The organism is Streptomyces sp. NPDC001393 (assembly GCF_053597455.1).
In genome coordinates this window covers 1-51628 of sequence record NZ_JBSFIH010000060.1, presented here as the reverse complement: position 1 = coordinate 51628, position 51628 = coordinate 1, and the positions used below count along the sequence as shown (strand labels likewise).

Below are 51628 nucleotides of genomic sequence, written 5' to 3'. Positions count from 1 at the left end.
AGCACTACCGCGAGAACCAACGAGGACCGCAGGAACGGGATACGGGCAGGTGGCAGCAGCAACTCTCGTGAGGGAACAAGTGCCAGCCCCAGATGAATGGGACAAGACCTTCGGAGACGCCCGCCTCTGCGCGGCCATCGCCGACCGGATCACCTTCCGATGCACCCTCATCCAGACCGGCACCGAGTCCTACCGCTTCCAGACCACCCAGGAATCCCTCTTCCCAGCAACGAAGTGACGTCCCGACAGCCCTGAAGCACGCCTCCCGCCGAAGCGAGCCGGGGGTGGGCCATGGTCGGCGGCTCATGACGCCGGCAGCGGACACGCTCACGGTGAACACCTCTGCCCGGCGCGGTCGCCGGATGCCACGGTGAGCCGATGATCGAAGAGACGATTGACGAGGTGTTCGCGGCCGGCGACTGCTGGGGAAGCCTGAGCGCGCTGGAGGTCGACGGACCGGGGCGACTGTCGGTGGCGGGTGGAGAGCTCGCGGTGGCGGCCTCCACATTCAAGATCACCGTCGGCCTGGAGTTCTTCTGCCAGGCGGCGGAGGGAGAACTGGACCCCACCGAGCGAGTGGTGGTCTCGCAGGCCGAAGCGTCGGTGGGCGGCCAGGGGCTCTGCATCACCGAGGACCCGGTGGAGATCTCGCTGCGGGATGTCGCCCGGCTGATGCTGACCATCAGCGACAACACCGCGACCGACGTGCTGATCCGCCGGGTCGGCATCGAACGGGTCAACGCGCGCCTCGCCGGGCTCGGCTTCACCGGCTTCCACCTGCCGGGCACGATCCAGCATGAGTTCGACACCGCGGCCCGCGACGCCGGGTTCGCCGACTGGGACGCAATGGTCCACGCGGTCCGGGACGCCACATCGCCGGAGGAGGGCGAGGCCATGTGGCAGCGGGTGCTGACGTCGCCGGGGATGCGACCGGGACGAATCAGCAGCGCGACCGCCGACGACATGGCCGCCCTGGTCCGCGCGATCTGGCGCAACGAGGCCGGTCCCGCCGAGGCCTGCTCGAACCTGCGCCGGATGATGGGACAGCAGCGGCTCACCCGGAAGATCGCCACCGGCTTCGGGCCAGAAGTGCTGGTCACGTCCAAGTCGGGCACCGTGCCGGGCGGCGTCAGCAACGACGTCGGCGTGGTCACCTTCCCCGACGGGCGGCGGTACGCGATCGCCGTCCTCACCCGGTCGCTGACACCCGGGGCACCCACCCGCGAGGACGTCCTCGGCACTGCGGCCCGGGTGGCCCTGAACCACCTGCGCGCGGACGGGACGTCCCGCTCCCGGTGAAGTGAAGAGCGCGGGGCGGCGCTCGGGGCGCCCGGAGACGGGGGCGTTCGGTGGGGAAGTCACCGCGACTCGGCGTCGCGGCCCCCACCTCACCGGGGCCAGGTGCTGCAACGGGGAACGGAGTGCCGCCTCACCGGTGAAACGGCGTCTAACCAGGTGCGAGCCCCTGGCCGCATCTTGTCAGGGAGACAGCCCCAGGGCCCGCACCCACAAGCTATCGACACTCCCGCAGTGGCATCCCCCGGGACTCTCCGCCCCGACCTGCAGATCACCCGATCAGTGGCTCCCGAACTCGCCGAAACGGCGCCTGTTCCCACCGAAAACCACGGAGCACCGTCAAGTCCATCCACGCCACGAACAGCCCAACCCCGGCGCCCATCGCCACCGAAGACCTGGTCCCCATATGACCCGGTTAAATCAACCAGACCCTGCCGCGGTGAACGTGGGCATCTGCCAGCAACAGCAGGCCCAGGTCGTGGCGATCGCGCACGAAGTTCAAGGAAGGAAGCCCGTACTCGGTGACAGCGGCAGTGACCTCCCTGGCGAGGGGACTTCCACTCGCCGGCCAGGGATAGCCAGCGCGCGCAGGGACGTTGGTTGGGTTCGCTTCGCCGGAAGGCGTGGGGTGGTCGATCCGGATCCTCATTCCGCCGAATCGCTCCATCCGGTCACGGAGGGCGATGGCGTAGGTGTGGACCGTCCAGCCGAAGACCGTCCGGTCGTGGCGGTCCTTCCAGATCGAGAGCGTGGAGTGCAGGTCTCCCCGTACGAACGTGAGGTTGCCGCCTTCTATGCCGGCAGGAATCATCCCCAGCAACTCGGCGAACTCGTCCGCCATCTTGCGCATCGTCCGGGGCCGCGTCACGGAGGCATGCCAAGCGTTGGCCCACAGCGGGGTGACCTGCGAGCCCCGGTTCACCGCCCCCGACGCTTGCCGGACGACACCCGAAGATCGATTTATGGGACAGCACTCAGCCTCGTTGATCATGGGAGCACGAGCGCAGCACGTGGTGGCCGAGAGCGGTGCCCCTTGCGCCTGCCCGAGGGATGCGTTCGCGCGCGGGGCAGCGACTGGGAGCCCGTCGAGCACCTCGCCGTCGGCCCCGGCCTGATCGACCTGCTCGTCGCGTCGCCAGCCACCCCTACGCTCACCGACACGCCGCACGGCAGAGTCCGTATCGACCTGCAGGCCCGGACCGTCTCGCTCTGGGCCGTGGTCTGAAGGGCACCGTCCCCGTGGTGAACCCCGCTGTGCTGGTGCCGCTCGAACCGGCCGATCCCACCCCGCCGCCGCGGTGGTCCACACCAGCGGCCGGCCGATCGCGTCAGCCAGCTGCTGCCGGGTGAAGCCCTTGGGCAGTCTGATGACAACGATCGCAGTGCGGTAGGTGTGCGGGCCGCGAACGAGCGGCTGGGCTGCCGGGGGCGCGGTTTCCTGGCCGGTTTGCTTGCGACTGCTCGGTTCAGACGAGCGCTGGTGCGGGAGTGGGCAGATAGGGAGTGATGTTGCGCCAGGCACGCTCGATGTGTTCCTCCTTCTCGCCGACCGGGGCGACATAGTGCAGCGCACCTTCGGCGGCGTCGTTGCCCTCAAGGCGGGCGATGATCCAGGCGGCAAGATAGTGCGAGGCGAGGCAGCCGCCGGCGGTGGCGACGTTGTCCTTGGCGTAGAAGGGCTGGTTGAGCACCTCGACGCCCGCGGCGATGACCCAGGGCTTGGTGGTCAGGTCGGTGCAGGCGGGGATGTCGTCAAGCAGGCCGAGCTTGGCCAGCACGAGCGCGCCGGAGCACTGCGCCGCGATGAGCTGGCGCGAGGGGTCCAGGCCGCGCAGGATGTTCATGATCGCCGGGTCTTCGACCACCTCGCGGGTGGCGATGCCACTGCCGACGATGACGGCGTCAGCGGCGCACGCCTCCTCAAGAGTGGACATCTGCTCGATGACCACCCCGTTCATCGACGTCACCTTGGGGCTGGGGGTGGCGATGGTGACGCGCCAGTCGTCGGTCTTGACGCGGTTGAGCACACCGAGCGCGATCAGGGAGTCGAGCTCGTTGTAACCCTCGAAGGTGAGGATGGCGATGTGCACGGTGGCTGTCCTTCCGGATGGGCGGGCCTTGACGGTAAGGACCCGCGAACAGGACAGTCAAAGAATTGTCATGGATACAATCCGGTGCATGGCAGCCCCGCGATACAAAGTGCTGGTCGACGCGCTCGCATCCGACATCCGGACCGGGCGGCTCGCCGCAGGTGCGCGGCTGCCGACACACCGCGGGCTCGCCGCCCGCGAGGGCATCGCCGTGGTGACCGCGACTCGGGTCTACGCCGAATTGGAAGCAATGGGCCTGGTCAGCCGGGAACAGGGGCGCGGCACGTTCGTGCGTGACATCGCGGTTCCCGCCGGTCACGGCATCGATCAGCAATTCGTCGCCACGGATGCGGTCGACCTCAACTTCAACTATCCGTCGCTGCCCGGCCAAGCCGATCTCCTACGACAGGCTTTGCGAGAGGTGGCCACCTCTGGTGAACTCGACTCGCTGCTGCGCTACCAACCACATCGAGGGCGTCCCCAGGACAGAGTGTCGATCGCACGGCACCTGAGGCGTCGAGGGATGACTCCCGACGCGGATCAGATCCTCATCGTCAACGGTGCGCAGCACGGCCTGGCCATCACCGTCATGGCCACGCTCAACGCCGGCGACGTCGTCGCGGTCGACGCACTCACCTACCCGGGCTTCAAGGTGCTCGCGCATGCCTTGCGACTCGACCTGGAGCCGATCCCCACAACCACCCACGGGCCGGATCTCGATGCCTTCGAGAAGCTGTGCGCGACCCGCCCTGTGCGCGCGATCTACAGCATGCCAACCTTGCACAACCCTCTGGGGTGGGTCATGCCGACCACTGACCGCGCCCGTCTGATCGAGATCGCTCGGCAGCACGGCTCGCTCATCATCGAAGACGCCGCATACGCCTACCTGGTCGAGGACCCTCCACCGCCTCTGGCGGCAAGTGCACCGGACATCACCGTCTACGTCTCGGGACTGTCCAAGAGCGTCGCCACCGGCCTCCGGGTCGGCTTCGTCGTCGCCCCGCCGTCTATGGTGCCGTCGCTCGAACGCGCGATTCGGGCGACCACCTGGAACACCCCGGCCCTCACCACCGCGATCGCCTGCCGCTGGCTCGAGGACGGCACGGTGGACCACCTGGAAGCGCAGAAGCGAGACGACGCCAAGGCCCGCCAAGCACTCGCCAGACAAGAACTGGCAGGCCTACCGCTCATCAGCCACCCCTCGTCCTACTTCACATGGCTGCCGCTGCCCGACGACGCACGCGCCGATCGCCTGACCGCCACCCTCGCGCGTCAGCACATCTCGGTAAGCACAGCGGAGCCGTTCACCACCTCGACGCACACACCACAGGCGATCCGTCTCGCTCTCGGCTCAACCGATCTGGACAGTCTCCAGTCGACGCTGCGCACAGTGCGACGAGTCGCTGTCGAGGACGCTTACGCCTGAACTTTCCTCGACCAGCCGATTTCTGCCCGCACCGACGTCTGCGTACGAAAGTCCGTCGGCGCTGAAGACCTGGGGGCTCAGTCGGCCTGCGACTGAGGCCATCGCCCAGATCATCGAGGCGCAGCGCGAGGCCGCGATCGCTCCTCACTTCCGTCGTAGGGAGGCCGTACCTGCGGTTCCCGGGGTTCCCTTGATCCAGGGTCTCGGTGCCCGCGGCGGGTTGCCGACGCGGATTTCCGCTGCCGAGAGTCCTGGTCCGTCACGCTGTGTCGAAGTCCGACCGGGGCCGGACCTCCACGACGAAGTCCGCATCCTCCATCTCGCCCGCCTTGTCGTGCCAGAGGAAGACGCGCACGTGCATGGCGTGGTGGAGGCCGGTCCTCTCCCACTCGGTCATGAGGTCGGCGACGATACGGCCGATGGCGTGCTTGGCGCCCTCGTCCGTGTCGGCCGCGGTGATCACGCCGTGCCACTGTTCGGGGTCGCTGCCGTAGGGGCGCCAGCCCTCGGACCCGTGCGGCTCGAACACCCGGTAGGCCCAGTCCGTATTGGTGTTCATAACACCGATCGTGTCACCGTAAGGAGCCTCATGCGTGGTATCGGATCGACGCCCGCTGAGCGCGGGTCCGTCGGAGCGAACAACTGCCCGGACGTCCTGGAGCGAGACGACGGCGACTTCTTTGAGTGGGTCGCCGGGGCAGGGTGATAGGGGGCAACCGCTGCGCTCGTCGGGTAGCGGGCGCGGCCCAGCGGCAACAAAATTCGAACATGTGTTTACGGAGTGTGTACCGCGCCAAGGGTGACCACCTCACCGACCGCTAGGAGGAGATCGCCAGGTTCGTCCGCGCGTACGTCGCGGACGAGGGGGAGGACTCGACGATGGCTGAGATCGGCGAAGGGCGTTCTGGCCTGGGCCCAGCACCAGGTCGCCGATGCCGAAGCGGTGCTCCCCGGCAGGGAGCTCCAGTCGACGAGCCCGGGACCGGCGTCCTGAGGCGCAGGGGGATCAGCCTGCCGACCCTGACCACGCTGACGTTTTTCGAGGACAGCCCGGCATGCGCCTGCGCCGCGCCACCGGCCAGCGAGCGGGGCTTCACGCCTCCCGCGCTGCCTGTGCTGGCTGAGTGGGAGGTCGTCGCCCGGCGCCTCCACGCCGGCACAGCGCACGCCCAGCTCGCCACCGCATGCTTCACCGTAGCCTCGACCACCCAGCCGGCGGCCATCCACCGGCACCTCGGCCACCGTCGGCAGCTGATATCCGTACACCCGCCCGGACGACGCTCCGCACACCGGACAGACCGCTTCCTCCGCCGGCGTTCGAGCTCGCACGACGCGCCGGCAGGAAACGACGCCACGCCGCAGCGCGGGCCGGGATCACCCGGCCCGCGCTCCGTCGGTCGGTTGTCAGCCGCCGGTCGTCAGCCGAGCAGCTTGCTCGCCAGCGTCGCGGCGTTGTACGAGCCCCAGCCGGTGGTGAAGTCCCAGCCGGTGGCCGCGGAGTAGGCGCCGTTGCTGCCGCTGGTGATGTCGTGGAAGCCGGTGCCGCTCGCCGAGTACAGGGCGGGGTTGGCGAAGCCGAGGTTGGCCTTGCCGGCCGCGGCGGCCTGCTGGTTGTAGAGGGCCGCGAAGGCCGCCCACTCGGGGGCCGCGGCGCTGGTGCCGCCTACCGAGGACCACGAGCCCTGCGAGTAGATCGAGACACCCGGGCTGGGGTTCGCGTGGGCCGAGACATCCGGGACCTGGCGGTAGCCGCCGCCGGCGCTCTTCTGCACAGCCGTCTGCCAGCTCGGGATCTTGAAGACGGAGGACCTGCCGCCACCGCCTCCGGACCAGGCCACCTCCTTGCTCCAGGCGTTGGACGAGGTGACGGTCAGCTTGGTGCCGCCGACGCCGGTGACGTACGGGTCGCTGGCCGGGTAGTCCACGGAGGTGCCGCCGTCGCCCGCGTCGTCGGAGCCGCTGTCACCGGAGGCCGCGTAGAAGCCGAGGCCCTGTGCGGCACCGGCCTTGAAGACGGCGTCGACCGCGTTGATGCCCGAGGTGGTGCGGGCGCTCTCGGCGGCACCCCAGCTGATGGACGTGGTCGGGATGCCGCTGTCGACGATGGCCTGGTAGGTGTCGACCTCGCCCGCGTCGGAGTTGGGGCCCTCGAACACGGTGACGTTCGCCTTGGGGGCGATCGCGTGCAGGACCTCGATGTCCAGCTCGACCTCTACCTGGCCGTCGCCGAGCGCGCCGGAACCGCCGTCCACCTTCTGCACGGTCGGGGTGGGCGAACCCAGGCCGTAGTAGTTGTCGTACGTCGTGATGTTGGACTGCTGGAAGCCGTCGAACTCCAGCAGCGCGATCTTCTGGCCGCTGCCGGTGTACGCACCCGAGACGTTGTAGCCGCCCTTGAGCTGGGCCGGGGTGTAGCCGCCGCCGGGACCGTTGTGGGGGCTCACGGTGTGCGGGGTGGCCTGGTGGTGCAGCTGGAGGCGGTTGTTGAGTCCTGCCACGTCGCTGACGATCGAGGCGATGGAGGTCGGCAGCGTCGGCGCGCTGTCGTTGGCGTAGAACGAACGCCCCGTCTTCGCGTCCTTCCAGGTCGACAGCTTGGTGCCGAAGGCCCTCTCCAACTGGGCGGCGGTGCCGGTGGCGTCGACCAGCAGGTTGCCGGAGTGGACGGTGCCGACGGTCAGGCCCTGGGCGCGCAGGTAGTCCTTGAGCTGCCTGATCTCGGCGTCGGTCCGGCCGAAGCGGGCGGTGAACTGGTGCTTCGTCAGGTAGTGACCGTAGGAACTCGACCGCGGATCGCTGACGTTGGCGACGAAGGTGTCAAGTGCCGTGCCACCTCTGGGGGTCAGGCTGATCGCCACCGATATCCGCTTTCCGGCCGCGACGTCTCCGGTGCGGGCCGCGCTCTGCTTCAGGCCCGGCAGGACGTCTCCGGCGACGGCGGCACGCGTCGCGTGCGGCTGTGGGGCGTTCGCGGCGTAGGCGGCGGGGACGACTGCGGTGACCAGGGCCGGCGCGGCGACCAGACCGAGCAGTTTCAGACGTGACTTCACTGAAGTCCTCCGGGGAGTGGGGGAGTTGTTCCGGAAGCGGAACGGCTTCACCGTAGGAACGTCGACCCCGCCCCCATAAGCGGGGGAACCCTTGCGTTACGTGTTAACGGCCGATGTCACGTCAACGGCGTGTGTCGAGAGCACGGCGGGACTGGGTGCGGCTGGGGCGGTTCACCAGCACGGTCCGCTCCGGGAGATCCACGCGGCCGTCGTCGCCGGAGTCGCCGGCCGCCCCGGAGGTGAGGACGGCGACCGCCATCGCGTGGGCCAGCGCGGTACGCGAACGGACCCCGACCTTGCGGTACACCCGCGACAGGGTTCCCTCCACCGTCTTGACGCTGATGAACAGCTTCGCGGCGACCTCCCGGTTGGTGGCCCCGCCCCCGACCAGCTCGGCGACCCGGGCCTCGGTGGGGGTGAGTTCGGGGCCGCTCGTGCCCGCCTCAACGCTCCGGTCCCCGGCGTCCAGCCGCGCCAGCTCGTCCCTGGCCCGTGCCGCCAGCGGAGCGGCGCCGATCCGGGTGGCGGTCTCCAGCGCCTCGCCGAGAACCGTGCGCGCCGCACTCCTGCGGCGCGAGCGGCGCTCGACCGCGCCGAGCGCGATCAGGGTGCGCACCAACTCGACGGGCAGGGCAAGCTGTCGTAGACGGTCGACGGCGGTACGCAGCCGGGCCGCACCCTCCTTCGCCCGGCCGGTGCCCGCCTCCCGCAGCCCTTGTGCCCGCTCCAGAGCCGCCAGCACGCTGCCGGGAGAGTCGTCGCCCACCCGGGCGCAGGCCTCGCGTAGAACGGCCCCGGCCTCGTCCGTCTCGCCCAGGAGCACCAGGGCTTCGGCCAGGTCGCCGTACCAGTGCAGCAACGGCGGGTCGGCGGCACACATCGCAGTTCCGAGTGCTCTGACACGCTGCAGCGCCTCGACCGCGGACGCGGCACCTCGTGGGTCGCCGGCGAGCAGCTCGGCCTGCCCGAGCACAGCCAGCGCACGCAACAGGAACAGCCGATCGCCGTCGGCCTCGGAGGCGCGTACCGCCTGTTCGGCCAGCTGCCGGGCCTCAGCAGCGGTGCCGCCCGCGGTGGCTGCCAGCGCGGCCGCGTACAGCGCGGGGGCCGTCCGGGCCATGGCGCGCGAGCAGCGCGCCGCGGTGTGCAGTGCCTCGCGGCAGTGTCCGGCCCGCACCTGGATCCGGGTCAGTGACACCAGGGTCGCCAGGACCTCCTCGACACCGGCGAACTCCCCGATCGCCGACAGGAGTTCGACGACCTGCTCCAGGGCCTCGGTCACTCTGTCGGAGTCCAGCGCGAGGATCGCCCGCATCCGGATCAGCCGCCAGCTCTGCGGACCGCCGTCGGCGCCTCCGGCCAGGGCGAGTGCCTCGTCCAGCGCGGCGTCCGCCGCACCCGGATCGCCGGCCAGGGAACGCACCCGGGCGAGAGTGGCGAGCGCCCCGATCCGGGTCTCCGTGTCGCTCGCCAGGGCCGCCTGCCCGGCAGCGCGCCGGGCATGCCCGGTTGCCTCCTCCAACTCCCCACACAGCAGGCCGCGTACGGCCGCCCAGTGGTGCAGCGGGGCCTCGGCCCCCGGATCGCCCACGGCGTCCCGCAGGCCTTCCTGGATCAGCGCGTGGGCACCCTCCAGCGCCTGCCCGGCGTTGCGCAGCAGGACCAGCCGGGCCCGCACCCGGCGGCGTGCCGAGCCCGACACGGCGAGGACCGTCTCGGCGGCCTCGGCCGCCTCCCGAAGCTGCCCGGCGTCGCACGCGTACTCCGCCTCGGCCAACAGCCGGTCGTCCCGGTCCGCGGGCCGGTCCGCGGGGGTACGGCGGGCGGCGAGCCCGGCCAGTTCGCGGGCGGCGTCGAGCGCGCCGTCGCGACGCGCGGACTCCGCCGCGGACATCAGTGTGCGGGCGGTGTCCTCGTCCTCGTGCGGGTGGGCGTGAGCGAGATGGCGGGCCCGTTCCACAGGATCGGTGACCGCGCGGGCCAGCAGCGCGTGTGCCTGCCGGCGGTGGTTCTCCGGTGCGTCGGCATAGACGGCGGCACGGAGCAGCGGATGCCGGAAGCGTACGGTTCCGCCGGTGCCGGTCGTCGCGACACCGAGCCGTTCGGCCTGCGCCAGGTCCGCGGCGGGATCGGGGAGCCCGGCGGTACGCAGCAGGGTGAGGTCGGGGCGGGTGGTGGCGCTCGCGAGCAGGAGGGTGCGCCGTGCCGTCTCCGGCAGCGTGCGCACCTCGTCCAGCAGCAGGGCGCGCAGTCTTCGGGGCACGGGCAGCGCCGGGCCGAAGGCCCTGCGCTCAGGGCCGCGCAGGGCCACCGCTCGCCCCAACTCCAGCGCGTACAACGGGTTTCCGGCTGCGGTGTCCTGGATCGCCCGCAGCACTGCCGGTGGCAGGTCGGCACCGATACCGGCGGCCACGAGATCGGCCACCTCGTCGTCCGTCAGCGGCGGCACCGGAAGTTCTGTGGTCCCCGGCGGGCAGCAGTGCAGTCGCCCGGGCAGTTCGCCGTCCGCCACCCGTTCGGCGGCCACCACCTGTATGTCCAGGCCGCCGAGGCGGCGCACGGCGAAGGCCAGCACCTCGGCGGTGGACTCATCGAGCCACTGCAGGCCGTCGAGGACCAGCACGACGGGGCCGGCGGCTGCCAACGTGCGCAGCACGTCGAGTACGGCGACGCGCACCGCGAGACGGCTGCGACCGTCTGCCGGTTCCGGGCCGCGCAGCAGGGCTGCCCGCAGCGCCGCGCGGGGTTCGGGCGCGAGGGTCTCCAGGCAGCTGTCCGGCACCCGCGCGAACAGGTCGACGAGCCCGACGAACGGGAGCCGGGCGTCCTCCTCGGCGGGCGAGCAGTGCAGCACGGTGCCGGCCGACGGGGCGTGGGCCGTCAGGGCTGCCACGAGCAGGGACTTGCCGATCCCCAGGGGACCGTGGAAGAGCACTCCGGGACGGGCCTGCAGTTCGGCACGGGCGGCGTCGAGCAGCTCGCGGCGCCCGGTCAGTGACCGCGCTCCCACCGCGGCCGCCCGTTCTCCGCCCAGGGGGTGGCACCCGTGGTCCTCGCGTCGGTTCCGCCCAGAGCCGGGTGACACCCGGCACCGAGGGCGGAGCCGTCGGTACGGCGAATGTGCCATTCCCCGGGACGTAGGATCATGTGTTCATGACAACCCGCGCGGATTCGCCTTGTCAATGACGGAAAGGGGACGCTCTTCCGCGCCTTCGGCGATCGCTCCGGGCTGATCCGGGCGCTGTACGAGGCGCGGCTCAATCCGGCCCGGAAGAGTGTCGAGGAGAGCCCGCAACTGCTGGGGCCCCGCGGCCCCCGCCGCTGCAACGCGCACTGTCCCTGCTCGACGCCACCCGCGCCGACCTGGTCGCGCGGTCGGCCGAAGCAACCCTCACTGGGCGTGCGGAGGTCTTACCGGGTGCCGAGCCCAGAGAATCAACCTCTGTCGATTCGCATGGGCAAACCGACTGGAAAGGGGCGCACTTCATGGTGCTGCTTCCCGACTTCTGCCTGGACGTTCCGGAGGGGTTTGACGACTCGGACGCGGAGACCGGAGTGCATGCCATGGCCAGGAAGCTGTTCCTTGCCACAACTGCCGCGGAGGCCTTCAGGAAGGCTCATGAGTGGGTGCGGGACCAACAGATCCGGCTGTCGGACGTGTCATGGGATTTCCTCCACGACGAGGCCGAGCCGTACTGCCTGAGCATCTATTTCACGTTCGAGCCGGATCCCGAAGACACCTGAGCAGGACTGTGCAGTTGTGACTCCAGTGCCGCCCGCTCGCCGTCGGTCAGGCGCCCCGCTGAGCACAGCAACATGCCGAGTCATCTGATCAAAGAGCCAGAGGCGGCGGTCATGGATCCCATGAACAGGACTGCGCGACCGACTGGCGTATGGAGCCGCTGTCCGCGGCGTTGGTGCCGATGCCGTCGAGGAACAGCATCTGCTCGCCTGCGAACGCAGTGCCAGCGGGCAGCGGTACTGCGCGGACGATGCCGTCGACCGCGTTCTGCCAGGACGAGCGGCACGAAGATGGCCGGGGCCGCGTGGAACTGTTCCGCGTCGGCACCCGTGCGGAAGGCAGGGTGCCTGCCCACCACGGCACGCCATCTCAAGCGGCGTTGACCGAGCTCGACCGGCATGTGGGCCTGCCCGCGGCGCCGCACCCAGGGGCGCGCCGCCGCGAGCGTGGCACGAGCGGTCGGCCGGCGGTGCGGACCGCACTCCGGCATCGCCGACGTCGCGGCGCGCAGGTCGCTCCGGCAACTGTTCGGGGGTGCCGCACGGTCGACGGACTCGGGCAGGTGCCGTCATGCTCGGGCTGAGGCGATCGCATACCGCGGCTTCGCTCCGGGAGGGGCGGTCAGCAGGCTGGCGACAGCCTCCAGCGGTACGGGCTCGGCCACGAGTTCCTGCCAGGGGAAACGGTCATGTGTCTCCTCCAGGAAGCTCAGCGCCGCGGTCAGGTGTCGGGGCTCGTAGTTGTGTACGCCGACGACGGACAGATGGCGGCGCACCACGGATTCCGGGGCGAGTTCGACGGGGACGTCAGGAAGAACGGCTCCGGCGAGGACGGCGACACCCTGGACGTCGAGCGCGCGCAGGCCCTGCTGCAGCGCCGCGGACGAGCCGGAGAACTCGAGCAGGACGTCGAAAGGCCCGGTGTCGGGCATCGCCGGCTGGACCTTGGTGGCGCCGAACCGCCGTGCCAGCTCACGCCTTTCGGCATCGGGATCGACGGCGGTCACCGCCGACGCCCCGGCCGCGGCTGCGGCCGCGACCGCGGTGAGTCCGAGCATGCCGGCGCCCACGACCACGACCCGCTTGCCCGTCAGGTCCGGCGCCCGTTCGACCACGGCCATGACCGTCGCCGTGGCGCAGGCGGCGGGGGCGGCCAGGGCGTCCGTGAGCGTGTCGCTGACGAGGGCGATCGGCATCCCGCGGGGGAGCAGGACGTGCTGGGCGTAGCCCCCGGACAGTCCCCAGTCCGAGTCCCATGCCTCATGTCCGGCCTTGCGTACGGTGCGACACTTGGCGGTGACGCCGGCCAGACAGCGGTCGCATGAGCCGCAGGGCAGTGTCACCGACCAGATGACCCGCTGGCCGAGTCGGAGCTCTCGTCCGTCCACCGCGCGTGCCCCGCCCGCACCGAACCCGACGATCTCGCCCACGGTCTCGTGGCCGAGGACCGAGGGGCAGGGCTGCACCCGTCGTCCGCTCACCGTGTGGCGATCGCTGCCGCATATGGTGGCGAGGCGGACGCGTACGAGGACGTCCCCCGGTCCGAGCGGTGGCACGGGCACCGACTCGAGGGCGATGTGGTCACCGCCGCGCCAGATGGCCGCAAGGGTGTGATCGAGCGGGTCCGCGGTCCGGCCGGACTGTGCCGTGTAGTCCGTCATGCGGCGCTCTTCTCCGCGCCGCGCAGACCGAGGAGCGCGGGAAGCGCGGCCACGGACTGCAGGAGATGGGTGTGCCGCTGCTCGCCGAGCTCCGTCGCGTCGCTGGCACCTGACAGGACGCCGACGACGTACGCGGCGCCGGAGTTGGCACCGGCCTCGAGATCGCGCGGGGTGTCACCCGCGACCAGCACGCGCCGCACGTCGGTGACGCCCAGCCGCGCCATGGCAGTGAAGATCATGAAGGGCGCGGGACGTCCCGTGGGCACGTCGCTGCCGCAGACGACGGTGTCCACCACGCAATCGCCCTCCCAGCCGAGCGCGGACAGCAGCAAGTCCACGATGTCCCGGTCGAAACCGGTGTTGAGGGCGATCTTGATACCGGCCGCTCGCAGGCCGGCAAGGGCCTCCGGTACGCCGGGCAACGGCTGCGGAGGACGCTCGGTGTACGCGGCCGTGAGACGGGCCCGGAAATCGGCGACGATCGGCTCCAGGGCTTCGTCGCCGAGTGGAGTGCCGGCACTGGGCGTGAGCAGCGCGCGCAGCGCCTCGTGCTTGGCGGAGCCGTGCCACCGGGCGATGTCGGCCGGCGAGGGTGTTCCCCCGTGGGCGATCACCGTCTCTTCGAGGACGCGGTAGACCTGCAGGCCCTCGTCGATGGTCGTGCCGGCCATGTCGAGTACGACGAGTTCGGGCGGGGATGTGAGCATGCGGGAAACTCCGGTTTCAGGGTTTCGCGTTGCGCATCAGGGCGGTGCGCACGTCAAGGGTGTTTTCGAGGGAGAAACTGACCATCCCGGGCAGGTACCGGTCGTCGTGATACTCGACGACCTCACCGTCCGCGGTGCGCGCCGTCCGCTGCTGCCTGAGCAGCGGAGAGCCTTCGGCCACTTCGAGATGCTCGGAGTCGAGTGGGTCGGCGGCGACCGCGTCGATGATGTGCGAGGCGGTGGAGAAGCTCACTCCTCGCGACTGCAGGTACGCCCAGATCGATCCGGAATCGCAGTCGAAGTCGAACAGAAGACGTCCGACATGCTCGACGAACGTTGCGCGTTCCAGCATCGCGCGCTCGCCATCGAGGTAGCGCAGCCGCAGGACCTGGACGACCCGCGTTCCCTCATCGACTCCCAGCTTGGACGCGACGAATCGGTCAGCCGGGCGTATCGCCAGCTCCAGGGTCCGCTGCCCGGCCGTACGCCCGATCGCATGCGCCCAGGCCGAGTACGACAGCAGGGTGTCGAAGGGCTGGGGAATCGAGGTTGTACATACAACAGGTGGCTTGCCGGAGCTACCTGTGATGACTCCTTCGGCGCGCAGCGTAGCAAGTGCTTGTCGCACTGGTCCGCGCGAGGACTTCCACTGCTCGCAGAGCTGGGACTCCGACGGCAGGGCGGAGCCGATGGTGAGCTCACCGACGCGGATCTGCTCTCGGATGCTCTCGGCGATGGCTTCATGCAATGCCATGGTCATGAGCCTGACTATACAGGTAGCAGCGGGTCGGTTGTCACCTGCGGAAACCGGGCCCCATAGTGGCTCCGCAGGGACGACTAAGGGGTGAGATGCGGCAATTCCCGAGGCTTGGTGAACGGACGGCGAACTCTGGACGAAGCCGCGCTCAGGCTGTTGACCGGTCTGTCGGCCGTCGTGACCATACCTATCATGACAGGTTCGTGGTCGGTGCTGTGTCGGACGTGACGTGTTCGGCGCGGACGCTGCCGCTGGTGTACGCGCATCCGTGCGGTGCCCGGCGTGGGCGGGATCGCCATCGGCCGCAGGACAGGCACACCGGCTGCGCGGTGGGCCCTCGTATCGGACTCGCATCTGCCGTTACGGACAGGGCGCGCCGGCTCACCCGTCGACCTCTTCATCCTCCACCCAGTTCCAGGGAGACGCCCCTCGTGACCACCATCACTGCCAACAACCGCACCTACCGCATTCCGACGATGCCTGTCGTGGCGATCACCGTCGACGGAACAACATGTCGATCGTGCCGCGTATCCGCGCAACCTTCCAGGAAGCCGGCGTGCCCACGCTGATGGTGACCACCAAGGACAGGCTCCGCCGGCTGCTCGGGAACGGCGGAGTGTCGAGCGTCAGCGTGGAGAAGGCGCCTGGCGCGGGTCTGCCCGAGTACGGCGTAGAAGACCTTGAGGCTCTCGTCGGAGAACCGGCGCCCGGCATTTACGATCCACGCGCCAGTCGACGCCGTACTTGGCGAGTTGGTCGACGAGGGCTTCATCATCGGTATCACCGCCGACCACGGCATGAACAGCAAGCACTTCGCGGACGGGGCGCCGAAAGTGCACTACCTCGGCGACATCCTGCGCGATGCTCGTGTGCCCATCGATGCCATCGTCCCTCCCATCACCGATCCCTACACGAGGCACCACGGTGCGCTCGGGTCATTCGCCTGGCTCTACCTTCCCGAGGAACACCGGCAGGCGGCCCGCGCCACCCTGCGTCAGCTCGATCTGTCACCGGACCGCTCGCCGATCGCTATCACGCCAACACTCTTCGAAACCGTGACCTCCACGATCTCCTCCTCAACAACGTCACCGAATAGCCGCCCCCTTCCGGCCGTGGCCGCAGGACGTTCGTACGGCCCGGCACGTGGTGCGTGCCGGTCGCCGGAATGCCCGATCGACACGCCATGGCTTTCGCTTCCCGGCATCCATCTCAACGACTCTTCCCCCGCCGACGCGGTCTTGCTCGTCGGCACAACCAGTTCGGAGGCCGACGGGTGACCGTCAATCACTCGCAGGAAACCGTCGCGAAATCCCTCGACGACGCGAAACTCAGCGTCTTCCATCTCAAGGCGGCCGTGACCGCAGGTGCCGGATTCTTCACCGACTCCTATGACCTCAACGTCATCGGCACGGTGACCCTCCTGATCACACCGCAGTTCCACCTCGGCAGCGGCCAAGTGGCCATGCTGACGAGTTCGACGCTCCTGGCCGTCGCCGTGGGAGCCATGTCGTTCGGACGCCTCGGCGACCTCCTCGGCCGCCGGCGCGTCTACGGACTCGAAGCCATATTGATGATCATCGGTGCCCTCGTTTCGGCACTGGCACCGAACTTCGCCGTGCTTCTCGTGGGCCGGCTCATCCTGGGTATTGGTATCGGCGGTGACTACCCGGCCAGCGGCGTCATCATGACCGAATACGCGAACACGCGAAACCGCGGAAAGCTCGTCGGATTCACGTTCATCTTCTATGTCTTCGGGCAGGTTTCGGCCTATCTAGTCAGCCTGCTCGTGCTGGCGGTCGGGGTCCCCGACGATCTCGCCTGGCGCGTGATCCTCGGTTTCGGTGTCCTCCCCTCCCTCCTGGTGCTCCACCAGCGTCGCCACATGCCGGAATCCCCGCGCTGGACGGCCCACGGCGGCGATGCCGCCCAAGCCGCCCAGGACTTCGAGGCGTTCGCGCAGCGGTCGGTCACGGTCGTCGCGACACCGATTCCGGGGAGGAGGACCCGCGGGGCGACCGCGGCCCTGGCGAAGCGGAGGGTCCTGATCACCCTGGCCGGCACCGCGGGCAGCTGGTTCTTCTACAACGTCGCCGTCTACGGCATCAACGTCAGCCAGCCGCTGCTCATCAAGAACATCGTGCCCAACGCCACCCCGGTGTCCAACATCGCCCTGAACGCCGTGCTCGTCGTCTGCTTCAGCCTCGTCGGCGGCATCCTCGGTGTGGTCGCCCTCGACAGGCTGCGACGGCGGACCCAGCAGGCGGTCGGTTTCGGGCTCTGCGCTCTGGCGATGGTGCTGATCACGGTGGTTCCCGGCCTCAGCGCGACTGTCGTCCCGTTCGCCGTCACTTTCGGAATGTCCCTGTTCGGGAGCATGTTCGGGCCGAACTACACGACCATGCTCCTCGGAGCAGAGTCCTACCCGACCCCGGTCCGCAGCACCTTCCACGGCCTGTCCTCCGGGATCGCGAAGGTCGGCGCGTTCGCCGGAGCGCTCATCGTGCCGCTCGTCCTGGCCGACGGAGGCCTCCGCGTCGTGACACTGATCGCCTCCTGCTGCTTCCTGGCCGGCATCGCGACGACCTTCCTGGTACGTGAGCCCAACGGGCTCGCCCTCGACGACGTCAGCGAGAACCTCACCGTCCAGCCGGTGGCAACACCCGCCGCGGCGATCTCGTCGGTCGAGGAAGTCCAGGCGTGACCTTGGGGCGAGATCGCTCGGCGCAGGCCGGTCGACATCGGTCGTCCGTCCGTGCTCGACCGGCTTGCCGCAGCGATCTCGCAGACATGATGCGTGCGGTGGTCCAGGACGGTTTCGGCCGTCCGGAGGTGCTGCGGATCCAGCAGGTTGCCGCGCCCGGTGCCGCTGCCCGCCGAGATGCTGGTGCGGCTGCACGGGGCTGGGGTCAACCCGGTGGACTGGAAGTCCCGCGGCGGGACCGGCATGGCCGGGGTGCTGGGTCAGCCGCCGTTCACCCTGGGCTGGGACGACCCACATACCCGGAGGAGGCACCAAGGGCGGCGGCGCCCCCGTGGACACCCACGACGCCTACCGCCCGCAAGGGCACTGCCCCGGACGCGTTCCTCCGTAGCGTCGACCTGGAACACACCACGGGACGTGGATCGTTGTCGCCGCCCCACCGTCCCGGGGCCGTGCGGGTGATCGCCCGAGCTCATTCGGTGGATTCCCGGCCGTCGGAGTAGATCACAAGTGTCTGTTCTGGCTGTTCGGCCAGGTGGAACGCGGTGTAGGCGAAATCGACCACCCCGCGTCCCGGGCTCCGTAGCCGTTTCCGTCCGCCGTGCCGGGCTTGCACGTCGTACTGCGGCCACCAGGCACGCACGTGCGGGCTGCCCGCGTTCAGTTCGTCGATCAGCCGCGTGTACCGGACATCGCCCGGGTGGTGTCCGGCCAGTGTCCGCAGCCGGGCGAGCAGACCGCGCGCCTCGGGCTCCCACTCGACCAGAACGTCCCGGGCCGCGGGTTCGAGGAAGACCCAGCGGGCGAAGTTCGCCGGTCGGTCCGCGGCCGCGGTGAGGTGCGGGAACAGCTCGTCGGCCGCCTGGTTGTAGCTGAGCACGTCGTAGTTGCCGCTGATGATGTACGCGGGGTGCGGCTGGAGCAGGAGCGGGACGGCCGCCACCTCGGCCGGGAGCGGCTCGGGTTCTTCGGGTTCGGCGGCAGGCGCGTGTCCGGCCAGCCGGAAGAGGTGACCGCGCTCGTGCCGGTCGAGTTGCAGCACCGCGGCGAGGGCGTCGAGCACCTGGTCCGAGGCGCGGATGTCCCGGCCCTGCTCAAGGTACGTGTACCAGGTCGCGCTGATCCCGGCGAGCAGCGCGAGTTCCTCCCGGCGCAGGCCCGGGGTCCGGCGTCGGCCGGTGTGTGGCAGTCCGACCTTGTCAGGGGTGATCCGCTCTCTGCGGCTGCGGAGGAAGGCGCCCAGCTCACGGCGTTGGTCCGGCTGTTGCGACATGGTGGATGGCACCTCTGGTTCCAGAATGAACGCGCTCTGGATACCAGGCTAAAGCCATCGCAGACTGAGGCCCGATCGGGAGCTGAGGCTCTCACCGGTGGTCTGCGGCCGCTCTTTCCGGTGCCGGGCGCCCTCGGCGTGCGGACGTGTTCGGGGCGATCACCGGGAACCAGTACCGAACGGGAAGAGGAAGACATCATGTCGGGTATCGACGGCAAGGTCGTGGCGATCACGGGAGCCAGCAGCGGCATCGGCGAGGCCACCGCACTGCTGCTCGCCGAGCGAGGCGCGCGGCTCGTGTTGGGTGCGCGCCGGCACGAGCGCCTCGCGGAACTGGTGGCGCGGATCGAGAAGTCGGGCGGAGCGGCCGTACAGACCCGTACGGACGTGACCCGACGGGACGACCTGCACGCTTTGGTCGCCCTGGCCGGCGAGCGATTCGGCCGGCTCGACGTGCTGGTCAGCAACGCCGGGGCCGGTACGATCTCGCCTCTCGACGATCTGCGGGTCGACGAGTGGGAGCGGATGGTCGACGTCAACGTAAAGGGTGTGTTGCACGGGATCGGCGCCGCGCTGCCGGTCTTCCGGGCCCAAGGCACGGGCCAGTTCATCACCCTCGCCTCCACGGTCGCATTTCGCATCGTGCCGACCATGGCGGTCTACGCCGGTACGAAGTTCGCGGTCCGCGCCATCTGCGAGGGCCTGCGCCAGGAAGCCGGTGACTCCTTGCGGGTGACCACCGTCTCGCCCGGCGTCATTGGGACCGACTTCGCCGAAGCATCGACGAATCCGCAGGTCCGAGCGGAGATCACGGAGATGCGGGACCGGATCGCGATCTCGCCGGAGGCGATCGCCCAAGCCATTGCGTTCGCCATCGAGCAGCCGGCGACCGTCGACGTGAACGAGATCGTCGTCCGGCCCACGGCCCAGAACTGAACCCGCCCAAGTCCGAGGCGCATTGCAGGCTCGGCCCCCCGGTCCCTCCTTGAGGCCTTTGCCTCCAACCGCCCTGCTGCACCCAATTCCACCAAACACGGGCCCGGACCCTGCCCGTTCGTACGCATGCGTGAACGATTGCGCACCCGGGAGGATGCAGCCGACACTCCGGGGTCACCCGTCGAAGGAGAAGACGTCGTGGACTCACGGTGCTGCCCACGAGCGCCACGGTGTACCCGTCGGCGGTGAGCCGGTGCGTGACAGCGGCCCCATGCCGGAGAGCCCGCAACGATCTGTCCGGCGCGGCATCGGCTGGTCCGACATGGGGCAAGGGGAGGACGCAGACCGCTGCCTCCGGCACCTTGCCGCCGGGCTTGCGACTCCCTCACGGCCCGCTACGCGCGCAGTGTCCCCTGCGGAGTCGACCGCTGCTCCGCACCCAGCTCTCTCTTCGGCAACTGAGCCGCCGGAGCCACTGCTTTCAGGGCCGGGACCGTCATCACCGTGGTGGCCAGGGTCATGAGGATCATCAGGGAGTAGAAGGTCTGGTCGATGAGGTGCAGCTCCAGACCGGTGGACACGATGACGATCTCCGTGAGGCCGCGGGTGTTCATGAGGACTGCGGCGATCAGGGACTGACGGGGCTCGGCGCCGCACAGGTGTGCGCCTGCGTAGGCGCCCAGCGTCTTGGTGGCGGTGGCCACGGTGATGAGGAGGCCGAGGGTGAGGACCGTCTGGCCGCTGAACCCGGCGATGTCGACCTTGCTGCCCGCCATGAAGAAGTACAGCGGCAACAGCAGGCCGCCGGCCTGCCGCATCCGGGTGGCGATGCCCGTGCGGAGCAGGGACGGCATGGAGCGCGGTACCGCCGCCCCGAACGCGAACGCCCCGAAGATGAAGTGGATGCCGAGCCATTCGGTTGCGGCGGCCGATCCCAGGAGGCCGACGGCCAGGACCAGGAACGCCGTGTCCGCGCCGCCCGCCCCGCGACGGGCGGCGCGGCGCAAGAGCGCGGCGAGGAGGGGGCGGACCGCGCCGACCATGACCAGTGCGTACAGCGGAAGCAGGGCGAGCCGCACCGGCACGGCGGCGTGTGCGTACGCAATGACGGCGGCCAGGCACACCCACGCCGCCACGTCCGTGACGGCGGCCGCGACAAGGACGACGGCTCCCGTGGGCTCGCGGCCCAGGTGGTGGTCGGCCAGGATACGGGCCAGCACGGGCAGCGCCGTCACGCACATGGCCACCCCGACGAAGAGGACGAAGGCTGGATGGCTGCCCGGAGCATGGGCGGATGCCAGCGGCAGGGCGAGCGCCATCCCGCCGAGGAGCGGCAGCAGGAGCCCACCTGCCGCGATACCGCATGAAAGGCCTCTGCCGCCGTGCGGGAGGGCGTCCTTGGTTTCGAGGCCCACCAGGAACATGAACGTTGCCAGGCCCACGTCGGCCAGGCCGGTGAGGGCCGGGCGCGCGTCGGCCGGCAGTACGCGGCCGCTCACCGCCGGGGACAGGACCATGGGGCTGGCCAGGATCCCGGCGACGATCTCGCCCACCACCGGCGGTTGACCCAGGCGGCCCAGCACGGCGCCGAGGAGCTTGGCGGCGGCGATGACGAGCGCGAGGACGAGGAAGAGGTCCGCCTGGGCGTTCCCGGTCACGTGTCCGCCGTTCGGAAGAGCCGGGCCGCGTCGAGCACGCGCCGGTGGGCTTCGTCGCCGCCCACCGTGATGCGCACACCCGCTCCCGGATAGGCCCGGACCCGTACACCGGCCGCGAGTGCGACCTGGGCGAAGCGTTCCGTCGCGGCTCCGAGCGGGAGCCACAGGAAGTTCCCGAACGACGGCAGCGGATCGAGTCCCTCGGCGCGCAGGCCGGCCGACAACAGCGAGCGCCCACGCCGTACGGTGTCGAGCCGGGCCGCGAGCTGTCCGTGCTGCTCCAGGGAGACCTGCGCGGCGTGTTCGGCGGTGCGGGTGACCGAGAACGGGAGCAGTGTCTTGTGGGCCAGGCCGGCCAGGTCGGGGGCGGCCAGGGCGTATCCGGCACGCAGCCCGGCGAGGCCGTACGCCTTGGAGAACGTGCGCAGGAGTACGAGCCGGGGAGCTGTGCGCAGCAGGTCCAGGTTGTGCGTCTCCTCGTGTTCGTCGAACTCCACGTACGCCTGGTCGAGGACGGTGACGACGTGGGGCGGCAGCGATCCGAGGAAGGCGGCCAGCTCGGTGCGCGGGATGCGGCGGCCGGTGGGGTTGTGCGGGGAGCACAGGACGACGATGCGGGTACGGGTGTCGACCTTCGCCGCGAAGGCGGACAGGTCGTGCTCGCCCGAGGGTGTCAGCGGGACCGGTGTGCCCTGGGCGCCCGCCGTCGTGATGAGGAAGGGGTACGCGTCGAAGCCGGGCCAGGGGTAGAGGACTTCGTCGCCGGGGCCGCACAGCGCGAGCAGCAGCTGGTGGAGGACGGCGCCGCTGCCGGGGCCGACCACGATTTCTTCGGGATCGGTGGCGAAGTGCCGGGCGACGGCTTGCCGCAGCGTGCGCGCCGTGGGGTCGGGGTACAGGTGGACGCTGCGCGCGCTGAGGCGCAGCGATTCGACGACCGCGGGGAGCGGAGGCAGAGTCAGTTCGTTGTTGGCCAGGTCGAGCAGGCCGTCGGCGTGCTTCGCCGGCGGATCCGCCGCGCGGTAGGCGGGAAGCCGGGAGATCTCCGTGGTACGGAGCGGGGCAGGGGGTACCTGGTTCGTGGGCATGGACGTCCTCGGCGGCTCAGTGGGACGGGGTGTTGTCGGACGGGGGGCACTGGTGCGGCCATGTCGTGAAGCGCCGCAGCCCGTACAGGAGCGGGATGCCGGCACTGCGGACGATGGTGCGGACTTCGCCGAGCACCAGGGTGTGGTCGTGAACGTCGAGCAGTCCGGTCACACGGCAGTCGGCCACGGCGAACGCGTCGTCCGCGAGGTGCGGCAGACCGGAGGGTGAGCGGCGCCAGCACAGCCGCGCGAACCGGTCGGGCTCGGGCCCCGCGAACAGTTCGGCGGTGCGCCGCCCGCCGCTGTGCAGGAGGTTGACGGCGAAACCGCCGTGCGCGGTCACCGCCTCCAGCGTGGCGCTGCCTCTGCGCAGGCTCACCAGCAGCGTGGGTGGGGCCACGGTGACGCTGGTGAGCGAGGAGCAGGTCATGCCCCGCGGCGTGCCCTCGGCGTCCAGGCTGGTCACCACCGCGACGCCGGTGGGAAAGGAGCTCATCAGATCGCGGTAGCGCCGTTGGTGTGCAGCGCCGGCGACCTTCCGGTGCGGTGCGGTCGCGCCGCTCATGAGGCGCCGTGCAGGTGGCGCAGCAGCTGGTGGGTGGAGGGCAGGGAGCGCACCCACTCGTGCTGTTTCCGTTTGATGTCCGCGAACAGCTGCTCGGCTCGGGCGACGGATTCCGGTTTGTGGGCGAGCGAGGGCAGCGGATGGCGGGGGAGCATGCCGAGTCCGGCGAAGATGCAGTAGTAGCTGCCGTTGGTCCAGAAGTTGCGGAACTCGGCCTCGAAGTTCCCGTAGTAGGTGCCTTCGTCGCTGATGGGCAGGTTCACCGGCAGTCCGGCCCGGTAGGTCTCCGCCTTGTCCTTGATGCCGTCGGCGAGTTCCAGCTCCTTGTTGGCCCGCCAGAACGGTGTGTCCGTGCGGGGTGAGAAGTAGTAGTGGGCCTGGAGGAAGTCCCGGGTGTCGTCGAACATGTCCTGGATCTCGCGGTTGAACCGGTCGACCAGCACCGGGTCGAAGGTGCGGTCGGGGAAGTGTTTGGCGAGCATGTGGATGGCGGCGTAGACGAAGTAGATGCCGCTGGACTCCAGAGGTTCGACGAAGCAGGACGCCAGGCCGATGCCGACGCAGTTGCGCACCCACGCCCGCCGGTTGCGGCCGACGCGGAAGCGGATGTGGTTGAACGGTGTCTGTTCGGGGTCGAGTCCCCACAGCCGGGCGAATTCGGCGGTGGCCTGGTCGCGGTCGGCGAAGTGGCTGGAGAAGACGTAGCCGCTGCCGAACCGGCCGAGCATGGGTATCTTCCAGGTCCAGCCGGCGGGCATGGCGATGGAGGAGGTGTAGGGCTCGACGCCGTGTGTCTCGTCGTCGTGGGGCACGGCGGTGGCCACGGCGCTGTCGCACAGCAGGTGGTCGCTCATGTCCAGGAACGGCTCGCCCATGGCCTGGTTGATGAGCAGGCCGCGGAAGCCCGAACAGTCGATGAAGAGGTCGCCGTCCAGCAGCCGCCCGGACTTGGTGCGCAGTGCCGTGAGGTAGCCGCGCTCGTCGGTGAGGGCTTCGGTCATCTCGTCCTCGACGTGCTCGACGGCCTGCTTGGTCACCGCGAAGGTGCGCAGGAAGTCGGCGACGAGCTGTGCGTCGAAGTGCCAGGCGTAGTTGGTGGCGCGGCGTGAGTCGAGCCAGCGGGGCGCCTTGCGGGCGTCCATGATCGCCGTATCGACGAAACAGGCGTGGTCGTAGGGCTCGGTGGTCTCGCCGCGCAGTGTCTTGGCGGCCCAATAGTGGGACAGCGGGATGTGATCGGCGGACGGCAGCAGGCCGAAGGGGTGGTGGAAGGTGTCCGGGTGCCCGTCGACCGTACGGGGGCTCGGACTGCCCTCGCCCGGGGTGCGCCAGTTGATGAACTTGACGGCCATCTTGTAACTGGCGTTGCACTCGCGCATCCACTCCTCTTCGGCGATGCCGAGGTAGTCGAAGAAGGCGCGCTGGAGGTTGGGGATGGTGGCTTCGCCGACGCCGATGCGCGGAATGCTGGGCGCTTCGAGAACCGTGATCTGCACGGTGTTCTGCAACGCCTTGCCGAGGTAGGCCGCGGTCATCCAGCCGGCGGTGCCGCCGCCGAGAATGACGACCTTCTGGATCCGGGTGTCGTTGCGAGTGTCGTTGTGGGTGTCCAGGTGGCTGTCGGTGCGGGTGCTCATGGGCGTTGTCCTGATTCGTCGGTGATGAGGCGGAGGCGGAGGTCAGTCGGTGAGCAGGCCGCGGGCGTGCAGGTCGGCGACGACCGGGCCGGGGAGCCGGGCGGCACGGGCCTGGGCCCGGGTGAGCGCGGTGGGAATGCTCTGCTCGAACGTGAAGAGGCCGTGCGGGTCGTAGCGGCGCTTGACCTCCATGAGGCGCGGCAGGCCGTCGCCGTAGTAGGCGTGCAGCCAGTTCTCCAGATCGAGGTCCGGGCTGTTGACGTAGGCCCCGCCGGTCATGAACGGGAGCATCTCCGCGCGGGTGCCGGACAGCCAGTCCAGGTGTTCGGCGTCGCTGCCGGGATCGCTCCAGTGGCCGAGGTACTCCACGCACAGGAAGGCCGCCCGGTGCGCGAACGCGGAGTGATCGGGCGGCACGTCGGCCAGGACCGCTCCGCCCAGGCCGTACAGACCCGTCTTGACGCCGGGCGGCGCCTTCTCGTGCCGGCGGCCCAGGGTGCGCAGCGCCTCGGCGCCGAGTGGGCCTTCGGCCAGTGCGGGGGTGAACTTGGCGCGTACCGACGGCACTTGCTCGGTCCAGGTGCCGATGCTGTCCCCGTACGGCAGGGCGCGTACGGAGCTCGTACGAGGCCGACAGGCAGTGGTCAACGGCCGGAGCAGGGCGATGAGTTCACGCTCGCCTCCTTCGAACAGGCCGGTGGCCAGGGCCCTGTCGGCGGAGGCGGGGAACAGGTTGAAGCGGGAGTTCACCCGCGCGTCCGCCTGGCGGAGCCAGTGCTGCCAGGCGTCGAGTGCGGCGATGCCGTCGCGCGCGTCCCATTCCAGCGTGAACAGGGTCACGTCGCCGATCGGGCGCATCGCGAAGGTGTAGGAGGTGACGATCCCGAAGTTCCCGCCACCGCCTCCGCGTGAGGCCCAGAGCAGGTCCGCATGGTGGTCCGCGTCGACCGTCAGTTCCTCGCCGCGGGCGTCGATCAGGGTGAGTGCGACCAGGTGGTCGATGAGCAGGCCGCGGGAGCGCACCAGCATGCCGATGCCGCCGCCCAGGACGTGACCGCCGATGCGGATGTCGGGGCAGACGCCCGCGGGGATCGTGCCGCCGAGCGCCCACAGCGCCGCGTACGCCTCGCCGAGCAGGACACCCGGGCCGAGGGTGGCGCGGGTGCGGTCACCGTTGACCGCCAGCGCCCCCAGGCGCGACACGTCGATGACGATGCCGTCGTCGAGGCCGCTGAACCCCTCGCTGTTGTGGCCGCCGGAGCGGATCCGGAACGGGATGCCGCGCTCCCGGACGTAGCTGAGCGCTGCTGCCGTCTCGTGGCTGTCACCCGGCAGGACGACGGCCCTGGGCCGGTAGTCGAAGCGCTCGTTCCACAGGCGCCGCGCTCTTTCGTAGCGCGTGTCGTCGGGTGTCACCACCGTGCCGATGGTGTCCGGATACGCCCCCATCAGGCGGCGTCCTCGTGACCACGGGCGAAGAACCTGATGGGCGTCCGCGCCGCCCGCTCCCCGTCGGCCGACGGCGGCTGCCAGGCTGCGAAGGTGTGGGTGACACCGCTGCCGCGGCTCTCCAGATAGCAGATGATGTTCAACGGCCAGCCGGCGCTGCGGAAGAGGTACTCGTCCATACGGCTGGGGTTCTCGCTCAGCAACTCCCTGCGTTCGTGCGGAGGGCCCACACGGTGCCAGTCCGGGTGCATGTGGACCGAGCCGAGCATCTCCAGGTCCGCCGCCTCGAACTCGCGGACCACCTTGAGGAGCTGGCGCGAGTCGCACCAGAATCCGCGCTCGCCGTCGTCGTACTGCTTGCCGAAGCGGGGCACGATGGTGTCCCGGAACTCCTCCAGCGGTACGTCGTCGACCGCGCGGACGTTGGCGGCGAAGGCGACGCGGCGAACGGTGAGGGCGTCGCCGTCCAGCGTGCCGCCGAGGAGGCCGAAGCTGTTGGGGCGGTGCAGACGCGAGCCGCCCGCGGCCACGGAGGCCAGGCCGAGCCGGTACTGGGCGACGGCGTCCTCGATGAACTCGGTGAAGACATCCGCGTCCGCGACGATCGCCGTGATGGCCGAAAAGGGGCTCACGGGCCCCGGAGCCTTCGTGTCGGGGTGTGCCGGGTGAGCGGTGCGTGGTGTGCGGGCTTGCGCCGTCCCGGATTCGGGCATGACGGCGCTCCTTTCCGTGTGCGGGGTGAGTGCGGTCCGTGCGTCTTCAGGCGGGCACGGGTGACCGGGATGAGGTGGCCGGGCGGGTCAGACGATGCCGCCGTTGGACCGGACGACCTGTCCGTTGATCCATCCGCCGGCCGGGCCGACGAGGAAGCTCACCAGATCGGCGATGTCCTCGGGGCGGCCGATGCGGCCGAGCGGCACCTGCCGGGCGAGAGTCTCGATGTCCTCGGGGGTTCTGCCGTGCAGGAACAATTCGGTGCCGGTCGGGCCCGGAGCCACGGCGTTGACCGTGACGTCGCGCCCGGCCAGCTCCCGTGCGAGGTGACGGACCAGCACCTCTACGGCGGCCTTGCTCGCGTTGTAGACGGCCTGTCCCGGCACGCCCAGGGCGATCGAGGAGCTGGAGAAGGCCAGGACGCGCCCGCCGGGCCGCACGTGCCGGGCCGCGGCCCGCAGGAGACGGCAGGTTCCCAGGAGGTTGACGTCGAGCACGTGGCGCAGGTCCGCATCGTCGGTCTCGGCCAGGGGGCCGCGTCGGCGGGCGTGGGCACCAGCGCAGCCGATGACGATGTCGACGCCGCCGAACTCCTTGTCGGCCGTTGCGAACAGCGCGTCGACGGTGTCCGCACGGGCGATGTCACCACGTACCGCGACGACGCGGACCGCCGTGGCCTTCTCGATCCGGCGCACCAGCGCATCGGCGGACGAGGAGTCCTGTGCGTAGCCGACGACGAGGTCGACGCCGCTGTCGGCGAGGCGCTGTGCGAGGGCCGCGCCGATGCCACGGGTGCCGCCCGTCACGATCGCGACCCGCCGTGTGGAGGCCGTCATCGCTCCTCCTCCGTGATCTCGCCGAGCGCAGCCTGGCCCCGGGCCGCCCACGGCGAGCCCTCGGCGCCCTCGAAGCGGCGCTCGTAGGCCTGGAGGAATCCGATGCGGTCGGACACGGGATCGTCGGGGCGGTTGAGGAAGGGCAGGTCGGAGTCGACCATGTGCCGGATGGCGAGGAGCGGCAGCGGGCTGCGCAGCGGCCGGAACGCCGAGTTGTGCAGGCCGCCCTGGGCGCTGCGCGGATGGAACTTGCCGATCATGAGGCCGGAGGCGACGAAGCTCGCCTTGAGCCTGCGGTGGGTCTCGTCCACCACCTCGGCGGCGTCCTCCTCCGCGACGTCTGGCAGGATCACCACGATCGCCTTGTCCAAGGAGCCGGGCCCGGACGTCGGTTCCATCGCGAGGAAGGCGGTGCGGTGGGCGGCGATGGCCTCGTCGATGGCACCGCGGGTGCGGCCCTGGGTGCGGACCACGGTGAAGGCGACATGGTTCGCCGCCAGTGCGCGCGGCATGTAGGGACAGACCGAGCCGCCGCGCCCGAGGCCGGGATGCGGCCGGCACAGGAACTCCTCGCACCAGGCGGCGATGCGTTCGATGACGGGCAGGTCGCGGCTGAGGCGGGCCAGTTCGTCGTAGCGGTAGAGGGAAGGTGCTGCTGTCGTGTTCATGAAGCCCCCGTCCGGAAGATCACCAGGTGATGGGCAGACAGGCCAGGGCATGGGTGACCATGCCGGGCTGCCACGGCACTTCGTCCGCGGGAACGGCCAGGGCCAGCCCCGGAAGGTCGTGTACGAGGATGGAGAGAGCCTCCTGCAGCTGGATGCGCGCCAGATGGGCGCCGATGCAGTAGTGCGGTCCCTTGCCGAAGGCGAGGTGGGTGGGTGACGGCCGGTGGATGTCGAACCGGTCCGGGTCCGGGCAGTGCCGCTCGTCGCGGTGCGCCGAGGAGATCAGCGGCATGACGCCCTGCCCTTTGGCCACCCGCCCCGAAGGAAGGTCCACGTCTTCCTGGGCGACGCGCAGGAAGCCCACGTCGGCGGGGAAGTCGTGGCGCAGGATCTCCTCGACGGCCGGCGCCACCAACTCGGGGTCGGCCACCAAGTCCTCGTACTGGTCGCGGTGCCGCAGCAGGCTGAACACCCCGCGCCCCAGAGTGGTCATGGTGGTCTCGTGGCCGGCGAGGAGCAGGGACCGCGCGGTGTCGATGAGTTCCGCCTCGGTGAGCCGGTCCTCGCCGTCGCGCGCCGCGATCATGGCGTCCAGCAGGTCCGTACCGGGCTCGCGCCGATGGCGCTCGACCAGGTCGGTCAGGTAGGCGTAGAACTCGGTGCGCCCCTTGGCCCGTGCGGCCGCTCGGTCCGGCCCGATGGTCATGGCCGTCTCGGACCAGTCACGGAACCGGTCGAGGTCGCAGTCGGCGACGCCGAGGATCTCCGCGATCACCCGGATGGGCAGCTGACGGGCCAGGGCGGTCATCAGATCGGCCGGTGGGCCGGCCGCCACCATGTCGTCGACGAGCGCCTGCGCGATCGCGCGGATGCGCGGGCGCCATGTCTCGCTGCCACGCACGGAGAACGGGCGGGACAGAATCCGGCGCAGCCTGGTGTGGCGCGGCGGGTCCAGGTTGATCAGGGTGTCGCGGTCCTCGGACATGTCCGCGTCGGGCTGGAGCCGAGGGGAACCGGGCCGGTTGAGGTCGCGGCTGAAGCGGGGATCGGTGAGCACGGCCTCGACGTCGGCGAAGCGCACCGCGACGCGGACGACGTCACCGCTGGGCAGCACGGCGTCGCCCAGCGGGTCGTGGGCGCGTCGCCGGGCACAGCTGCGCGGTACCTCGCCCAGCGGCTCGTCGGGGAAGGGAAATGCCTCGGGTGCCATGGTGTTCAGTCCTCGAAGGTGAGCAGGGGGACGTCCCACAGGTCGGTGTGGACCGGCCGGCGCATCGCCGGCGCGAGGACCTCGATCACGAGCATTTCGGTGAGGTACTGAACGGTGGCCGATATCAGGTGACTTGAGTACGCGAGTGCCGCCTGCTGTTTGAGGCCGACAGTGACGTGCACGTGCGGGACGATCTCGTCCTTGGCGGGGTCGTAGGAGAAGGTGCCGCAGCCCATGGCCTCCACCTTCTCCAAATGGACCGGAAGGCGCACGGGCGCTTCGGGGTCTTCCACCCGCTGGCAGGTCCCCGCGATCTCGGTCTCGGCGAAGGCGGCGAGGAACATGGGGACGTATCCCTGCTGGATCCCGTTGTCCCTGCAGAAGCGGGCCAGGGACGGCAGGAAGTGCTCGCCGTGGTCGAAGTTGACTCCGAAGGTCCGGCCGGGTTTCAACTCGTGGGTACGCATGGGTGGTTCACTCCTGTCGGGCAGGTGTGCAAGGGGGGAGCGGAGGACGGCGTCACAAGGTGATGCGCAGGTCCTGGGACTGGAGCCAGGTGTTCAGGTCCAGAACCATCTCCAGGCTGATGCGGGTCAGGGTGGACGTGGTCGCCCGGGGCGGTGAGTCGAGCAGGCTCCGGACGGCCCGCTGGTCGAGGAGCGGCAGCACCGGAGCGGTGCCGTCGGCGACCAGCCCGGCGAGGGAGGCCCGCAGGGCGAGGCCGTAGGCGGGGTCCTGGGTGGCCGGGTAGGGGCTCTTGCGCCGCTCCAGGACCGAGGCCGGCAGTACGTCCTGGACGGCGGCGCGCAGCAGGCTCTTCTCCCGCCCGTCGAACGTCTTCATCGACCAGGGCGTGTTGAAGACGTACTCCACCAGACGGTGGTCGCAGAACGGAACCCGCACTTCGAGCCCGTGCGCCATGCTCAGGCGGTCCTTGCGGTCGAGGAGCATCGTCACGAAGCGGGTCAGGTGCAGATAGGAGATCTCCCGCATCCTGCGCTCCGTCGGATCGGCCGCGTCGAGGTGCGGCACCTCGGCCAACGCCTCGCGGTAACGGTCGCGTTCATACGAGACGACGTCGAGTTCCTTGCGCAGCGCCGGGTCGAAGAGATCGTCGGGGCGCTGCCGGCGCATCATGAACACCAGCCAGGGGAAGGTGGGCGCGGCCACCGCCTCGGGCAGGTGGAACCAGGCGTACCCGCCGAACACCTCGTCTGCCGACTCGCCGGACAGGGCCACCGTCGAGTGCTCCCGGACCGCCTGGAACAGCAGGTGCAGGGAGGTGTTCATGTCCCCGCTGAACTGCGGGTGTTCCCATGCCCGGACCACATCGGCGCGCAGCGCGGGCTCGGCGAGCCGGGCGGCGTCGAGCACGATGTCGGTGTGGGTGGGACGCAGATGCCGTACGACGTCGTGGACGTACGGTCCGTCGGGTGAGCCGCGCATCCCGTCGTCCTCGAAGTGGTCGGCGAGGCCGACGAAGTCCACGGCGAAGGAGCGCAGGCCGCCGTGGCGCAGCCCCAGGGCGGTGATGGCGCTGGAGTCGAGGCCGCCCGAGAGCAGGGAGCACAGCGGGACGTCGGCCACGAGCTGCCGTTCGACGATGTCTTCCAGCAGTTCCCGCACCGTCGTGATGGTGGTGTCGAGGTCGTCGGTGTGGTCATGGGCCCGCAAGGTCCAGTACCGTCGCTTGCGCAGGCCCTCGCGCCCGAAGCGCAGGAGCTGTCCGGGGCGCACCTCGTGCAGCCCCTTGTAGAGGGAGTGCTCGGGAGTCCGGGCGATGGTGAGGATCTCGCGCAGGCCGTCGGCGTCGACGGCCCGCGGCGCCCGCGGATGCGCGAGGATCGCCTTGGGCTCCGACCCGAACAGAAGCCCCCCGGCGGGTAGTTGGCAGTAGAAGAGAGGTTTGACGCCCAATCGGTCGCGCACCAGCAGGAGCTCTTCCGTCCGGGTGTCCCAGATCGCGAAGGCGTACATGCCGTTCAGCCGCTCGACCACCTCTTCTCCCCACTGGAGGTAGCCGTGCAGGACCACTTCGGTGTCGCTGCGCGTATGAAAGCGGTGCCCCTTGGCTTCCAACTGAGCACGCAGCTCACAGAAGTTGTAGACCTCCCCGCTGTAGGTCAGGACGGCGGCCGTGGCCTCTGCGGCCATGGGCTGCCGGCCTCCGTCAGGGTCGATGACGGCCAGTCTCCGATGGCCCAGCGCCGCGTGGGGGCTCAGCCATGTTCCCGTGTCGTCGGGGCCGCGAGGGGCGAGCGTTTCGGTCATGGCGGACACGACGGCCCGCTCGGTGAGGAGGTTTCGTTCGAAGTCGACCCAGCCTGCGATACCGCACATTCGGCTGTCCATTCATGGTGTCCCGCGTACAGCGTGTCTCACCGTCACGAGGCGAGAGCGCGCTCGTATGCCGCCTGTTTTCGGACTTTCGCGTCCGCAGAGCGCGGAAACTCGACTGGAAGGTCCACCCGAGATCAGGACCTGTATCGGGAACTGGCAGTGCGCGCCAGTATCCGCCCCGTGGATGCACCGGAGACATTATCAAAGGGTTTCGAAGTCGGGATTTCTCACGGTGTGGCTCTGGCCAGGATCAAGACGCATTGAGGCGGAGAGGAAACGGACACGCGACGGCGGGATACGGGCATCTCGACATCACACTTCGGGCAATCCCCAGTTGCCGCAACGCAGTGACGGGAGCCGGAAGTGCGCAAACGGGCATGGGATCTTGCTTTGGGTGGGTTGTGCTCGGCGCAGACTTGGCGTGGAAGGCGCGCTTCTAGCGAATTGGTGAAACATGTATATTTGAATGCCGAATTATTTGCCCAGAGTAATCACAATGTTCGGCGGCGCCCTGTTGCTTTCTTTGTGGACTTGATGGTTGGGGGGCATGCAATTCTGTGCCGTGGTGGGCTTGGGTTTGTAGCGAATCGCGATCTCGAAGCGGGGGGATCTACGCGGTGGCTGCTTCCACGCGCCGATGACCGCAGTGATTTCCTCGGCTCCAGGTCGACCTGCAGGGTCGCCGCCGATGCGGCTGGTTCGTCACGGCCCGGTTGAGGGAGCGGGCCACGGGCCGGACGCCTGGCGGACGTCCAGCAGCGCCCGCTCGCCGAGGTCGGCCAGGGCGCCGAGTCCGTCGGCGCGCAGGAGGGTGCGGTCGCGGCGGGCGGCGGGTCAATTCCCGCGTCGATCTGGCGGTCATTCACAATCTCGCCACCCCCTCGCCCTCGTCGCCGAGGAACACGCGGAGATCCTGGACGCCCCGGAGTAGCTGGATGGCGCACAACTCCACCCGGCCCAGAGCGCGGCGGACCAGGTCCACGTCCCCACGCGCCGGGCCTACGTGAGCGGGCGCACCTCAGCCGGCGGTGCCGACCAGGCGACGCATGATCGTCATGAGTTCGTCGGGCGGGGAGATCCTCATCGTCCGGCTTTCCCGGTCGAAAACCGTGATCGATGTCAGGGTGCCGGCGCGCCACCAGAACACCCGGGGGGACAGGCGTCCGGGGCCATCCTCGTAGGCGCCCTGCCCAAACTGCGCCAAGCCGTTGACGGCCTCGGCGACGTGCCTGTCGGCGAGCGGGTAGAACACGAGGTTGTGCCGGTTCGGGACGACCAGCAGCACACCCTCGTCCGGTATCTCGGGGCCGCCGGCGGCCCGCACCGCCTCGTCGAAGACGAGCACCTTGCTGGCCGCGAACACCGACTCCGGGTGGCCGAGGATGTGGAGGACCGCGCCATCGGCGAGATCGAAGGTGTCGTAGTTGACCGGCTCGCCGAGCAAGTTGGCACGCGCGGCGGCCGCGAGGGTGTCCCACTCGACGAGGGCCACGTCCCGGTCGTCGAGGACGCGGACGTTGTCAGGGGTGTCGAGGGCGATGCCCGCCAGGAGGTCCGTGGCCAGCGGTTGTAGGTAGCTGAACTGCCCTCGTGCTTCCTCGGGTATCGATTCCTCGGCGACCAGCCTCAGGTACACGCTGCGCAGGGGGTTCGGGGCACTGCCGTGGTCTGTGCGGGCTGGCAGGTCGTCGCTCATACGCGGTTCCTTGGGGTGTGCGGCCACGGCGGGGTGCCGGGCACATCTGGTGGGGTGGTCCGTCGGGCGGCTCACAGGTGGAGCAGCACGCACTGATCAAATCACGCAGCTCCGTGCCGCTGCTCCGTGCCGCCGCACCGTGGCGCCGACGACGAGAGTCCGCCCTGGCCTGAGGCGTGGCCGGTCCGGCACGGCAGGCTGAAGCGAGCTTCGGTTGCGGTGAGGGGGCCGGCCGAGACGGGTGGTGAATCTCGGGGATCATCATCACTGCTGGTCAAAGCCCCAGGCTCGTAGACATCATGGGGTCGTTCGTGTCGTACAACGCAAATGACCCCGTCATGGCTCTGCCCTCGCTCAGTCACCATCAGAGCCGGGCTGCTCTCGAGAAGGCCGCCGCCGCGCGCAAGGAGCGGGCCGAGGTGAAGGATGCCTTCAAGCACGGCAGGATGTCCCTGGCCGAGGTGCTGGCCAGCGCCTCCGAGGCCATCGGCAAGGTGACGGGTCCGCGCCCTGCTCGAATCGCTCCCCGATATCGGCAAGGTGCGGGCGGGCCCACAAGCTCCTGTCGCAGATGGAGATCTCCGAGAGCCGACGCGTACTGACGGCCCTGACACCGGGCACGGATCAGGGCCGTCAGCCACACGAGTCCGGCATGTCGGCTCCGGCCAAGCCGGCCTGCGGCGGCACCTCAACGGAAAGGTGGTCAAGAGCTACCGCGCCGCGTCTGGCGTGGGCAACACCGACGAGAGCTTCCCCAACCGGGGATGGCTGCCCAGCGCCACCTACCAGATCAAGGGCCACCAGACCAACCGCAACAGCACGATCAAGGGCTACGCGATCCAGCTCTCCGACATGCCGTGCACCCCGAGGCCTCACGGTCACAAGAAGGTCACGCGCGGGGACCTGTTCATCCACAGCGAGATGACGAAGAACGGCACCCAGGGCGGTTCTGAGCCCACACGATGGGACGGGGACAGCGACTACAAGTCCTTCGGCTGCCTCAAGCTGACGCCCGCCAACATCAAGGACCTGTTCGCAAGGCTGAACAAGGCGGGATGGCCCAAGAACCTGGTCCTGAAGGTCAGCTGACACCACCGAGCCGAACATCCGGACCCACTAGGCCGCGAAGCACGAAGAAGAGAACGGCGCCCGCCCCGGGCACCTCTGGGGCGAGCGCCGTCGTTGCTCCGTCAGGCAGCCCACTCCCGTGCCCGGATGGACCGCTACGCCGAACAGGACGATGCTGACGCAGCGCACCCCGGTGCGCCAGGACGACCAGCGGGCGCATCGCCCGCAGGAGCCCGGACAGCATCGCGGCCGGGAGGCTGGTCACTGAGTGCACCCCGATGCCGCGGGTGCGCACCGATGATGCCTGGCATCCACTCCACCCAGCGGAGTCCGGCGGCCGGGAGTGCGCGGCATCGCCGGTGACGATGCCGCGCATCCGCCTGCCCGCTGTTAGAGGCCGCGCAGATTGGCGGTCGGTCAAAGATGGTCGGCGCTGGTCGGAAACCCTGACGTGGTGACGCGCTACAAGGGCACGGCGCGAGGATCCATGGCCTGGTCCAGCGGGCGGGTGTAGCGTCAGCTTCGCTCGGCGGAAGTCCATTCCTGCCGGTGGAGGCGTTCGACTCCGTCCAGCAGGAGGTCCAGGGCGAACTCGAACTCGAACTGATCGTCACAGCCCTGGCCCACCACCGATGCGCTGTCGTGCGGCCGGGCCATCACGATCTCGACGATGTGGGGGTACCGGGCGGCCATCTCGCCGAGCAGGGCCCCCGCCGGAGCCTGCGGGTGGGCGTCGGCCGGAGCCGGAGTCGGCGAGGCAGGGAACAGGTCCTGGGTGAACCCCCATACGCGGCTGCCCAGGGCGTGCATCGCGTGGTGAGTGAGGTCGGCGGACAGGCCGCCGGCCAGGAACATGCCGATGATCGAGTTCAGGTAGTCGAGTACGCCGGGGGTGGGAGTGGTCCGGGACTCGATGACGCGCGAGGCCCAGGGGTGGCGCAGGAGTGCTCGTCGCGCCGAGAGGATGCGGCGGCGGATCGCGCTCTTCCACTCCGCATCGTCGGCCGGGGGCTCGATCTCGCCGACGATGACCTCCACCATGCCGTCGAGGAGCTGCTCCTTGTTGGCCACGTGCTTGTAGAGCGCCATCGGCACGACGTCCAGCTCGTGCGCCAGGCTGCGCATGCTCAGCGCCTCGATGCCCATGCGGTCGGCGAGCGCCACGGCGGCACGCAGCACGCGGTCGCGGTTGAGGGGCGTCCGTCGGGCCGGCTCTGTCTGCTGGGCGATCTGCTGACCGCCTGCCCTGCGACCGGTCGTCACTCGATTCCCTCCTTGACGGGTGTACGGGGTACACCATACCGTGACGAGCGATCGGTGTACGCCGTACACCTCCATGTGGCCACATACCAAGGAGTCCCGGTGGCCTCACCGAGAAAGCTCGCGACAGCGGCGGGCGTGTGCTTCCTGATCACCCACGTCACCTCGATCGGTGGGCTCGCTCTGTACGGCCCGGTGCTGAACAACGCCGACTACGTCGCCGGCCACGGCGCTGACACCAGGGTGCTCCTGGGTGCCCTGTTCGAAGTGGTCCTCGCCATCGCCATCGTCGGCACCGCGTTCATGCTGTTCCCCGTCGCCCGGCGGCACAGCGAGGGGCTCGCCGTCGGCTACGTCGGCCTTCGCACCCTGGAGGCGGCTGTCATCACCGTCGGCATCGTCAGCCTTCTTGCCGTCGTGACATTGCGTCAGCATCCCCGCAGGGGGCGGACCCGGCCTCGCTCCTCACCACGGACAGAGCGCTGGTCGCGGTCCACGACTGGACGTTTCTGCTCGGGCCCGACTTCATCTGCGGAGCCAACACGACAGTGATGGCGTACCTGATGTACCGCTCACAGCTCGTGCCGCGCGTCATCGCCGTGCTGGGGCTGATGGGCGGCCCGCTGATCTTCGCCTCCGCGATCGCTGAGCTGTTCGGCCTCTATCAGCAGCTCTCCCGAGTAGGGGCGCTCACCGCGATCCCGGTGTTCGCCTGGGAGCTGACCTTGGCCATCTGGCTCATCACCAGGGGATTCAAGCCGCCTGTCGCCGCGTTCGAGGTCACCGCCCCCACGCCGGCAGACAGTGAGCTGCCGCTGATGGTACGACCCGAAGCCGAGGCTCCTGCCAACCCGGCCCAGTGACGTCGGCCTGCGCAGACAGGCGGCGGGCGCGGCCCGGTCGGCAGGCGGGACAGTGATCACTGGGGGGACCTGTGCCTGTGCTGCCGTCCTGGCTGACCGTACCGCTCTGGGACCAATTCGCCGCCTTGCTGCCGCAGCGGCCCACGTTCGATCCAGTCCACCCCTTGGGCTGCCACCGGCGCCGGATCAGCGACCGGACGGTTTTGGACAAGGTGCTGCAAGTCCTTGGCGGCCGACATGGCGTCTCCCCAGCTCCTGCCTGGATCGACCCGACAGCCAACTCACTTGCCTGTTAGGCGTACTCCTCCCGTGCCAACCGGGCCCACCTGCGAAAGCGCGGAATCCGGTGCACGATCCCGGAGCCCGCCGACCAAGCCGCCGGCCGCGAACGGCGCGGGCGGGTCGGCGGGCGGCCTCCGGCGTTCGACCGCGAGGACTACAAGGCACGGCACGCGGTAGAGAAGAGCAAGCCGCAGTGCTGTCATACCTGCGGTTCGTCGTCATGGGTTCCTTGTTCTTCCTCGTTGTCGATTATCGCCAGGCGTTGGTGGTGCAGCCATGCCTGGCGGGCGCCGCTCCCGCGCGGCAACTGGTGCAGTCGGCGGAGCCGTTCGATCTCGGCCGCATCGGCGTGAATGCTCCAGGAGTGGCGCGCGTCGTCGCGTTGGTGGGCGGTGACCCAGCCTTTCTCGATCCGGCCATGGAGGGTGACGCGGGGCATGCCGAGCTCGCGGGCGAGGCCGGTGAGCCACCACTCGTCGGGCTCAGGGGGCGGCGGCCCGGCGCTGGGTGTGTTCCTGGCGGCTGACGCAGCCCAGTTCTTACAGGAGTTGGCGTACTCCCTGGGTGCCGAAGTGGTCTCGGCGTTTGGGTGGCCGCAAGCCCTCGTCGTTGAGGATCTTCGCGATGGTTGGGGCGGTGTGGCCGGCCTGGGCGGGCTCGTGGGCGCGGGCTGCCAGATGAGGAAAGTAGCTGAGCTGGTCCAGGCGGCCGACGGGGCGGATGACCTCGCCTCGGGTACGGTGCCCGCCTGCCCAGGTGATCTGCACGGTGAGGCGCTACCCGAGGCCCCCGGGTCGGCGGTCACGCCTCGTCAAGTGCGTCAACCCCTAAAGGTCAACGCAATCACGGAGATCTGGCCGCGGCAGACCAGCGCGCTCACGCATCAATGCGATGGCCCGAACGTGGCCCCTCGCAGCCGCCAGTTGGTCCACCTCCCGCTGGTCCTCGGCCGAGAGCCGACCCCACAGAGAATCGTTCATCCTGACATTGAATCGCTCGGTAGCACCGCCTGTCTCACCATATTCCCGCAGGTGAGACAGCTCCCTTATCAAACACCGCTGCCGGGACAAAACGCTCTTTAAGGGGGCCGGGGCCGCAGCGGGATGCCCCTGCCGGCCCTCAGGACGAGGAGCCGAGGCCGGACCGGCCGCCTGTCGTGCCCAGGCGGCCGGTGGCTCCAGGAGGCAGTGCGTTCCCTCGCCCAGGCCCATGAAGCGGGGGAGGGGGAAGCTGCAGCCTCCCGGTCAGTTGCCGGCCGTGGGCCGGGGCCGGCGCAGCACTATTACGGTCGGCGCCGCGCCGCCGGCGACGCGCACGCCACCGCCCTGCGCAAGGTCGGCCGCGACGGCGTCATGTATCCGCTCTGACCGCTGGTACGGCATGGCATTGCCGTTCTATCGCTCGGCGGTGCCGTCCTCACCGTCCACCTCGTAGATCCGCTCTTGGAGCCGTTCACCGGCCCAGTCCAGCCCGACGCCCAGGTCGAACCAGTGCCGGTCCTTGCGGACTCCGGGCGGTGAGAGGTTCACCGCCGCCCAGGAGAACACCCCCAGGAGGATGGAACGCCCGTGCTGCGTTGTGCGCACGGACAGTGCGAACGGCGCGGCGAGTGCCGCGCGGGTGACCAACATGACCTGTTCGTTCTCAGAATGTCGACGCCCACCCGTGAGAAACCGCGGTCTTTCAGGGATCTTGACCCACTCGACCACCGCGTCTGCCACCTGGGCGCGCAAGCACTCTTCGATGCCCTTCCGGACCCCGGTCGCGGGATCATCGCCGAGCCAGCCAAGCCAGTGATCAGGCTCAGTGAGCTTGCTGAAGTCGTCCTGCGGCACCCCGTGACGGGGATTCTCCTGGTACTCACCTGTCAGTTTCCCGCTGCTGTCCACCAACCACGCGCCGCGGATGGCCTCGGGAGGTACGTAGCCGTTCGGGTCGTCGATATACGTCGGGTCGATCTCGGCGACGCTGCCACCGGGACTCTCAGCAGCCGCAGCCAGTAGCGCCGGCTCGTTCGGTATGTCCTTACGTCGGCTTCGCGAACCATAGAATCCCACGTCCCCACCCCCACCGTTGTTCGCCCAGTTGACCGCGATTGTGCCGCACCGGCCCGGACCGCATGAGGGGGGTGTGCGTGACGGCGACGGGTGGGTGGTGGGGAATCTCAGCGAGCGGGCCTGTCCACTCCCAAAGCGCGCCGACCCGCACCGGAGAGGCAGTTCACCGATGAGCGGACTGGCGAAGTGATCCGTTACCTGTTCATGAGCCACGGCAAGCTGCTGTCGACGTACTACCTGTTCGAGACCCCGATCCAGGCCGCCTGCAAAGCCGTTGGCCTCGTCCGCCCCGGCGGTCGCGGCGGCACCGGCCGGGGTACCGTCTCAGCTCACCGGTTCCGCCACACGGTGGGCACCCAGCTTGCCGAATACGGCGTGAAGCTCCACACGATCACGAAGGTCCTCGGTCACACCTCCGTGAACATGGCCCTGTCTACGCGCAGATCAGTGACCAGGAAGTCCTGCGCGACTACCAGGCCGTGCTCGGTCCCGGCGCCACGATCGCCAGCCCGGGCCGCCGACGAACTGCGCAACGGCACGCTGCCGGACGCCTCGGTCGACTGGCTCAGGACGAAATTCTTCAAGACCGAACTCGAACTCAGTCGCTGTCTCTGGCTCCTCGCCGAAGGCCCCTGCGAGTGCCATCTCTACCTGACCTGTGCGAAGTTCGTCACCACACCCGAATACGCGCCGCGGCTTCGCGCTCGGCGTGAGGTTGAGTTGCCCCTCGCCCGCGACGCGGTCGAACGCGGCTGGACCGCGAGGTCGAACGCCACCGCTGCACCAGCGAACGCATCGCGAGGCTCCTGGCCGACCTCGGCCAGCCCCTCAAAGCTGAAGGAGAGGGGATCGGCTCCAGTGCGTGATCAACCCGTGGCGGAGCTACCGGAGCGGTCCTCGCTCGTCTACGTACACAGTGGGCTCCGACAAGAACACGTCGACGTCGACTGGGCCGTAAGCGATGTTGAAGGTGTCCATCCAGTACGACCAGTCCTGCATGCCCGATGCACTGCTGAAACGGTAGTTGAGCTGCCAGCGGACCCACTGGCCGGGGACGAGGTGAACAGCGGGGGGCCTGCGCGGCCGAGGCGGTATGCCGAACAGCGGCTCCACTCGGGGTTGGACCCGCAACCGACCGTCGGCTTCGCGCAGCTGGACGTCGACCTTGCGCAGGTCTTCCTGGCCGCCACGGGGCTCGAAGCCATATCGCTCATGCATGCGGACCATGTGCGCAAACTGGTGCGGCACAGCAGGGACAGCGAAGCCGACCGGAGCTGCGTTCCTACGGGCGGCAGCCTCTCCTCCTCGGGACTGCTTCGTCCAGGACGTCCGTATCCACTGGACGGTGATTTCCACAGTCGCTGCCCCTGCCACTCCATCGAAGATCTCACTCTATGCGGGTCGGAAATCGGGTTCGACGTCACGAGGCTGCTGAAATCGACCTGCTCCCGCGTATCAAGAAGGTCAAGCTGTACCGGCCGGTTGCCGGCGACTCGGACGCCTAACCACAGCTCGGCCCGGCGCTGGCCCGCCCGATCCGCTGGGAACTGATCGCCCAGTAGTACGATCAGGTGATCAACTGCGCGACCGCGATCCGGATCCGTACCGCGTCGACCGAGGCGATCCTTCGCCGCTTCACCCGCAGCGCTGCCCACCCCACCTACGCGGCCATGCTGGAGGTCGGTCGGGCACTGAAGACCGTCTTCGTGGCCCGCCACCTGCGGCTGCGCGACCTCCAGCTGGGAGATCGAGGAGGGCCTGAACGTCATGGAGTCCTCCAACGGAGCCAACTCCGTGATCGCCCAGCGGGACCACTGGTGTGCTCGACCGTCCGGCGCGACGCGTATGTCATTGGCGTCTCCCCATAGCCGTTTTACCGCGCCGAATGAAGGCGCCGGAACGTCCCTCGCGTCGGCGGGAAAGGCGAGGGCTGAGACGGGGGACTGCCGTGTCGACCACCCTGAGCCGGCGGGGACTACCCCGTCAGGTCCAGCACCATGACCGGCCCGTACGGATCACCCCCGCGTCGGCGGGGTCCACGAGTTCGTCTACGTCGAGGGCATGGCGTGGGACGGCGCACCCCCGGGCGGCGGGACGGACTGGTCGAGCCTGAACGACCCGACCTACGGCGACGGAGCACCCCCGCGTCCGGTCTTCGCTGGGCTGCGGCGTGGATCCGTGCACCTGACGCCGGGGCCTCAACACTTCAGGTGCGTGCGGCCGGTGGGCGGCTCAGTCCCGGTGACCGCGGCCGAAGGCCCGGCGGACAAGCCGGACCAGGAACCAGATCAGCACGGCGATGAAGAGAATGACAAGGACGACGACAACCAGGAGGAAGATGCCGAGTTTCTTGAAGAAGCCGCTCTTCTTCCTCGTCTTCTTGGTGTGGAACCGGGCCGACGAGGAGTGATGCCGGGACGTGCGGTGCCGGAGACCAACGTCGGAGGCGGTCTTCGGAGACAAGGGTCCAGTGCGTACGGTGGTCACTGCGGCCGTCGCCCGTTGCTGGGCGCCGGTTGCGGCGGCCGCCGGTGTCACCGTCAGGCCCAGCCCGAGCAGCAGTGTCAGGAGCAGCGCTGGCACGCGGCCCTTCGGGTGGTGGCGGTCTGTGGTGGTCATGTGTGACTCCTCGTTTCGGGTGTAGGTGCCGTTGCTGCGTTGCGCAATGATGCAACTATTATTCGGCGGACGGGTGTCCGCGCCATGTCTCGATCTGAACGGGGTTTTTCATGCGCTATCTGGTACGCGATCGCATGCTGGCGTTCCACGAGGAGGCCTGGGTCGAGACGGAGCACCGGCAGAAGCTGTTCAGGGTCGACCGCAAACTCCTGCGGCTGCGTACCACGTTCCACTTCCTGGACACCCAGGGCGACCAGGTCGCGAGCATCGTGAAGAAGGTGCTGACCCTTCATCACACGATCCTCATCAAACAGAACGGCGAGACCATCGGCCGCATCAGTAAGCGGAGATTCCGCATCTTCGGCGACCGCTTCAAGGTCGCCCTGCGGGACGGCCGCCGGCTGCGCATATCGGGCAACCTCTGGGATCGTGAGTTCGACATCGCGGACAACGGAACCACCCTGGCACACATCTCGCGCCGCTGGTTCAGCCTCCGCGACGCCTACGCCGTGGACGTGATGTACGAAGCCGACTCGCTGCTGCTGATCGTCCTCGCGGTGTGTGTGGACCACATCATCGAGGACCGCAGGAGTGAACAGCTCACCAATCTCTGACCCACGCACCTTTTCGGCGCGCGTAGCCCGCTGACAAATGTGCGTCTTGGACGCAGTACAGCTGTGAAGCTGGGACATCGACGCGCCGTTGAGACGGCGCCTGATCGGGGGGAACCACCTCATCATGATGGGTCATTCGCATGCCGTGAGCGGCGCGTTGCTGTTCGCGGGCACCTCTGTATACCTTCCACCCGCACTGTTGCACACGCATCTGCAGCCCCAGGAGATCCTGATGGGCACGGTGCTGTGCGCGGGCGCCGCACTGCTGCCCGACCTCGACCACCATGATGGAACGATCGCGAACTTCCTTGGTCCGGTCTCCCGGATGCTGTGCCGGTTCGTCGCCTGGATCTCCGGTGGTCACCGCCATGCCACGCACTCCCTGTTCTTCATCGCCCTCATGACAGTGGGCACCTGGGCCGGAATCGCCTACCTGGGCAGGCCGTTCACACTCGGGATGTGTTTCTTCCTGCTGGCGATGGCGGTACGCGCGCTCAATCTCTGCCCATCCGGCCATGGTTTCCATGCCTGGGGCACCATTGTGGCGATGGCAGCGCTGGGCACCTCGGCGATCGCCAAGTTCATCCCCTCCGCGCCGGGTTGGCTGCCTTACGCGGTCGGTCTGGGTTGCCTGGCCCACCTGCTTGGTGACTCCATCACCAAGCAGGGCGCACCTTGGCTGTGGCCGCTGAAGACCCGCTACGAAATCGTGTTGATCAAGAGCAGTGGCAACAAGCTGGAGACCGAGATACTGACACCGCTGATGGGTGCCGGGACGATCGTCCTGCTCTGGCTGACGGTCTTGTCGCCGCATCCCTTGCATTGAGGTGGTGCCCGGCTCCATCGAGGCCGTGCGATCAGCGTCGTTGCGCAGCATCACAGTGCGGTCGGGGACTCGGCCGAGGATGCGGGGGCAGTTGCCGGAGGCGGGCAGAGCGGCCATGAAGTCCAGGGAGCCCACCGTGTCCGCCTGCGACCTTGTTCTGCGGGTGCAGGTGGGCGAACGCCAGGTCGCCTTGGTGGAAGGCGGTCAGGTGTCCGCGAAGGTGCCCAGGTAGGGCTGCAGGTCGGTGACCGGCATGCTGCTCTTGCGGACAGTCACCGCCAACAGGCTTGTCGTGCGCGGTCCTTCAGGTGGCCGCGCACGGTGAGGGCGTAGCCGTCGACGGTGGTCGAGGGCGAGGGTGCCGGCAGGGCGGTGGCGGAGGTGGGGCTGGGGACGGTGACGGTGCGGCTGAGGACGAGATCCTGTCCCTTGCCCGGACCGTCGGCCGGGGTGAACTGGGTGAACAGGCGCCACATGCCGGGCTCAAGGGCGCTCAGGCGTGCCGTCCAGGTGCCGTTGGCGGCCATGGTGGGGTGGACGTGCTGGAATCCGGTCCGCTCCGAGCGGATCGCGTAGCAGTACGCCCGCCGGCTGATCCCGAAGTGCCGGCAGGGCATTGCAACGTTCCCGCTGACCTCTTCGACGCGGCGTCTGACGGCAAGGCGCCGCTTGGCCTCGCGGTCAAGCGGCGGGGTGGTGGGAGTGGACTTCGGCATGTGGATCTCCGTAGTGATCAGAGACCCAGGTGTCAACGGTGATCGTCAGTTTTAGACCGTCAACAGGCACAACCGTGCCGTCGGCAGGCTCAGGCGGCGAAGAGGGGCCGCATTCCGGGGTGCACGGGGCCGCCCACACGCCGTCGGCTAGTAGCCCCGTCTGACCGCTACGGACGTGGTGACGGCGGCGGTTGCCTCACTGGCCGGGCCCGCCGCTGTTCGATTCTCACCGGTGACGGCCGGGCCTCCCTCCTCGAACTGGAGGTCCCGGGGATCAGGCTCAGTGGAACCTTGGTTGGGACTGAGTCGCTGAGGCGCGGGTGCACCGTCAGGGCGTGAGCGGGATGGCAGGGCCAGGCGTTCGAGGTGGCCATTGAGGGCGGCCTGCAGTTCGGCGGGCCGGTTCGTGGCCCGGGCCTCGCTGAGCACGTCGTGCAGCACGAGGTGGACGGGGCCGGCGGGGGAGCCGGGGCGAATCTGCCGGAAGCGGATCAGGTGGAGGACGGTGCCTCGCGTACGGCGTCGTACACCGGGCATCGATGGCGTGCTGTGGGGCACTGAGCACGTCGGTTCGACCGTCCCCGCGGGCCTTGGCGTTCGACGGCGATGAACACGGCTCGCTACTTCTCAACTGCCCTGTATACGCTGGGTGAGGGCCTCCGGATCGGTAGCGTCCGGGACCAGGTCGGCGGGGCAGGGAATCGAGCCCCTTCGGTCAGCAGGTTCACGGCCGCCTGTCGACGCGGTAGTTACAGAGCCTGTGCCCTGGCTCGTGTCAGTCACGCTCAGTGATGCAGGGACGGCCTGCTCGCTTCCGCGCCGACTGAGTGGGCGACCCACGGGCCTTGGGGAGGAAGTCGGAGGGCGCCGACGGCGACCTTGCTCGGTTTCGGCGCGACGCACCAGTCCCGTGGAGCCAGCAGGACGCTGAGGGTCACCGCGAGAATCAGCCAGAGTCGGAGGTCGCCCAGGACCTGCGCGTCGTTGGTCAGCCTCGGGGCGAGGTAGAGCGCGCCGAAGGAGACCAGCGACCAGACGGGCACGGGCCGACGCAGCCCCAGGGCCTCCCAGACCAGGGTGCCGAGCAGGAGTCCCGCCGAGTAGTAGTCGTAGACGCCGGGATCCAGCAGGAGTCGCGCGCCGATGCCGAGCAGCGGCACCGCAACCCAGCGCCCTCGGAGGATCGCGGCCGCCCCGAGAACGCAGCCGAGTACGAGTTGCGCCGGCCGGTCCCACGACGGCGTCCCCGCCGCCGACACCCCGAGCGCCCGGAGCGCCGAGGACGGTTCGTTGACGATGTGGTACTGGGTCGCGCCCAGCGTCGCGGGGTCGGCGACGACGAAGGGCAGCCAGGCCAGCAACACGGCGGCGACGGCGTAGAAGGCGACATGCCGTCGTCGGGTGCGGGCCACGGCGAGAGCCAGCGGCAGGAAGACCAGTGCCCAGGGCTTGGCGTCCACGGCCAGGCCCAGGCTCAGTCCCGCCAGTGCCGGGACGTCAGCGAGGACCGCCCGGATCGCCAGCGCCGCGAAGAGCAGCGCCAGCACGTCGTCGAGGTGGCTGTAGTGCACCGCCAGGGATGCCCAGACGATCAGGAACACCGCACCGGCGGCCGCGACGGTCGTCCGCAGGGCCTGCGGGCGCGACCGCAGATCCGGCTGCCGGGCCAGTGCCGTCTGCTCGACCAGCCACAGCACCAGAAGGCCGACGCTCATCATCGTCAGCTGGGCGGCGACGACCCCGCCGAGGTTTCCCAGAACCCAGGCGCAGAGGAAGGCCAGTGGTCCTATCTGCAGGTTCGGGTAGTTCGCGTAGAGGTGCAGGCCCCCCGTCGGCGAGGCTCCGGAGCCGGAGAACAGCAAGGTGCTGCCGTTCGCGAAGTAGTGCCACGAGTAGCCGCCGCCGTGCAGGTCCGCCAGGAACCAGATCGCCGCCCAGGGGCCGAGGAACCACCAGTGCCAGGCGGTCCCGCCCCGCGCGGGGCGGCTGCTCTGATCAGCCATCCTCAAGCCTCCCTGGTGGTCGACCCCCTGCCTGGAATGACTCCCCCTGACCGCTCCCGGGTTCCTGCACAACCATGAGATTTGGGTATGGAGTGCCTGAAACCTGGCCCGGGACGGCGGAGCTGTGCGTCAGCGCCGGCTCATCACGCCGTGAAAACCACCATGAGAAACCGGCGGCGGTCCGAGGCCGGCCGGGCCGCCTAGTTCGGCATAGGTCGGACGCCGGGCGCCGCATTCGAGAGTCACGGCACCGGGCGTTCGATCACAGGCGTCATCGACGAACCGGTTCAGCCCGGCGACGCCCTCACCGGCCGGTCCCGCGCGGCCCAGGGGAGGGACCGGGGCGACCGGCGGAGCGGCCGTGTCGGGAGTCATGGCGTTTCCTCTGGATGGCGGTCCGTCAGTGATGCGGTGGGGAGCCCCATCGGCCAATGGCGGTGGGACGGATGCCGCTTCGCGAGCGGGGAAAGCTCGTTGCATGGTTGCAGTTCCGGAATCGGCCGCACCGAGTGACGACCGACGCCTGCACACGGCTGGTGGGCGGCCCGCCTTGTTGCCCAGCCTCCATCAGCCACCTGAAGGCACAGACCACGGCCGGCCGACGCTTCCGTCGAGCCCAGCCCCGTTTCACAGGTGACGCCCGAGATGTCCGGCAGGTGACGCCTAGACTGGTGGCCGCGCGCATGCGGACGACCCTGGTGGACCGGTGGCGAAAGGGAGGGGACTGTGGCGCAGATCGCCGGCGGCTTCGAGGATCCGTCCGCCGAGGTGCTCGCGGAGGCGGCCGCCACTTTCGGGCTGCTGGCCGCGGCGCCGAGGCTGCACATCATGTGGGCACTGGCCGCCCAGGGCGAGAGCGACGTGAGCGCGCTCGCGGACCGGATCGGCGGGGCGCTGCCCGCCGTCAGCCAGCACCTGTCCAAGCTCAGACTCGCGGGTCTCGTCCGTTCCCGCCGGGAGGGCCGGCGGCAGATCTACTACGTCGGCGACCCCGATGTCGTCACGGTCGTCCGCGTGCTGGTCGGTCAGCTGTCCCGGCGCGCCGCGGAACCGGCCGTTCTCGCGGGCGGGTTGCAGGGGACCGATGCCTAGGAGCGCCCCGGCCTGGGGAGAGGACGCTGCGGCGCCGGTGTCCGGGGTCGTACCGGGCACGCGCGCGCCGGGCGGCACCGCTGCGCGGACGGCCGCCGGGACGCCGGACGCGGGCACGGCACTGCAGGTGCTGCGGCGGCTGGACACCGGACCGCGCGGGCTGACCGAGGACGAGGCCGCGTTGCGCCTGACTCGCTTCGGGGTCAACACGCTGCCCGCCCGCAAGGACGTCTCCTGGCCGCTCCTGGCGCTGCGCAGCCTGCGCGACCCCTTCACCGCGGTACTGCTGTGCCTCGCCGTGGTCTCCGCGGTGGTGTTCGCCTGGGCCACTGCCTGTGTGATTCTCGTGCTGGTCGTGATCAGCACGGTGCTGCGGGCCTCGGGCGAGCGCCGGGCCGACCGGTCCGTGGTGCATCTGCGCGGGCTGGTCGCCACCACTTCCACCGTGCTGCGCCGGGCCGACGAGGACGCGGCACCCGTCGCCCGGGAGATCCCGGTGGAGGACCTGGTCCCCGGCGACATCGTCCAGCTCGGCCCGGGCGACCTGGTCCCGGCGGATGTACGGCTGCTGCGCGCGCGGGGCCTGACCGTCCACCAGTCGGCGCTGACCGGGGAGTCGGCCCCGGTCCCGAAGCACGCAGCCGACGTCGCCGGGCCGGCCGGCACCGCCGAGTTCGAGCAGCCGCAGCTGTGCTTCCAGGGCAGCAGCGTCGCCACCGGCAGCGGCACCGCCGTGGTGGTGGCCACCGGCGGGCGCACCCGGTTCGCGGCCGCCCACGACCGCTCACTCGGGCAGCGCGAACCGAGCGCCTTCGACCGGTCCGTGCACGGCATCTCGTGGATCCTGATCCGGTTCATGCTGCTCACCCCGCCGCTGGTGCTGATGACCAACGCCGCGCTGCGCGACCGGGGGCTGGAGACCCTGCCGTTCGCGGTGGCGGTGGCGGTGGGGCTGACGCCGGAGATGCTGCCGGTCGTCGTCACCACCTGTCTGGCGCGCGGCGCATCGCTGCTGGCCCGCGCGCACGGGGTGATCGTCAAACGGCTCCCGGCCCTGCACGACCTGGGCGCGGTCGATGTGCTGTGCCTGGACAAGACGGGCACCCTCACTCAGGACCGGCCGGTGGTCGAGCGCGGCCTGGACGCGGCCGGTGCCGACGATCCCGAGGTGGTGCGCTGGGCCGCCGTCAACGCCTGGTGGACCCTTCAGCTCGCCGAGCTGCCCGAGCCCGATGCCCTGGACGAGGCGGTCCTGGACGCGGCGGACGAGGACGACCTCATGGTGTACGACGGGGTCGCGGCGCTCCCTTTCGATCCCGTGCGCCGGCTGGCCACGGCCGTGGTGCGCACCCCCGACCGGCTGGGCTCGCACACGCTCGTCGTCAAGGGTGCCGTTGAGGCCGTCCTGGAGCGTTGCCCCCTGGAGCCGGAGGAGGCGCGAAGCCTGGCGGACCTTGCGGACCGGGCCGCGCGCGACGGGCTGCGAGTGCTGGCGGTCGCCACCGCCGAACGCCCGGCCCGGCTGCGCGACTACACCCCGGCCGACGAACGCGGCCTGGACTTCCGCGGCTTTGTCACCCTGCGCGACGCCCTCGCGCCCACGGCGGCGCCCGCCCTCGCCGCGCTCGCCGCCCACGGCGTCACCGTCAAGATCCTTACCGGCGACCACCCCGGCACCGCGGCCCGGGCCTGCCGCGACCTCGGCATCCCGCTCGGTGCGAACGCCGTCGTCACCGCCGAGCACACCGACGGCCTGACCGACACCGAACTGGCCGAGCTGGCCCGCCGTACGACGCTCTTCGCCCGCTGCACCCCCGAGCACAAGGCACGGATCAGCGTCGCGCTGCGCACCGGCGGGCACACGGTCGGCTTCCTCGGGGACGGGGTCAACGACGTGTCCGCGCTGTGGGCGGCCGACGTCGGCATCGCGCCGCGCGACGCCACCGACGTGGCCCGCGAGAGCGCCGACGTGGTGCTCGCCGAGAAGAACCTCACCGCCATCGGCCACGCCATCTCAGCGGGCCGGCACAGCAGCGGCAACATCGCCACGTATCTGCGCGTCACCCTGTCGTCCAACGTCGGCAACGTCATCGCGATGCTCGCGGCCGGCCTGCTGCTGCCCTTCCTGCCGATGCTTCCGGCGCAGGTGCTGGTGCAGAACCTGTGCTTCGACACCGTGCAACTCGCCTTCGCCTACGACCGCCCCCACCCGGCCCTGTTGCGCCGCCCCGCCGCGCTCGACCCGCGCGCCCTGCTGCGCTTCATCACCGGGTTCGGCGTCCTCAACGCGGCAGCCGACCTCGCCACCTTCGCCGCCCTGGCCCTCTCCCTGCACGGCGCGGGCCCGGCCGAGGACGAGGCGGTCTTCCACTCCGGCTGGTTCACCGAGAACCTGATCACCCAGAGCCTGGTGATGCTGCTGCTGCGCACCGGCCGCCGCTTCTTCGAGGACCGACCGCCCGGCCCGGTCGGCTGGACCGCGGCCGCCCTCGCGGTCATCGGCCTGGTGCTGCCACCCTCCCCTCTCGGCCCGCCACTCGGCCTCACCACGCTCCCGCTTGAGTATTACCTGCTTCTCACCATCGTCCTCGCCCTCTACGCCGCGGGACTCGTCCTGGCCCGCAAGCACCACGAACGCAACCTGCTCGGCGGCGCCAATCCGGGCGAAGCCGGGTAATTCCTGGCGCTGGTTCGGGTGTCGGCGTCCCAAAGAGGCAGCAATGGTTGCCGGACGCTTCGGGTGACCTGTCAGGTTTCTTGCCCGCCTGTAGTACCTTGCGCGGCCGGAGCCGTCCGCCGCGCGCGGGGTCCGCGGTTCCGCCCCCTCGCGCACCTGGAGACGAAGGCCGCCCGATGTCCGTTCTGACCTACCCCGAAGCCGTGGGCGTCGGCCTGCTGCAAGGCGTCACCGAGCTGTTCCCCGTCTCCAGCCTGGGGCACAGCATCCTGATCCCCGCGCTGCTCGGCGGGCACTGGAAACACGACCTGGACGTCTCCGCCGACGGGTCCCTCTACCTCAACGAGCTGGTCGGCCTCCACCTGGCCACCGCGCTCGCGCTGGTCGTCTACTTCTGGCGGGACTGGGTCCGGGTGATTCGGGGCCTCGCGACGTCGGTCACCCAGCGCCGGATCGAGACCGTGGACCAGCGGCTGGCCTGGCTGATCGTCAGCGCCTGCATTCCGGTCGCGGTCGCCGGCGTCGCGCTCGACAAGGTGTTCCGCACGACGCTCGGGAAGCCCGTCCCGACCGCGATCTTCCTGGCGCTCAACGGCATCGTGCTCTTCGTCACCGAGCAGCTGCGGCGCGGCGGCACCGGCCGCAGACGGGCCGGGGCCGTGACCGCACCCGGGGAGGAGCATCTCTCGGCGGAGGAGCAGTCGGACCTGCGGATAACCCGGATGACGATCCGGCAGGCCGTGACGATCGGGGCGGCCCAGATCCTCGCCCTCTTCCCCGGCATCAGCCGATCCGGCTCCACGATCAGCGCAGGGATCTTCAAGGGCCTGGGCCACGAGGACTCCGCCCGCTTCGCGTTCCTGCTCGCCACGCCGGTGATCGGGGGAGCCGCGCTGCTCAAGCTGCCCCCGCTGCTCGGTTCCCAGGGCGACGGCCTGCGCGGTCCGTTGCTGGCGGGCAGCGTCGCCGCCTTCGTGGCGGCCTACCTCGCCACCCGCTACCTCGTCCGCTACTTCGAGAACCGCACCCTCATCCCGTTCGCCATCTACTGCTCGGTGGCGGGCCTGGGCAGCCTGGCGTACTTCACGTTGGCGTAAGGGCGTTGTCGGCTCAAGTTGAGCCGGGGATCGGCTGGTTCGCGCCAGGGTGAGGGGCGTCCGCCTCAGCCGGTGTGGCAGCGGCTGCCACGCGGGGCGAGGGGGGACGCTTTCCCCCTCGGGCTCAAGGGGCGGTGCGTTGCCGTCCTCCGTCGAGGGGCGGCCCGTTTGCCTTCGGGTGATGGGGGCGGCGCGCAGCCGTGTCCCTCGGGTGACGGGCCGGTCGTCCGCCGTATCCCGCAGGTGACGGGCCGGGCCTCCGCGGTGTCCCTGATCGCTCGGTGCAGCCCAGTCAGCCTGACCACTCGTCGTGGCTCAGGTGGCGTCGGGATCGTAGGCATGCGCGGGGGGAGGCGGCTTCGGCGAGGCCGCTCCTCTCGCCCCACCCCCGGCCCGCCCGGTCGGCTCGGTTCGCGCGGCCCGCTCGGTCGATTCGCCCGGCTCGCCGTTCACCGCGTCGGCCAGTTCCGCCAGCTCCGCCCTCGGATCCAGGGCGGAGCGGATCTCCTCGATCCCCAGGCCGTCGTCCTCGCCACCGAGGAGGTGTTTGCGCACGAACGTCTTCGGATGCAGGTCCTCCAGCTCGAGGTCCTTGAACTCCGGGCCCAGTTCCGAGCGGACGTCTTCCTTGGCGGCCTCGGAGAACTCGCGGACCTTGCGCAGGAACCCGGTCATCTTCTGTATGACCTCGGGCAGCTTGTCGGGGCCGAAGAGCAGGATGATCATGATTCCCAGGACGAGCAGGTCCAGGGGACTCACGTCGAACAACATCGGTGCCTCCGCTCTGTCGCCGAAGGGGACGCCGGACTCACGGCCGTACGAACTGGGTCTCGGCGGCACTGACGTCCGCTGCCGGTATGGGTGGCGGGCGGCGGGCGGTGTCGCTGACCTTGATCAGGACGGCGACGAGCAGCCAGTTGGCGACCATGGACGAGCCGCCCTGGGCGAGGAAGGG

Annotated in this window: 47 protein-coding genes and 8 pseudogenes; 23 read left to right on the top strand and 32 right to left on the bottom strand. The window is 69.7% G+C overall.

Features of this window, described 5'->3' with window-relative positions:
* The first annotated feature begins 79 nt into the window (after nucleotides 1-79).
* On the top strand, nucleotides 80-238 hold the full coding sequence (locus tag ACWC2T_RS38715) for an ATP-binding protein (protein ID WP_450675011.1): 159 nt from the start codon (nucleotides 80-82) through the stop codon (nucleotides 236-238).
* A 140-nt stretch (nucleotides 239-378) separates the two neighbouring features.
* Nucleotides 379-1299, top strand: a complete 921-nt coding sequence (locus ACWC2T_RS38710) for a serine hydrolase (protein ID WP_450675010.1) — start codon at nucleotides 379-381, stop codon at nucleotides 1297-1299.
* A 412-nt stretch (nucleotides 1300-1711) separates the two neighbouring features.
* Here the strand turns inward: ACWC2T_RS38710 and ACWC2T_RS38705 are convergent, their stop codons facing one another.
* Nucleotides 1712-2137 (bottom strand): hypothetical protein, encoded by a 426-nt coding sequence (locus ACWC2T_RS38705; RefSeq protein ID WP_450675009.1) that lies wholly within the window; start codon nucleotides 2135-2137, stop codon nucleotides 1712-1714.
* A 192-nt stretch (nucleotides 2138-2329) separates the two neighbouring features.
* On the opposite strand from ACWC2T_RS38705, the gene ACWC2T_RS38700 reads away from it, so the two are divergent.
* Nucleotides 2330-2521 carry a hypothetical protein gene (locus ACWC2T_RS38700; protein WP_450675008.1) on the top strand — a complete coding sequence of 64 codons (192 nt, stop codon included), beginning with the start codon at nucleotides 2330-2332 and terminating at the stop codon, nucleotides 2519-2521.
* 241 nt (nucleotides 2522-2762) lie between these two features.
* On the opposite strand, the gene ACWC2T_RS38695 is transcribed toward ACWC2T_RS38700, so the two are convergent.
* Nucleotides 2763-3386: a DJ-1/PfpI family protein gene (locus tag ACWC2T_RS38695; RefSeq protein ID WP_450675007.1), complete on the bottom strand. Its 624-nt coding sequence runs from the start codon at nucleotides 3384-3386 to the stop codon at nucleotides 2763-2765.
* A gap of 88 nt (nucleotides 3387-3474) precedes the next feature.
* On the opposite strand from ACWC2T_RS38695, the gene ACWC2T_RS38690 reads away from it, so the two are divergent.
* Entirely contained in the window at nucleotides 3475-4812 is a 1338-nt protein-coding gene (locus tag ACWC2T_RS38690) for an aminotransferase-like domain-containing protein (RefSeq protein ID WP_450675006.1), read from the top strand.
* A gap of 259 nt (nucleotides 4813-5071) precedes the next feature.
* On the opposite strand, the gene ACWC2T_RS38685 is transcribed toward ACWC2T_RS38690, so the two are convergent.
* The 3 genes from ACWC2T_RS38685 to ACWC2T_RS38675 form a co-directional block, all read right to left on the bottom strand.
* The gene (locus ACWC2T_RS38685; RefSeq protein ID WP_450675005.1) at nucleotides 5072-5371 is read right to left on the bottom strand and encodes a hypothetical protein; all 300 of its coding nucleotides are present in this window, start codon (nucleotides 5369-5371) and stop codon (nucleotides 5072-5074) included.
* A gap of 859 nt (nucleotides 5372-6230) precedes the next feature.
* Nucleotides 6231-7862 (bottom strand): S53 family peptidase, encoded by a 1632-nt coding sequence (locus ACWC2T_RS38680; protein ID WP_450675004.1) that lies wholly within the window; start codon nucleotides 7860-7862, stop codon nucleotides 6231-6233.
* Between the two features lie 121 nt (nucleotides 7863-7983).
* Nucleotides 7984-10872, bottom strand: coding sequence for a helix-turn-helix transcriptional regulator (locus ACWC2T_RS38675; RefSeq protein WP_450675003.1), 2889 nt, complete (start codon nucleotides 10870-10872; stop codon nucleotides 7984-7986).
* Nucleotides 10873-11049: 177 nt separating this feature from the next.
* Between ACWC2T_RS38675 and ACWC2T_RS38670 the strand changes: the two are divergent.
* Nucleotides 11050-11213 (top strand): annotated as a pseudogene (locus ACWC2T_RS38670) (TetR/AcrR family transcriptional regulator); the annotation flags it as partial.
* Between the two features lie 135 nt (nucleotides 11214-11348).
* Nucleotides 11349-11606 carry a hypothetical protein gene (locus ACWC2T_RS38665; RefSeq protein ID WP_450675002.1) on the top strand — a complete coding sequence of 86 codons (258 nt, stop codon included), beginning with the start codon at nucleotides 11349-11351 and terminating at the stop codon, nucleotides 11604-11606.
* A 566-nt stretch (nucleotides 11607-12172) separates the two neighbouring features.
* Here ACWC2T_RS38665 and ACWC2T_RS38660 read toward each other — a convergent pair.
* The 3 genes from ACWC2T_RS38660 to ACWC2T_RS38650 are packed head-to-tail and all read right to left on the bottom strand — an operon-like array spanning nucleotide 12173 to nucleotide 14731.
* Entirely contained in the window at nucleotides 12173-13264 is a 1092-nt protein-coding gene (locus tag ACWC2T_RS38660) for a zinc-binding dehydrogenase (protein WP_450675001.1), read from the bottom strand.
* Nucleotides 13261-13971: a phosphonatase-like hydrolase gene (locus ACWC2T_RS38655; RefSeq protein WP_450675000.1), complete on the bottom strand. Its 711-nt coding sequence runs from the start codon at nucleotides 13969-13971 to the stop codon at nucleotides 13261-13263. Before ACWC2T_RS38655 ends, ACWC2T_RS38660 begins: the two co-directional genes overlap by 4 nt.
* 16 nt (nucleotides 13972-13987) lie before the next feature.
* Nucleotides 13988-14731, bottom strand: a complete 744-nt coding sequence (locus ACWC2T_RS38650; protein WP_450674999.1) for a GntR family transcriptional regulator — start codon at nucleotides 14729-14731, stop codon at nucleotides 13988-13990.
* 749 nt (nucleotides 14732-15480) lie between these two features.
* Here ACWC2T_RS38650 and ACWC2T_RS38645 point away from each other — a divergent pair.
* The 3 genes and pseudogenes from ACWC2T_RS38645 to ACWC2T_RS38635 all read left to right on the top strand — a co-directional run.
* Nucleotides 15481-16005, top strand: coding sequence for a hypothetical protein (locus tag ACWC2T_RS38645; RefSeq protein ID WP_450674998.1), 525 nt, complete (start codon nucleotides 15481-15483; stop codon nucleotides 16003-16005).
* On the top strand, nucleotides 16002-17429 hold the full coding sequence (locus ACWC2T_RS38640) for an MFS transporter (RefSeq protein WP_450674997.1): 1428 nt from the start codon (nucleotides 16002-16004) through the stop codon (nucleotides 17427-17429). Before ACWC2T_RS38645 ends, ACWC2T_RS38640 begins: the two co-directional genes overlap by 4 nt.
* A gap of 89 nt (nucleotides 17430-17518) precedes the next feature.
* Nucleotides 17519-17717: pseudogene (locus tag ACWC2T_RS38635) on the top strand (NADP-dependent oxidoreductase); the annotation flags it as partial.
* Between the two features lie 184 nt (nucleotides 17718-17901).
* Here the strand turns inward: ACWC2T_RS38635 and ACWC2T_RS38630 are convergent.
* A complete protein-coding gene (locus tag ACWC2T_RS38630) occupies nucleotides 17902-18702 on the bottom strand; it encodes a helix-turn-helix transcriptional regulator (RefSeq protein WP_450674996.1) in 801 nt (266 codons plus the stop codon).
* A 198-nt stretch (nucleotides 18703-18900) separates the two neighbouring features.
* Here ACWC2T_RS38630 and ACWC2T_RS38625 point away from each other — a divergent pair, with 198 nt between their 5' ends.
* Entirely contained in the window at nucleotides 18901-19638 is a 738-nt protein-coding gene (locus ACWC2T_RS38625; protein ID WP_450674995.1) for an SDR family oxidoreductase, read from the top strand.
* 395 nt (nucleotides 19639-20033) lie between these two features.
* On the opposite strand, the gene ACWC2T_RS38620 is transcribed toward ACWC2T_RS38625, so the two are convergent.
* The 12 genes from ACWC2T_RS38620 to ACWC2T_RS38565 all read right to left on the bottom strand — a co-directional run bounded on the left by ACWC2T_RS38620 (nucleotide 20034) and on the right by ACWC2T_RS38565 (nucleotide 33499).
* Nucleotides 20034-21296 carry a cation:proton antiporter gene (locus tag ACWC2T_RS38620; protein WP_450674994.1) on the bottom strand — a complete coding sequence of 421 codons (1263 nt, stop codon included), beginning with the start codon at nucleotides 21294-21296 and terminating at the stop codon, nucleotides 20034-20036.
* A complete protein-coding gene (locus tag ACWC2T_RS38615; RefSeq protein WP_450674993.1) occupies nucleotides 21293-22384 on the bottom strand; it encodes an aminotransferase class I/II-fold pyridoxal phosphate-dependent enzyme in 1092 nt (363 codons plus the stop codon). Before ACWC2T_RS38615 ends, ACWC2T_RS38620 begins: the two co-directional genes overlap by 4 nt.
* A gap of 16 nt (nucleotides 22385-22400) precedes the next feature.
* Nucleotides 22401-22880 carry a flavin reductase family protein gene (locus ACWC2T_RS38610; protein WP_234379255.1) on the bottom strand — a complete coding sequence of 160 codons (480 nt, stop codon included), beginning with the start codon at nucleotides 22878-22880 and terminating at the stop codon, nucleotides 22401-22403.
* 65 nt (nucleotides 22881-22945) lie between these two features.
* Nucleotides 22946-24586, bottom strand: a complete 1641-nt coding sequence (locus tag ACWC2T_RS38605; RefSeq protein ID WP_450674992.1) for a tryptophan halogenase family protein — start codon at nucleotides 24584-24586, stop codon at nucleotides 22946-22948.
* A 42-nt stretch (nucleotides 24587-24628) separates the two neighbouring features.
* The gene (locus tag ACWC2T_RS38600) at nucleotides 24629-26035 is read right to left on the bottom strand and encodes an FAD-binding oxidoreductase (RefSeq protein ID WP_450674991.1); all 1407 of its coding nucleotides are present in this window, start codon (nucleotides 26033-26035) and stop codon (nucleotides 24629-24631) included.
* Nucleotides 26035-26748: a hypothetical protein gene (locus ACWC2T_RS38595; RefSeq protein ID WP_450674990.1), complete on the bottom strand. Its 714-nt coding sequence runs from the start codon at nucleotides 26746-26748 to the stop codon at nucleotides 26035-26037. Before ACWC2T_RS38595 ends, ACWC2T_RS38600 begins: the two co-directional genes overlap by 1 nt.
* An 87-nt stretch (nucleotides 26749-26835) precedes the next feature.
* Nucleotides 26836-27585: an SDR family oxidoreductase gene (locus ACWC2T_RS38590; RefSeq protein WP_450674989.1), complete on the bottom strand. Its 750-nt coding sequence runs from the start codon at nucleotides 27583-27585 to the stop codon at nucleotides 26836-26838.
* Nucleotides 27582-28253, bottom strand: coding sequence for a DUF6875 domain-containing protein (locus ACWC2T_RS38585; RefSeq protein WP_450674988.1), 672 nt, complete (start codon nucleotides 28251-28253; stop codon nucleotides 27582-27584). The genes ACWC2T_RS38590 and ACWC2T_RS38585 overlap by 4 nt, the downstream gene beginning before the upstream one ends.
* 19 nt (nucleotides 28254-28272) lie before the next feature.
* On the bottom strand, nucleotides 28273-29463 hold the full coding sequence (locus tag ACWC2T_RS38580) for a cytochrome P450 (RefSeq protein ID WP_450674987.1): 1191 nt from the start codon (nucleotides 29461-29463) through the stop codon (nucleotides 28273-28275).
* A 5-nt stretch (nucleotides 29464-29468) separates the two neighbouring features.
* Complete coding sequence (locus tag ACWC2T_RS38575) at nucleotides 29469-29930, bottom strand: PPC domain-containing DNA-binding protein (protein WP_067055458.1); 462 nt, start codon at nucleotides 29928-29930, stop codon at nucleotides 29469-29471.
* 52 nt (nucleotides 29931-29982) lie between these two features.
* Nucleotides 29983-31803 carry an asparagine synthase (glutamine-hydrolyzing) gene (gene asnB, locus ACWC2T_RS38570; protein WP_450674986.1) on the bottom strand — a complete coding sequence of 607 codons (1821 nt, stop codon included), beginning with the start codon at nucleotides 31801-31803 and terminating at the stop codon, nucleotides 29983-29985.
* 1018 nt (nucleotides 31804-32821) lie between these two features.
* Nucleotides 32822-33499: a hypothetical protein gene (locus ACWC2T_RS38565; RefSeq protein ID WP_450674985.1), complete on the bottom strand. Its 678-nt coding sequence runs from the start codon at nucleotides 33497-33499 to the stop codon at nucleotides 32822-32824.
* A 338-nt stretch (nucleotides 33500-33837) separates the two neighbouring features.
* Here ACWC2T_RS38565 and mihF point away from each other — a divergent pair.
* Nucleotides 33838-34097: pseudogene (gene mihF / locus ACWC2T_RS38560) on the top strand (integration host factor, actinobacterial type); the annotation flags it as partial.
* Between the two features lie 101 nt (nucleotides 34098-34198).
* Nucleotides 34199-34588, top strand: a complete 390-nt coding sequence (locus ACWC2T_RS38555) for a hypothetical protein (protein WP_450674984.1) — start codon at nucleotides 34199-34201, stop codon at nucleotides 34586-34588.
* Between the two features lie 495 nt (nucleotides 34589-35083).
* Here the strand turns inward: ACWC2T_RS38555 and ACWC2T_RS38550 are convergent, their stop codons facing one another.
* Entirely contained in the window at nucleotides 35084-35830 is a 747-nt protein-coding gene (locus ACWC2T_RS38550; RefSeq protein ID WP_450674983.1) for a TetR/AcrR family transcriptional regulator, read from the bottom strand.
* 99 nt (nucleotides 35831-35929) lie between these two features.
* On the opposite strand from ACWC2T_RS38550, the gene ACWC2T_RS38545 reads away from it, so the two are divergent.
* The 4 genes and pseudogenes from ACWC2T_RS38545 to ACWC2T_RS38530 all read left to right on the top strand — a co-directional run.
* Complete coding sequence (locus tag ACWC2T_RS38545; protein ID WP_450674982.1) at nucleotides 35930-36379, top strand: DUF4386 domain-containing protein; 450 nt, start codon at nucleotides 35930-35932, stop codon at nucleotides 36377-36379.
* Nucleotides 36310-36690, top strand: coding sequence for a DUF4386 domain-containing protein (locus ACWC2T_RS38540; protein ID WP_450675012.1), 381 nt, complete (start codon nucleotides 36310-36312; stop codon nucleotides 36688-36690). The genes ACWC2T_RS38545 and ACWC2T_RS38540 overlap by 70 nt, the downstream gene beginning before the upstream one ends.
* Nucleotides 36691-36761: 71 nt before the next feature.
* Nucleotides 36762-36917: pseudogene (locus ACWC2T_RS38535) on the top strand (IS5/IS1182 family transposase); the annotation flags it as partial.
* 69 nt (nucleotides 36918-36986) lie between these two features.
* Nucleotides 36987-37154: pseudogene (locus ACWC2T_RS38530) on the top strand (IS5 family transposase); the annotation flags it as partial.
* A gap of 17 nt (nucleotides 37155-37171) precedes the next feature.
* On the opposite strand, the gene ACWC2T_RS38525 reads toward ACWC2T_RS38530, so the two are convergent.
* From ACWC2T_RS38525 to ACWC2T_RS38515, 3 genes are all read right to left on the bottom strand, one after another.
* Nucleotides 37172-37411 (bottom strand): hypothetical protein, encoded by a 240-nt coding sequence (locus ACWC2T_RS38525; protein ID WP_450674981.1) that lies wholly within the window; start codon nucleotides 37409-37411, stop codon nucleotides 37172-37174.
* Nucleotides 37412-37511: 100 nt separating this feature from the next.
* The gene (locus ACWC2T_RS38520) at nucleotides 37512-37739 is read right to left on the bottom strand and encodes a hypothetical protein (protein WP_450674980.1); all 228 of its coding nucleotides are present in this window, start codon (nucleotides 37737-37739) and stop codon (nucleotides 37512-37514) included.
* Nucleotides 37740-38366: 627 nt separating this feature from the next.
* Nucleotides 38367-39029, bottom strand: coding sequence for a hypothetical protein (locus ACWC2T_RS38515; RefSeq protein WP_450674979.1), 663 nt, complete (start codon nucleotides 39027-39029; stop codon nucleotides 38367-38369).
* 204 nt (nucleotides 39030-39233) lie between these two features.
* On the opposite strand from ACWC2T_RS38515, the pseudogene ACWC2T_RS38510 reads away from it, so the two are divergent.
* A pseudogene (locus tag ACWC2T_RS38510) lies at nucleotides 39234-39398 on the top strand (hypothetical protein); the annotation flags it as partial.
* A 38-nt stretch (nucleotides 39399-39436) separates the two neighbouring features.
* Here the strand turns inward: ACWC2T_RS38510 and ACWC2T_RS38505 are convergent.
* Both ACWC2T_RS38505 and ACWC2T_RS38500 read right to left on the bottom strand, forming a co-directional pair.
* The gene (locus tag ACWC2T_RS38505; RefSeq protein WP_450674978.1) at nucleotides 39437-39613 is read right to left on the bottom strand and encodes a hypothetical protein; all 177 of its coding nucleotides are present in this window, start codon (nucleotides 39611-39613) and stop codon (nucleotides 39437-39439) included.
* A 298-nt stretch (nucleotides 39614-39911) separates the two neighbouring features.
* Nucleotides 39912-40385, bottom strand: a complete 474-nt coding sequence (locus ACWC2T_RS38500) for a hypothetical protein (RefSeq protein WP_450674977.1) — start codon at nucleotides 40383-40385, stop codon at nucleotides 39912-39914.
* Nucleotides 40386-40600: 215 nt separating this feature from the next.
* On the opposite strand from ACWC2T_RS38500, the gene ACWC2T_RS38495 reads away from it, so the two are divergent.
* Nucleotides 40601-40897, top strand: a complete 297-nt coding sequence (locus ACWC2T_RS38495) for a Tn3 family transposase (protein WP_450674976.1) — start codon at nucleotides 40601-40603, stop codon at nucleotides 40895-40897.
* 364 nt (nucleotides 40898-41261) lie between these two features.
* Here ACWC2T_RS38495 and ACWC2T_RS38490 read toward each other — a convergent pair whose 3' ends face one another.
* Complete coding sequence (locus ACWC2T_RS38490; protein ID WP_450674975.1) at nucleotides 41262-41648, bottom strand: hypothetical protein; 387 nt, start codon at nucleotides 41646-41648, stop codon at nucleotides 41262-41264.
* Nucleotides 41649-41758: 110 nt separating this feature from the next.
* Here ACWC2T_RS38490 and ACWC2T_RS38485 point away from each other — a divergent pair, with 110 nt between their 5' ends.
* Nucleotides 41759-42262, top strand: a complete 504-nt coding sequence (locus ACWC2T_RS38485; protein ID WP_450674974.1) for an LURP-one-related/scramblase family protein — start codon at nucleotides 41759-41761, stop codon at nucleotides 42260-42262.
* Between the two features lie 124 nt (nucleotides 42263-42386).
* Entirely contained in the window at nucleotides 42387-43088 is a 702-nt protein-coding gene (locus ACWC2T_RS38480; protein ID WP_450674973.1) for a metal-dependent hydrolase, read from the top strand.
* 578 nt (nucleotides 43089-43666) lie between these two features.
* Here ACWC2T_RS38480 and ACWC2T_RS38475 read toward each other — a convergent pair.
* Both ACWC2T_RS38475 and ACWC2T_RS38470 read right to left on the bottom strand, forming a co-directional pair.
* Nucleotides 43667-43804 (bottom strand): annotated as a pseudogene (locus ACWC2T_RS38475) (IS481 family transposase); the annotation flags it as partial.
* 785 nt (nucleotides 43805-44589) lie between these two features.
* Complete coding sequence (locus tag ACWC2T_RS38470) at nucleotides 44590-45807, bottom strand: hypothetical protein (protein ID WP_450674972.1); 1218 nt, start codon at nucleotides 45805-45807, stop codon at nucleotides 44590-44592.
* A gap of 726 nt (nucleotides 45808-46533) precedes the next feature.
* Here ACWC2T_RS38470 and ACWC2T_RS38465 point away from each other — a divergent pair.
* The 3 genes from ACWC2T_RS38465 (at nucleotide 46534) to ACWC2T_RS38455 (ending at nucleotide 50673) form a co-directional block, all read left to right on the top strand.
* On the top strand, nucleotides 46534-46899 hold the full coding sequence (locus ACWC2T_RS38465; protein WP_450674971.1) for an ArsR/SmtB family transcription factor: 366 nt from the start codon (nucleotides 46534-46536) through the stop codon (nucleotides 46897-46899).
* Nucleotides 46892-49576, top strand: coding sequence for a magnesium-translocating P-type ATPase (gene mgtA / locus ACWC2T_RS38460; protein WP_450674970.1), 2685 nt, complete (start codon nucleotides 46892-46894; stop codon nucleotides 49574-49576). Before ACWC2T_RS38465 ends, mgtA begins: the two co-directional genes overlap by 8 nt.
* A gap of 176 nt (nucleotides 49577-49752) precedes the next feature.
* Nucleotides 49753-50673, top strand: a complete 921-nt coding sequence (locus ACWC2T_RS38455) for an undecaprenyl-diphosphate phosphatase (RefSeq protein ID WP_450674969.1) — start codon at nucleotides 49753-49755, stop codon at nucleotides 50671-50673.
* A gap of 315 nt (nucleotides 50674-50988) precedes the next feature.
* On the opposite strand, the gene ACWC2T_RS38450 is transcribed toward ACWC2T_RS38455, so the two are convergent.
* Nucleotides 50989-51444 carry a sec-independent translocase gene (locus ACWC2T_RS38450; RefSeq protein WP_450674968.1) on the bottom strand — a complete coding sequence of 152 codons (456 nt, stop codon included), beginning with the start codon at nucleotides 51442-51444 and terminating at the stop codon, nucleotides 50989-50991.
* A 37-nt stretch (nucleotides 51445-51481) separates the two neighbouring features.
* Nucleotides 51482-51628 (bottom strand): annotated as a pseudogene (locus ACWC2T_RS38445) (FtsW/RodA/SpoVE family cell cycle protein); the annotation flags it as partial.

Excerpts from the sequence above, each read along its gene's own strand:
- ACWC2T_RS38490 (WP_450674975.1), bottom strand. The coding sequence starts at position 41,648 with ATGACCACCACAGACCGCCACCACCCGAAGGGCCGCGTGCCAGCGCTG.
- ACWC2T_RS38585 (WP_450674988.1), bottom strand. The coding sequence starts at position 28,253 with ATGAACACGACAGCAGCACCTTCCCTCTACCGCTACGACGAACTGGCC.
- ACWC2T_RS38625 (WP_450674995.1), top strand. The coding sequence starts at position 18,901 with ATGTCGGGTATCGACGGCAAGGTCGTGGCGATCACGGGAGCCAGCAGC.
- ACWC2T_RS38685 (WP_450675005.1), bottom strand. The coding sequence starts at position 5,371 with ATGAACACCAATACGGACTGGGCCTACCGGGTGTTCGAGCCGCACGGG.
- ACWC2T_RS38600 (WP_450674991.1), bottom strand. The coding sequence starts at position 26,035 with ATGGGGGCGTATCCGGACACCATCGGCACGGTGGTGACACCCGACGAC.
- ACWC2T_RS38595 (WP_450674990.1), bottom strand. The coding sequence starts at position 26,748 with ATGCCCGAATCCGGGACGGCGCAAGCCCGCACACCACGCACCGCTCAC.
- ACWC2T_RS38450 (WP_450674968.1), bottom strand. The coding sequence starts at position 51,444 with ATGTTGTTCGACGTGAGTCCCCTGGACCTGCTCGTCCTGGGAATCATG.
- ACWC2T_RS38580 (WP_450674987.1), bottom strand. The coding sequence starts at position 29,463 with ATGGCACCCGAGGCATTTCCCTTCCCCGACGAGCCGCTGGGCGAGGTA.
- ACWC2T_RS38610 (WP_234379255.1), bottom strand. The coding sequence starts at position 22,880 with ATGAGCTCCTTTCCCACCGGCGTCGCGGTGGTGACCAGCCTGGACGCC.
- ACWC2T_RS38565 (WP_450674985.1), bottom strand. The coding sequence starts at position 33,499 with ATGAGCGACGACCTGCCAGCCCGCACAGACCACGGCAGTGCCCCGAAC.
- ACWC2T_RS38485 (WP_450674974.1), top strand. The coding sequence starts at position 41,759 with ATGCGCTATCTGGTACGCGATCGCATGCTGGCGTTCCACGAGGAGGCC.
- ACWC2T_RS38455 (WP_450674969.1), top strand. The coding sequence starts at position 49,753 with ATGTCCGTTCTGACCTACCCCGAAGCCGTGGGCGTCGGCCTGCTGCAA.
- ACWC2T_RS38705 (WP_450675009.1), bottom strand. The coding sequence starts at position 2,137 with ATGGCGGACGAGTTCGCCGAGTTGCTGGGGATGATTCCTGCCGGCATA.
- ACWC2T_RS38605 (WP_450674992.1), bottom strand. The coding sequence starts at position 24,586 with ATGAGCACCCGCACCGACAGCCACCTGGACACCCACAACGACACTCGC.
- ACWC2T_RS38630 (WP_450674996.1), bottom strand. The coding sequence starts at position 18,702 with ATGTCGCAACAGCCGGACCAACGCCGTGAGCTGGGCGCCTTCCTCCGC.
- ACWC2T_RS38480 (WP_450674973.1), top strand. The coding sequence starts at position 42,387 with ATGATGGGTCATTCGCATGCCGTGAGCGGCGCGTTGCTGTTCGCGGGC.
- ACWC2T_RS38575 (WP_067055458.1), bottom strand. The coding sequence starts at position 29,930 with ATGCGTACCCACGAGTTGAAACCCGGCCGGACCTTCGGAGTCAACTTC.
- ACWC2T_RS38615 (WP_450674993.1), bottom strand. The coding sequence starts at position 22,384 with ATGCCCACGAACCAGGTACCCCCTGCCCCGCTCCGTACCACGGAGATC.
- ACWC2T_RS38710 (WP_450675010.1), top strand. The coding sequence starts at position 379 with ATGATCGAAGAGACGATTGACGAGGTGTTCGCGGCCGGCGACTGCTGG.
- mgtA (WP_450674970.1), top strand. The coding sequence starts at position 46,892 with ATGCCTAGGAGCGCCCCGGCCTGGGGAGAGGACGCTGCGGCGCCGGTG.
- ACWC2T_RS38690 (WP_450675006.1), top strand. The coding sequence starts at position 3,475 with ATGGCAGCCCCGCGATACAAAGTGCTGGTCGACGCGCTCGCATCCGAC.
- ACWC2T_RS38590 (WP_450674989.1), bottom strand. The coding sequence starts at position 27,585 with ATGACGGCCTCCACACGGCGGGTCGCGATCGTGACGGGCGGCACCCGT.
- asnB (WP_450674986.1), bottom strand. The coding sequence starts at position 31,803 with ATGTGCGGTATCGCAGGCTGGGTCGACTTCGAACGAAACCTCCTCACC.
- ACWC2T_RS38655 (WP_450675000.1), bottom strand. The coding sequence starts at position 13,971 with ATGCTCACATCCCCGCCCGAACTCGTCGTACTCGACATGGCCGGCACG.
- ACWC2T_RS38525 (WP_450674981.1), bottom strand. The coding sequence starts at position 37,411 with ATGCCCCGCGTCACCCTCCATGGCCGGATCGAGAAAGGCTGGGTCACC.
- ACWC2T_RS38470 (WP_450674972.1), bottom strand. The coding sequence starts at position 45,807 with ATGGCTGATCAGAGCAGCCGCCCCGCGCGGGGCGGGACCGCCTGGCAC.
- ACWC2T_RS38650 (WP_450674999.1), bottom strand. The coding sequence starts at position 14,731 with ATGACCATGGCATTGCATGAAGCCATCGCCGAGAGCATCCGAGAGCAG.
- ACWC2T_RS38660 (WP_450675001.1), bottom strand. The coding sequence starts at position 13,264 with ATGACGGACTACACGGCACAGTCCGGCCGGACCGCGGACCCGCTCGAT.
- ACWC2T_RS38665 (WP_450675002.1), top strand. The coding sequence starts at position 11,349 with ATGGTGCTGCTTCCCGACTTCTGCCTGGACGTTCCGGAGGGGTTTGAC.